General features: G+C 64.8%; 58 protein-coding genes (2 of these 58 only partly in view). 46 read left to right on the forward strand and 12 right to left on the reverse strand.

The genetic code is table 11. The features are described from left to right. The 11 genes from ureC to RB623_RS17360 all read left to right on the forward strand — a co-directional run. Positions 1 to 1,146, forward strand: the 3' portion of a protein-coding gene (gene ureC / locus RB623_RS17310) for an urease subunit alpha (protein ID WP_308058150.1). Its footprint begins 567 nt before the window's first position; 1,146 of the gene's 1,713 nt are visible here — the last part of the coding sequence; its start codon lies beyond the left edge, outside the window; the stop codon is at positions 1,144 to 1,146. 9 nt (positions 1,147 to 1,155) lie between these two features. Next, on the forward strand, positions 1,156 to 1,644 hold the full coding sequence (locus RB623_RS17315; RefSeq protein ID WP_308058151.1) for a DUF29 domain-containing protein: 489 nt from the start codon (positions 1,156 to 1,158) through the stop codon (positions 1,642 to 1,644). A gap of 20 nt (positions 1,645 to 1,664) precedes the next feature. After that, a complete protein-coding gene (locus tag RB623_RS17320) occupies positions 1,665 to 2,135 on the forward strand; it encodes a DUF29 domain-containing protein (RefSeq protein WP_308058152.1) in 471 nt (156 codons plus the stop codon). A 129-nt stretch (positions 2,136 to 2,264) separates the two neighbouring features. Beyond that, positions 2,265 to 2,864, forward strand: coding sequence for a hypothetical protein (locus tag RB623_RS17325; RefSeq protein WP_308058153.1), 600 nt, complete (start codon positions 2,265 to 2,267; stop codon positions 2,862 to 2,864). 42 nt (positions 2,865 to 2,906) lie between these two features. Then, positions 2,907 to 3,203, forward strand: coding sequence for a putative quinol monooxygenase (locus tag RB623_RS17330; RefSeq protein WP_308058154.1), 297 nt, complete (start codon positions 2,907 to 2,909; stop codon positions 3,201 to 3,203). 8 nt (positions 3,204 to 3,211) lie between these two features. Further along, positions 3,212 to 3,895 carry an urease accessory protein UreE gene (gene ureE / locus RB623_RS17335; RefSeq protein WP_308058155.1) on the forward strand — a complete coding sequence of 228 codons (684 nt, stop codon included), beginning with the start codon at positions 3,212 to 3,214 and terminating at the stop codon, positions 3,893 to 3,895. Continuing rightward, a complete protein-coding gene (locus RB623_RS17340; protein WP_374121694.1) occupies positions 3,876 to 4,559 on the forward strand; it encodes an urease accessory protein UreF in 684 nt (227 codons plus the stop codon). The genes ureE and RB623_RS17340 overlap by 20 nt, the downstream gene beginning before the upstream one ends. Further along, positions 4,556 to 4,951, forward strand: a complete 396-nt coding sequence (locus RB623_RS17345; RefSeq protein ID WP_308058156.1) for a hypothetical protein — start codon at positions 4,556 to 4,558, stop codon at positions 4,949 to 4,951. Before RB623_RS17340 ends, RB623_RS17345 begins: the two co-directional genes overlap by 4 nt. Next, positions 4,948 to 5,586 carry an urease accessory protein UreG gene (gene ureG / locus RB623_RS17350; RefSeq protein WP_308058157.1) on the forward strand — a complete coding sequence of 213 codons (639 nt, stop codon included), beginning with the start codon at positions 4,948 to 4,950 and terminating at the stop codon, positions 5,584 to 5,586. Before RB623_RS17345 ends, ureG begins: the two co-directional genes overlap by 4 nt. Further along, complete coding sequence (locus RB623_RS17355) at positions 5,583 to 5,918, forward strand: hypothetical protein (protein WP_308058158.1); 336 nt, start codon at positions 5,583 to 5,585, stop codon at positions 5,916 to 5,918. The genes ureG and RB623_RS17355 overlap by 4 nt, the downstream gene beginning before the upstream one ends. 111 nt (positions 5,919 to 6,029) lie before the next feature. Next, positions 6,030 to 6,797, forward strand: coding sequence for a class II aldolase and adducin N-terminal domain-containing protein (locus RB623_RS17360; RefSeq protein WP_308058159.1), 768 nt, complete (start codon positions 6,030 to 6,032; stop codon positions 6,795 to 6,797). Positions 6,798 to 6,800: 3 nt separating this feature from the next. On the opposite strand, the gene RB623_RS17365 is transcribed toward RB623_RS17360, so the two are convergent. Beyond that, positions 6,801 to 7,436: an HAD family phosphatase gene (locus tag RB623_RS17365; protein ID WP_308058160.1), complete on the reverse strand. Its 636-nt coding sequence runs from the start codon at positions 7,434 to 7,436 to the stop codon at positions 6,801 to 6,803. A 249-nt stretch (positions 7,437 to 7,685) separates the two neighbouring features. Here RB623_RS17365 and RB623_RS17370 point away from each other — a divergent pair, with 249 nt between their 5' ends. After that, entirely contained in the window at positions 7,686 to 8,642 is a 957-nt protein-coding gene (locus RB623_RS17370) for a sugar-binding transcriptional regulator (protein WP_308058161.1), read from the forward strand. Between the two features lie 48 nt (positions 8,643 to 8,690). Here RB623_RS17370 and RB623_RS17375 read toward each other — a convergent pair whose 3' ends face one another. Continuing rightward, positions 8,691 to 8,948 (reverse strand): hypothetical protein, encoded by a 258-nt coding sequence (locus tag RB623_RS17375; protein WP_308058162.1) that lies wholly within the window; start codon positions 8,946 to 8,948, stop codon positions 8,691 to 8,693. Between the two features lie 105 nt (positions 8,949 to 9,053). Between RB623_RS17375 and RB623_RS17380 the strand changes: the two genes are divergently transcribed. Next, positions 9,054 to 9,977 carry a LysR substrate-binding domain-containing protein gene (locus RB623_RS17380; RefSeq protein ID WP_308058163.1) on the forward strand — a complete coding sequence of 308 codons (924 nt, stop codon included), beginning with the start codon at positions 9,054 to 9,056 and terminating at the stop codon, positions 9,975 to 9,977. Between the two features lie 105 nt (positions 9,978 to 10,082). Here RB623_RS17380 and RB623_RS17385 read toward each other — a convergent pair whose 3' ends face one another. Next, on the reverse strand, positions 10,083 to 10,520 hold the full coding sequence (locus RB623_RS17385; RefSeq protein ID WP_308058164.1) for a hypothetical protein: 438 nt from the start codon (positions 10,518 to 10,520) through the stop codon (positions 10,083 to 10,085). 206 nt (positions 10,521 to 10,726) lie between these two features. Here RB623_RS17385 and RB623_RS17390 point away from each other — a divergent pair, with 206 nt between their 5' ends. The 11 genes from RB623_RS17390 (at position 10,727) to RB623_RS17440 (ending at position 22,845) form a co-directional block, all read left to right on the forward strand. Continuing rightward, a complete protein-coding gene (locus RB623_RS17390) occupies positions 10,727 to 12,034 on the forward strand; it encodes a sugar ABC transporter substrate-binding protein (protein ID WP_308058165.1) in 1,308 nt (435 codons plus the stop codon). A 286-nt stretch (positions 12,035 to 12,320) separates the two neighbouring features. After that, positions 12,321 to 13,193 (forward strand): sugar ABC transporter permease, encoded by an 873-nt coding sequence (locus tag RB623_RS17395; RefSeq protein WP_308058166.1) that lies wholly within the window; start codon positions 12,321 to 12,323, stop codon positions 13,191 to 13,193. Between the two features lie 185 nt (positions 13,194 to 13,378). Further along, entirely contained in the window at positions 13,379 to 14,203 is an 825-nt protein-coding gene (locus RB623_RS17400; protein WP_308058167.1) for a carbohydrate ABC transporter permease, read from the forward strand. A 156-nt stretch (positions 14,204 to 14,359) separates the two neighbouring features. Next, positions 14,360 to 15,367: an ABC transporter ATP-binding protein gene (locus RB623_RS17405; protein WP_308058168.1), complete on the forward strand. Its 1,008-nt coding sequence runs from the start codon at positions 14,360 to 14,362 to the stop codon at positions 15,365 to 15,367. Positions 15,368 to 15,507: 140 nt separating this feature from the next. After that, on the forward strand, positions 15,508 to 16,977 hold the full coding sequence (locus tag RB623_RS17410; protein ID WP_308058169.1) for a mannitol dehydrogenase family protein: 1,470 nt from the start codon (positions 15,508 to 15,510) through the stop codon (positions 16,975 to 16,977). A gap of 189 nt (positions 16,978 to 17,166) precedes the next feature. Further along, a complete protein-coding gene (locus tag RB623_RS17415; protein ID WP_308058170.1) occupies positions 17,167 to 17,958 on the forward strand; it encodes an SDR family oxidoreductase in 792 nt (263 codons plus the stop codon). A 241-nt stretch (positions 17,959 to 18,199) separates the two neighbouring features. Next, on the forward strand, positions 18,200 to 18,883 hold the full coding sequence (locus RB623_RS17420) for an HAD-IA family hydrolase (protein ID WP_308058171.1): 684 nt from the start codon (positions 18,200 to 18,202) through the stop codon (positions 18,881 to 18,883). A gap of 178 nt (positions 18,884 to 19,061) precedes the next feature. Continuing rightward, positions 19,062 to 20,636, forward strand: coding sequence for an FGGY-family carbohydrate kinase (locus RB623_RS17425; RefSeq protein ID WP_308058172.1), 1,575 nt, complete (start codon positions 19,062 to 19,064; stop codon positions 20,634 to 20,636). Between the two features lie 62 nt (positions 20,637 to 20,698). Further along, positions 20,699 to 20,980 (forward strand): type II toxin-antitoxin system ParD family antitoxin, encoded by a 282-nt coding sequence (locus tag RB623_RS17430; protein WP_308058173.1) that lies wholly within the window; start codon positions 20,699 to 20,701, stop codon positions 20,978 to 20,980. Then, positions 20,977 to 21,279 carry a type II toxin-antitoxin system RelE/ParE family toxin gene (locus RB623_RS17435; RefSeq protein ID WP_308058174.1) on the forward strand — a complete coding sequence of 101 codons (303 nt, stop codon included), beginning with the start codon at positions 20,977 to 20,979 and terminating at the stop codon, positions 21,277 to 21,279. The genes RB623_RS17430 and RB623_RS17435 overlap by 4 nt, the downstream gene beginning before the upstream one ends. A gap of 156 nt (positions 21,280 to 21,435) precedes the next feature. Next, the gene (locus tag RB623_RS17440; RefSeq protein WP_308058175.1) at positions 21,436 to 22,845 is read left to right on the forward strand and encodes an MATE family efflux transporter; all 1,410 of its coding nucleotides are present in this window, start codon (positions 21,436 to 21,438) and stop codon (positions 22,843 to 22,845) included. Between the two features lie 347 nt (positions 22,846 to 23,192). Here the strand turns inward: RB623_RS17440 and speB are convergent, their stop codons facing one another. After that, complete coding sequence (gene speB / locus RB623_RS17445) at positions 23,193 to 24,242, reverse strand: agmatinase (RefSeq protein ID WP_308058176.1); 1,050 nt, start codon at positions 24,240 to 24,242, stop codon at positions 23,193 to 23,195. A 260-nt stretch (positions 24,243 to 24,502) separates the two neighbouring features. Between speB and RB623_RS17450 the strand changes: the two genes are divergently transcribed. The 11 genes from RB623_RS17450 (at position 24,503) to RB623_RS17500 (ending at position 34,948) form a co-directional block, all read left to right on the forward strand. Continuing rightward, positions 24,503 to 25,450: an SDR family NAD(P)-dependent oxidoreductase gene (locus RB623_RS17450; protein WP_308058177.1), complete on the forward strand. Its 948-nt coding sequence runs from the start codon at positions 24,503 to 24,505 to the stop codon at positions 25,448 to 25,450. A gap of 25 nt (positions 25,451 to 25,475) precedes the next feature. After that, on the forward strand, positions 25,476 to 26,282 hold the full coding sequence (locus RB623_RS17455; RefSeq protein WP_308058178.1) for a class I SAM-dependent methyltransferase: 807 nt from the start codon (positions 25,476 to 25,478) through the stop codon (positions 26,280 to 26,282). 137 nt (positions 26,283 to 26,419) lie between these two features. Next, positions 26,420 to 27,724: a nicotinate phosphoribosyltransferase gene (gene pncB, locus RB623_RS17460; protein WP_308058179.1), complete on the forward strand. Its 1,305-nt coding sequence runs from the start codon at positions 26,420 to 26,422 to the stop codon at positions 27,722 to 27,724. Between the two features lie 281 nt (positions 27,725 to 28,005). Further along, positions 28,006 to 29,403: a hypothetical protein gene (locus RB623_RS17465; RefSeq protein WP_308058180.1), complete on the forward strand. Its 1,398-nt coding sequence runs from the start codon at positions 28,006 to 28,008 to the stop codon at positions 29,401 to 29,403. 290 nt (positions 29,404 to 29,693) lie between these two features. Beyond that, positions 29,694 to 30,995, forward strand: coding sequence for an ABC transporter substrate-binding protein (locus RB623_RS17470; RefSeq protein WP_308058181.1), 1,302 nt, complete (start codon positions 29,694 to 29,696; stop codon positions 30,993 to 30,995). A gap of 84 nt (positions 30,996 to 31,079) precedes the next feature. Further along, positions 31,080 to 31,364: an antitoxin of toxin-antitoxin stability system gene (locus tag RB623_RS17475; RefSeq protein ID WP_308058182.1), complete on the forward strand. Its 285-nt coding sequence runs from the start codon at positions 31,080 to 31,082 to the stop codon at positions 31,362 to 31,364. Next, entirely contained in the window at positions 31,361 to 31,654 is a 294-nt protein-coding gene (locus RB623_RS17480; protein WP_308058183.1) for a type II toxin-antitoxin system RelE/ParE family toxin, read from the forward strand. The genes RB623_RS17475 and RB623_RS17480 overlap by 4 nt, the downstream gene beginning before the upstream one ends. Further along, positions 31,655 to 32,536, forward strand: coding sequence for a branched-chain amino acid ABC transporter permease (locus RB623_RS17485; RefSeq protein ID WP_308058184.1), 882 nt, complete (start codon positions 31,655 to 31,657; stop codon positions 32,534 to 32,536). Further along, positions 32,533 to 33,522: a branched-chain amino acid ABC transporter permease gene (locus tag RB623_RS17490; protein ID WP_308058185.1), complete on the forward strand. Its 990-nt coding sequence runs from the start codon at positions 32,533 to 32,535 to the stop codon at positions 33,520 to 33,522. Before RB623_RS17485 ends, RB623_RS17490 begins: the two co-directional genes overlap by 4 nt. Further along, positions 33,519 to 34,244 (forward strand): ABC transporter ATP-binding protein, encoded by a 726-nt coding sequence (locus RB623_RS17495; protein WP_308058235.1) that lies wholly within the window; start codon positions 33,519 to 33,521, stop codon positions 34,242 to 34,244. Before RB623_RS17490 ends, RB623_RS17495 begins: the two co-directional genes overlap by 4 nt. Beyond that, positions 34,241 to 34,948, forward strand: a complete 708-nt coding sequence (locus RB623_RS17500; protein ID WP_308058186.1) for an ABC transporter ATP-binding protein — start codon at positions 34,241 to 34,243, stop codon at positions 34,946 to 34,948. Before RB623_RS17495 ends, RB623_RS17500 begins: the two co-directional genes overlap by 4 nt. Before the next feature lie 86 nt (positions 34,949 to 35,034). On the opposite strand, the gene RB623_RS17505 is transcribed toward RB623_RS17500, so the two are convergent. The 5 genes from RB623_RS17505 to RB623_RS17525 form a co-directional block, all read right to left on the reverse strand. Continuing rightward, positions 35,035 to 36,450 (reverse strand): sodium:proton antiporter, encoded by a 1,416-nt coding sequence (locus tag RB623_RS17505; RefSeq protein WP_308058187.1) that lies wholly within the window; start codon positions 36,448 to 36,450, stop codon positions 35,035 to 35,037. A gap of 452 nt (positions 36,451 to 36,902) precedes the next feature. Continuing rightward, a complete protein-coding gene (locus tag RB623_RS17510) occupies positions 36,903 to 37,076 on the reverse strand; it encodes a hypothetical protein (RefSeq protein ID WP_308058188.1) in 174 nt (57 codons plus the stop codon). Positions 37,077 to 37,101: 25 nt separating this feature from the next. Further along, positions 37,102 to 38,220, reverse strand: a complete 1,119-nt coding sequence (locus tag RB623_RS17515; protein WP_308058189.1) for a WD40 repeat domain-containing protein — start codon at positions 38,218 to 38,220, stop codon at positions 37,102 to 37,104. Positions 38,221 to 38,232: 12 nt separating this feature from the next. Continuing rightward, the gene (locus RB623_RS17520) at positions 38,233 to 38,547 is read right to left on the reverse strand and encodes a hypothetical protein (protein WP_308058190.1); all 315 of its coding nucleotides are present in this window, start codon (positions 38,545 to 38,547) and stop codon (positions 38,233 to 38,235) included. After that, positions 38,544 to 39,023, reverse strand: a complete 480-nt coding sequence (locus RB623_RS17525) for a hypothetical protein (protein ID WP_308058191.1) — start codon at positions 39,021 to 39,023, stop codon at positions 38,544 to 38,546. Before RB623_RS17525 ends, RB623_RS17520 begins: the two co-directional genes overlap by 4 nt. A 556-nt stretch (positions 39,024 to 39,579) precedes the next feature. On the opposite strand from RB623_RS17525, the gene RB623_RS17530 reads away from it, so the two are divergent. The 9 genes from RB623_RS17530 to RB623_RS17570 all read left to right on the forward strand — a co-directional run bounded on the left by RB623_RS17530 (position 39,580) and on the right by RB623_RS17570 (position 49,315). Next, positions 39,580 to 41,253 (forward strand): aromatic/alkene/methane monooxygenase hydroxylase/oxygenase subunit alpha, encoded by a 1,674-nt coding sequence (locus RB623_RS17530; RefSeq protein ID WP_374121692.1) that lies wholly within the window; start codon positions 39,580 to 39,582, stop codon positions 41,251 to 41,253. A 110-nt stretch (positions 41,254 to 41,363) separates the two neighbouring features. Then, a complete protein-coding gene (locus tag RB623_RS17535; RefSeq protein WP_308058193.1) occupies positions 41,364 to 42,425 on the forward strand; it encodes a 2Fe-2S iron-sulfur cluster binding domain-containing protein in 1,062 nt (353 codons plus the stop codon). A 53-nt stretch (positions 42,426 to 42,478) separates the two neighbouring features. Then, complete coding sequence (locus tag RB623_RS17540; protein WP_308058194.1) at positions 42,479 to 43,537, forward strand: aromatic/alkene monooxygenase hydroxylase subunit beta; 1,059 nt, start codon at positions 42,479 to 42,481, stop codon at positions 43,535 to 43,537. 28 nt (positions 43,538 to 43,565) lie between these two features. Further along, positions 43,566 to 43,934 carry an MmoB/DmpM family protein gene (locus tag RB623_RS17545; protein ID WP_308058195.1) on the forward strand — a complete coding sequence of 123 codons (369 nt, stop codon included), beginning with the start codon at positions 43,566 to 43,568 and terminating at the stop codon, positions 43,932 to 43,934. A gap of 78 nt (positions 43,935 to 44,012) precedes the next feature. Further along, positions 44,013 to 45,035 (forward strand): amidohydrolase family protein, encoded by a 1,023-nt coding sequence (locus RB623_RS17550; RefSeq protein ID WP_308058196.1) that lies wholly within the window; start codon positions 44,013 to 44,015, stop codon positions 45,033 to 45,035. 4 nt (positions 45,036 to 45,039) lie between these two features. Beyond that, complete coding sequence (locus RB623_RS17555) at positions 45,040 to 45,837, forward strand: iron-sulfur cluster assembly protein (RefSeq protein ID WP_308058197.1); 798 nt, start codon at positions 45,040 to 45,042, stop codon at positions 45,835 to 45,837. 77 nt (positions 45,838 to 45,914) lie between these two features. Next, positions 45,915 to 47,549, forward strand: coding sequence for a molecular chaperone GroEL (locus RB623_RS17560; RefSeq protein ID WP_308058198.1), 1,635 nt, complete (start codon positions 45,915 to 45,917; stop codon positions 47,547 to 47,549). Between the two features lie 40 nt (positions 47,550 to 47,589). Next, complete coding sequence (locus tag RB623_RS17565; RefSeq protein ID WP_308058199.1) at positions 47,590 to 48,633, forward strand: NAD(P)-dependent alcohol dehydrogenase; 1,044 nt, start codon at positions 47,590 to 47,592, stop codon at positions 48,631 to 48,633. 241 nt (positions 48,634 to 48,874) lie between these two features. Further along, positions 48,875 to 49,315, forward strand: coding sequence for a hypothetical protein (locus RB623_RS17570; RefSeq protein ID WP_308058200.1), 441 nt, complete (start codon positions 48,875 to 48,877; stop codon positions 49,313 to 49,315). A gap of 121 nt (positions 49,316 to 49,436) precedes the next feature. On the opposite strand, the gene RB623_RS17575 is transcribed toward RB623_RS17570, so the two are convergent. The 3 genes from RB623_RS17575 to pncA form a co-directional block, all read right to left on the reverse strand. Continuing rightward, entirely contained in the window at positions 49,437 to 51,500 is a 2,064-nt protein-coding gene (locus RB623_RS17575) for a sigma-54-dependent Fis family transcriptional regulator (RefSeq protein WP_308058201.1), read from the reverse strand. A gap of 87 nt (positions 51,501 to 51,587) precedes the next feature. Continuing rightward, entirely contained in the window at positions 51,588 to 52,061 is a 474-nt protein-coding gene (locus RB623_RS17580; protein WP_308058202.1) for a hypothetical protein, read from the reverse strand. A gap of 170 nt (positions 52,062 to 52,231) precedes the next feature. Further along, complete coding sequence (gene pncA / locus RB623_RS17585; protein WP_308058203.1) at positions 52,232 to 52,831, reverse strand: bifunctional nicotinamidase/pyrazinamidase; 600 nt, start codon at positions 52,829 to 52,831, stop codon at positions 52,232 to 52,234. A 243-nt stretch (positions 52,832 to 53,074) separates the two neighbouring features. Between pncA and RB623_RS17590 the strand changes: the two genes are divergently transcribed. Both RB623_RS17590 and RB623_RS17595 read left to right on the forward strand, forming a co-directional pair. Then, positions 53,075 to 53,938 carry a xanthine dehydrogenase family protein subunit M gene (locus RB623_RS17590; RefSeq protein ID WP_308058204.1) on the forward strand — a complete coding sequence of 288 codons (864 nt, stop codon included), beginning with the start codon at positions 53,075 to 53,077 and terminating at the stop codon, positions 53,936 to 53,938. Further along, positions 53,935 to 55,969 carry the 5' portion of a molybdopterin cofactor-binding domain-containing protein gene (locus RB623_RS17595; protein WP_308058205.1) on the forward strand. Its footprint extends 776 nt past the window's final position, so the window shows 2,035 of its 2,811 coding nt (coding positions 1–2,035); the start codon lies at positions 53,935 to 53,937; its stop codon lies off the right edge, out of view. The genes RB623_RS17590 and RB623_RS17595 overlap by 4 nt, the downstream gene beginning before the upstream one ends.

Below are 55,969 nucleotides of genomic sequence, written 5' to 3' on the forward strand. Positions count from 1 at the left end.
CCGATGAATATCGGCCTGTCGGCCAAGGGCAACGCCTCGCTGCCGGCGGCGCTGGAGGAGATGGTGCTGGGCGGCGCCTGCGCGCTGAAGCTGCACGAGGACTGGGGCACCACGCCTGCGGCGATCGACTGCTGCCTGTCGGTCGCCGACGACTTTGACGTGCAGGTGATGATCCACACCGACACGCTGAACGAGAGCGGCTTCGTCGAGGATACGGTCAACGCCATCAAGGGTCGCACCATCCATGCCTTCCACACCGAAGGCGCCGGCGGCGGCCACGCGCCGGACATCATAAAAGTCTGCGGCCTGCCGCATGTCATCCCTTCTTCGACCAACCCAACGCGGCCATACACGAAGAACACCATCGCCGAGCATCTCGACATGCTGATGGTGTGCCACCATCTGTCGCCGTCGATCCCGGAAGACATCGCCTTCGCCGAAAGCCGCATCCGCAAGGAGACCATCGCGGCGGAAGACATCCTGCACGACATCGGCGCCTTCTCGATCATCTCCTCCGACAGCCAGGCCATGGGCCGCATCGGCGAGGTGCTGATCCGCACCTGGCAGACGGCCGACAAGATGAAGCGCCAGCGGGGCAGCCTGCCTCAGGAGACCGGCGGCAACGACAATTTTCGCGTCCGCCGCTACATCGCGAAATACACGATCAACCCGGCCATCGCGCACGGCCTGTCGAAGGAGATCGGCTCGGTCGAGGTCGGAAAGCGCGCCGACCTGGTACTGTGGAATCCCGCCTTCTTCGGCGTGAAGCCCGATATGGTGCTGATCGGCGGCATGATCGCCGCCGCGCCCATGGGCGATCCGAACGCCTCGATCCCGACGCCGCAGCCGGTCCATTACCGGGCGATGTTCGGCGCCTATGGCAAGGCGATGACCAATTCGTCCGTCACCTTCGTCTCCAAGGCGGCGCTCGACGCCGGGCTGAAGAAAAAACTCGGCGTCGACAAGGCCATGGTTGCCGTCGAAAACACGCGCGGCGGCATCGGCAAGCACTCGATGAAACTCAATGACGCCACGCCTTTTGTCGAGGTCGATCCGGAGACTTATGAGGTGCGCGCCGACGGTGAACTTTTGACCTGCGAGCCGGCCACCGTGCTGCCGATGGCGCAGCGGTACTTTCTGTTTTAGATTGGAGCGATGGGAAAGGTTCTCGAGAAACCAAGGGACTCGCTCTACGAGCGTGATTTTTATGCCTGGACGCAGGAACAGGCGGCCAAGCTCCGCGCGCGCGCGCAAAACGACATCGACTGGGAGAATCTCGCCGAGGAGATCGAGAGCGTGGGGCGGAGCGAAAGGAAGGAAATCAGAACGCGTTTGGCGCTCCTGATCCATCACTTGCTGAAATGGCAGTTCCAGCCCGGACGGCGGAGCGAAAGCTGGCGCATTACGATCAGCGAGCAGAGGACATGGATTCCGTCTGGCATCGAGGACAGCCCAAGTTTGAAAGACTATCCGGAGGAGATCTTCGAGAAGGCTTATGCCGAGGGTAGGCGCCAGGCGATCAATGAAACGGGCCTTTCCGCGACAAGCTTTCCGGCAGAGCCGCCATTTTCGGTCGCTGATGCTTTGGACGACAGGTTCTGGCCGGGTGAAGCATTCCAGCCTTGGGATGTTTTGCGAGACTGATCAATGTGGACGCATGCTCCATGAATAAACATCTGTGGAAATCGCAATTGACGCCCTACGAGGTAGACTTCGCCCAATGGTGCGTCGAACAAGGCGCGCTATTGCGAGCGGGCCGCCTCGACGCGCTCGACCGCGAGAACCTTGCCGAGGAGATCGAAAGCTTGGGGGGGAGCGAAGAGGACGAGATCGGCAGCCGGCTGAATGTTCTTCTGACCCATTTGCTGAAATGGCGCTACCAACCCGACAAGCGGTCTTCGGGCTGGCGCGGGACGATTGCGGAACAACGATATCGCATAGGAAGGCGGCTCAAGCGGAGCCCGAGTCTTCGAGCTTTCCCTGCTGAGGTGCTGGTCGACGAATACAAAACGGCCCGTTTGCTTGCGGCCGGCAAAACCGGACTACCCGAGCAGATCTTTCCGGAGACCTGCCCATTCGTGGTCGACCAGATTCTCGAAGAGTCCTTTTTCCCGGATGCGGCAGAGGAGAGGTGAAGGATTGTCGGAGGGACAGTTAATGGCCCGGCCGCAGCCGAAATCCGACGACCTCCCCTGCGAGCGCGACTTCTATTTCCGCTTCATGCCGGGCCGATCCCGGTTGCCCGATGAATTGCGCGGCGACTGATGGCCGCCCCCGACCAGGCCGCGGCCGCGGCGCAGGAATTCACCCACATCCGCATTGTCATGGGCATGGTGGTCGGTCTCGGCGTGACGCGCCTGCTTTCGGGCGTCGCGCGCATCGTCCAGCATCCCCAGCAATACAAAATCTATCCCGTTCACCTCGCCTGGGTCGCTTATCTGCTGCTGATGCTGGTGCATTTCTGGTGGTGGGAATTCGGCCTCTACAATCTGCGGATATGGACTTTTGGCGTCTATCTCTTCGTCGTCTGCTACGCCATCATCCTGTTCCTGCTGTGCGCCTTGCTGTTTCCCGACAGCATGCAGGACTACAAGAGTTACGAGGACTATTTTCTGTCGAAGCGCGCCTGGTTCTTCGGCGTTCTGGCCTCGGCCTATCTGCTCGACGTGGTCGACACTCGGCTCAAGGGCGAGGAGCATTTCGCCCAGTTCGGCAACGAATATCTCATCCGCACGCCGCTGTTCGTCATCCTCTGTATGGCCGCCATCGCGACGGACAATCGGACGTTCCACCGCGCCTTCGTGACCTTTGCCCTTCTCTATCAGGCCGCCTGGATATGGCGGCTTTTCGACACCCTCGCCTGACCGCAGGGTCCACAAAACCGACGAAATTGGGAATTTTCTGGAATGATCTATGTCCTCGCCACGCTGACGACAAAACCCGGTTCGATGGAAGCGCTGCGCGCTCCGGCGCTCGCCTGCATCGAGGGCACGCGCAAGGAAAAAGGCTGCCTGTCCTACGAACTCTTCACCAGCGTCACCGAGCCGGAAAAGCTGGTCTTCATCGAGCACTGGGAATCGCCTGAGCACCTTGCCGAACACATGAAGCAGCCGCATCTCATCGCCTGGCGCGAGGCCAGCGTACCGCACCTCGTCTCCCGCAAGGTCGAAGTCATCCATCCCGACAAGGTCGAAACCCGCTGAGAAAGACCATGAAGCTCAACATCACCACCGATTTCACCAAATTCCCGCGCGCCGGTTCGGTCGAGCGCGCCGGCGCGCAGCCTTCGGCCGCGCCTCTCGCCGGCACGATCACCTTGCCGCATGACGAGCGGCACCTGCGTCGAAAGGTGCTGACGCTCACCGGCGGCGAGCGTGTGTTCGTCGACCTCGCCGAACCGGTTCAGCTAGCCGCCGGCGACCGGCTGGTCCTCGACGACGGACGCCATGTCGAGATCGCCGCCGGCGACGAGGAAATCTACGAGATCGTGCCGCGCGATACGGTGCATCTGGCCGAGCTGGCCTGGCACATAGGCAACCGACACTTGGCGGCTGCAATCCGCCCGGACCGCATTTTCATCCTGCGCGATCATGTCATCAAGGCGATGCTGGAAGGGCTCGGCGCGACGGTCAACGAGGTGCTGGCGCCGTTCGACCCGGTTCGTGGCGCCTATTCCGGCGGCCACGATCACGGGCATGGCCACGAGCACCATGATCACGATCACGGCCACGGTCATCACGACCACCATGATCACGACCACGACCACGATCATCATCACGGCGCGCATGACCACCGCCACGGTCATGACCATCATGGCCACGATCATAAGCATGGCGAGCTTGACCGTTTTGGACGCCGCCCCGGCGATCCGCACTATGGCCACAACCATGCCTGAAGCCGCCAGCAGCAAAGCGCTCCTCAAACTATTCGCCTGGCTGTCGCCGGCCTTTCCGGTCGGCTCGTTCAGCTACAGCCACGGGCTGGAGCGCGCCGTCGAGGACGGCCTTGTCGCCGATGCGGACGATCTGCGCGATTGGCTGGAAACCCTGCTGCGGCGCGGCTCGGGCTGGAACGACGCTGTGCTCTTCGCCGAAGCCGGGCGGCGTGCGCGGCACGGCGAAAGCCTTTCTGAATGCGCGGCGCTGGCCGAGGCTTTGGCCGCCTCACGCGAACGGCATATGGAATCGATGCTGCAAGGCGCCGCCTTCCTCAAGGCGGCCGGAGCCTGGCCGGCGGTCGGGCTGGCGAGCCTGCCGGACGATTGCGCCTATTGTGTCGCCGTCGGCGCGGTCGCCGGCGCGCATGGCGTGCCGCTCGGCGACGCGCTCGGCGCCTTTCTGCAAGCCTTCGCCACCAACCTCGTACAGGCCGGCATCAGGCTCGGCGTCACCGGCCAGCAGGGCGCGGTGGCGCTGATCGCCGGGCTGGAGCCGGCGATTTCGGAAGTCGCGGCCTGCGCGGAAAACTCGTCGCTGGACGATCTCGGCGCCTGCGCGGTTCTCTCGGACGTCGCCGCCATGCGGCACGAGACGCAATATTCGAGACTGTTCCGGTCATGAAGTCCCTGCCACGCTTCCATTTCGTTCAGGAACGCGGCCCGTGGATCGCGCGCTGCGAGGACCCGCGTTGCGCCGCCCTGCTTGGAGCGAGCGCCGTGCCGGTGATGCGGGATTTCCGGGATGGGCAGTGGGCGTGGGGCAAGCAGGTGCTGTTCAGCGGCAATCCGGATCAGTTCGGGCGACCGTGGTGGAACGATCCCGGCCAGGCAAGATGGCGCGAGTTGCTGCTTTCCGGCGCGCCGCTTCTCGTCAGGCGGGCGACGCCGCCGACCGCCGAGGCCCCGACCGGCTCGGTCGGTGAGCCGATCGGCGTCTTTCGCACACATGACGTGGCAATCGAAGACAACCATATGACCCTGAAACTGATCGAACGGCTAGCCGAGGCATCATGACCCATTCGAACGGACCCCTTCGCGTCGGCATCGGCGGGCCTGTCGGCTCCGGCAAGACGACGCTTACGGAAAAACTCTGCAAGGCGATGCGCGACGAGTTTTCCATCGCCGTCGTCACCAACGACATCTACACCAAGGAAGACGCCATGATCCTGGCACGGCTCCAGGCCCTGCCGGAAGAGCGCATCATGGGCGTCGAGACCGGCGGTTGTCCGCATACCGCGATCCGCGAGGACGCCTCGATCAATCTCGCGGCAATTGCCGAGATGAACAGAAAATTCCCGGATCTCGACGTGATCTTCATCGAGTCCGGCGGCGACAACCTTGCCGCTACCTTCTCGCCCGACCTTGCCGACCTAACGCTCTACGTCATCTCGGTCTGCCAGGGCGAGGAAATCCCGCGCAAGGGCGGGCCGGGCATCACGCGCTCGGATTTTCTGGTCATCAACAAGAGCGATCTTGCGCCCTACGTGAACGTCAACCTCGACGTGATGGAGCGCGACGCGGCAAAGATGCGCGGCCGGCGGCCGTTCAGCTTCACCGATCTTTCGCGTGGTCGGGGGCTGGCGGAGATCGTCAACTTCATCGTCGAGCAGGGCGGGCTTGCGGCTGTCAGTCGGGAGTCCGCGGCTTGAACAAGTCGAAGGTTCCGGCGTTCGCCATGAGCCATAAGCTGCCCAGAGACGGACAGCGGTATGTGGTCGATCGTGCCTTCGAGGCGATTGTGCACGTGCAATTTGATGCGCCCGTCAGCGTCGCCGAAGTCCGACTTCTCCCGCAGGGACTGCATTTCGAAATTTGGGGCGATGTTCCGAATAGCGCGCATGCGGTTCCGGCGAGGCCGATCGAGGCAGAGCGATGGGAAAGCGTGCTTGTAAGCGAAGAAAGTCGGAGGGATGAACTTTACGGCGAATATGGGCTCTCTATAACGCTCGATAATCTGGCCCGACACTGCAGCCCAATCTGAGTCCGTGCACGTATCCTATGCCGTGTGCTATTGGCTAGCGACGCGACAACGCTGACGCCACTCTCGCGTTTCGCGGCAGCCGATTTCTCGTCAACATAAGGCACTACAGCTATGAGCCTCGCCCGCCTGCGCAACGAAACCCTGACAAACCTGCCCTTCTACGAGGAGCGGGTCGACCTCGCCTGTGCGTTCCGCTGGACGGCGCGGCTGAACATGCACGAGGCGGTGGCCAATCATTTTTCGCTGGCCGTCAACGATGACGGTACGCAGTTCCTGATGAACCCCAACCAGGTGCATTTTTCGCGCGTCAAGGCGAGCGACCTGCTGCTGATCGACGCCAACGACCCGGAGACGATGAACCGGCCGGGCGCGCCGGACCCGACCGCCTGGGGCCTGCACGGCTCCGTGCATCGCAACGTGCCGCATGCGCGTTGTGTCATGCACGTGCATTCGATCCACGCGACCGTACTGGCCTCGCTGGTCGATTCGCTGCTGCCGCCGATCGACCAGAATTCGGCGATGTTCTTCAAGCGGCAGGTGGTGGACGAGAACTATGGCGGGCTGGCCTTCGAGGAGGAGGGCGAACGCTGCTCGAAACTGCTGGCCGACCCGAAGACGCAGATCATGATCATGGGCAACCATGGCATCCTGGTCATCGGCAATACCGTCGCCGAGGCCTTCAACCGCATGTTCTATTTCGAGCGCGCGGCCGAAACCTACATCAAGGCGCTGTGGACCGGACGGCCGCTGCGTACCCTGTCCGACGCGGTGGCCGAAAAGGTCGCCGACGAGATGGACGACTATCCCGGCCAGGCCGACCGGCACTTGTCCGAATTGAAGGCCATCCTCGACGAGGAAGAACCAGCCTACCGGAACTGAGGCCTATTTGAGCCCGAGATAGGCTCGGACGGCCTCGGCGCTCTCGGCGTTGAGCGCGCCGGCGGGGCCGGATTGCGGAGCCTCCGGCCAGAAGATGGTGCGCATGCCTGCGGCCAGGCCCGACGTCGCGCCCGGCCGGCTGTCCTCCATCACCACGCTGTCCGCCGGGTCGATGCCGGTCAGCCACGCTGCCCGGAGGTAAGGTTCCGGGTCGGGTTTGCCGTTGCGTACGTCGTTGCGGGAAACGGTGCGCATGCCGGCCTCATGGATGTCGAGCGCGCGCAAATTGGCGTCGACGATCAGCCGGTCGGAATTGGAGACGACACCCTGCACCACGCCGCGCGCCTTGAGATCGCGAAAAATCTCCAACGCGCCGGGACGCGGCTTCAACCGCGGCGCCTCGCGCAGGTAGTGCGCGTATTTGTGGACGATCCATTCCTCGAAGGGCAGGTCGAGGCCGAAATCATCGCGCAGCATCTCGTAGACCGGGTAGGCGGCGACGCCGAGCACGCGCTCGTGCAGGTCCGGCGGCGGCTTGATGCCGAGCCTTTGCAGCGCCACCACCAGCGCTTCCTCGTGCAACGGCTCGCTGTCAATCAGCGTGCCGTCCATGTCCCAGTAGACTGCCTTCGGTATCATCTTATCCCCGTGCTGGAAAACCGTCTTAAGATGTTTGCGACGGGAGATAAACCGTCCTTTATGGCGCAGGGCCGGTGAAGTGGCTCCGTACCGGGCAGTTGTTCGTCCTGTGAACAATTGCGCTTTACGCAAAAACTTGCAAAAGTCGCGCGCACGGCAAAGCCCGTTGAGTTTCAGGTCGGGACACGATCTACATCCGCACGGCCTCAGTCTCGGCGGGCCTTGGAGAGGGCCGAGGAAGGATAGGACATGGCTTCCCGCCAGGACAGCGGCAGCGGACGGCTCGACGACGCGGCGCGCGCCGGCTGGCTTTATTATGTCGCGGGCAATACCCAGGAGCAGATCGCGGCGAAGCTCGGGGTGTCGCGGCAGTCGGCGCAGCGGCTGGTGTCGCTGGCGATGACCGAGGGGTTGATTCGGGTCAGGGTGGACCATCCGATCGCCGCCTGCCTGGATCTGGCAGCGAAACTGAGGTCGCGATTCGCGCTCGACCTTGTCGAGGTGGTGCCGAGCAGCCCCGACTCGCAGTCGACGACGCTGGGCATAGCGGAGGCAGCCGCGGCGGAGATAGAGCGGCGCCTGCGCTCGGAGGAGCCGATCGTGATGGGCGTCGGCACCGGCCGGACGCTGAAGGCGGCGGCCGAGCAGTTGCCGGCGATGGACTGCCCGCAGCACAAGGTCGTGTCGCTGACCGGCAACATCGCGCCGGACGGCTCGGCCGCCTTCTACAACGTCATCTTCACCATGGCCGACCGCATCAAGGCGCGTTCGTTCCCGATGCCGCTGCCGGTCATCGCCTCCTCGGCGGAGGAGCGCGAGATGCTGCTCGGCCAGCCGATGATCCAGCCGACGCTGGCGCTGGCGGCACGCGCCGACGTCACCTTCGTCGGCATAGGCGACCTCGGGCCGAAGGCGCCGCTCTATGTCGATGGCTTCATCACCGAGGCGGAACTGAAGGCGCTGCAGAAGGCCGGCGCGGTGGGGGAGATCGTCGGCTGGGTGTTCGACCGAGACGGCAAGCTGATCGACGGCATCACCAACGACCGCGTCGCCTCGGCGCCACTGCCCTCGCGCGAGCGCTCGCTGGTGGTGGCGCTGGCGATGGGCGAGTTGAAGCTGCCGGGCATACTGGCCGCCGTCACGCGGCGACTGGTCAACGGGCTGATCACCGACGAGCGCACGGCGGCGGCGCTGCTGGCGGGCTGACCCGGCTCCGGCCTGCCGCGTGGGGCGCCTTTTGTCCGTAAATTGGCCTTATGACGCATGCGGCGTCATGTAGAGCCGCGTCAGCGCGGTGGTTTCCTGCGGATCCGCCGTTCTGGTGGCGCGGCGGGCCTCCAGTTGAGGCTCCTGCCCGTCCATCAGACCAACATCGCGGCGCATGTGCTCGGACAGAAGATTGGTATCGAGATAGCCGCTGCCGGTGGTTTCGGCGCGCGATTGCAGGCGCATCAGTGTCCGGGCGGTGTTGCGGATAGCGCGGGCGGCGGCGGTCACAAAAGAGCGTTGCATCTGAAAGTCTCCCGAAATCCGGTTCGTTTCCGATGCCGAATATGAGGTCTTCCAGACTTGCCGGCCAATCGAACGTGACCTAGCATACATAAGGAGGACTTATGTATGCCGATCGCCTTGTCGCCATTCGGTGCCATGCCGCCGCTTGCAGCGGTGCGCGCCTTCGAGTCGGCCGCCCGGCATCTGAGCTTCACCCGCGCCGCCGAGGAACTGGCGATGACGCAGGCGGCGGTCAGCTACCAGATCAAGGTTCTGGAGGAACGCGTCGGCTCGCCGCTATTCGTGCGCCAGGCGCGGCAGGTCGCCCTCACCGAAACAGGCCAGGTGCTGGCGAGGGCGGCCACGGATGCTTTCCGCATCTTGTCCGAGGGTTACGAGACCGCGCGGGGCGGCGGGCTTGCCACGCTGTCGATCAGCACCATACCGACCTTCGCCGCCAACTGGTTGGCGCTGCATCTCGGCTCCTTCCAGATCGCGCATCCGGGCATCGCGGTGCGGTTGGACACCTCCACGCGCACCGTCGACCTCGTGCAGGAAGGCTTCGATATCGGCATCCGCACCAGCGGAAGCGGCCAATGGCCGGGCTTGCGGTCGCATCATCTCTTGCGCGCCGATTTCACGCCGATGCTGAGCCCGGCACTCGCCGCGAGCATCGGCGGCCTGAAGGAACCGGCAGACATATTGAAGCTGCCGATCATCGGCCCCGGCGACCCGTGGTGGAGGATCTGGTTCGCCGCAGGCGGCGTGGACGCCGCCGCCAACCTGGCAGCGCGGCCCGACAACAAGCTCGGTTCGCAGGCTTTTGAGGGCCGGGCGGCGGTGGGAGGCTCCGGCGTCGCCATCCTGACCAAGGCGCTGTTTGCCGAGGAACTCGCGAATGGCAGCCTGATCCAGCCCTTCGACCTCGTCGGCGACGACGGCCACGCCTACTGGCTGGTCTACCAGGAGCAGCGCCGCAACACGCCGAAAATCCGGGCTTTTCGGGATTGGATATTGAAGGAGATCGGGGTCGCGACGGGTGGGACGTAGCGCCGGTAGAGGTTGCATGGGCTGGGTTTCTACACCGCCGGAGCACTTCGCCGACGGTACGGCATGGATCCTAGGGTCGCGCAGTTCGCTCCGCTCCTGCTTGCCCTAGATGACGAATGCATTGAGTTCCTTGGCTAATCGCCAGCATCTGCGGTTTGCATAATATTGGCCTCGGCGGTAGCGAAATGGCTGCATTCCGCATGCCCGCAAAAGCTGCAACGGAAATGCGTGAAGTCCGTAATTTATTTCAAAGACAATGACATATAGAAATGCCTCACCGAAAATGCGGCGATCGGCTTCACGGAATCGGGTTTTGGGGTGGGCCTGAGGCTCGTTTTGCCCCGTCAAACGACCTGCGCGTCTCGCGAAAAGGCGTCCCAAGCGGTTGATTTTGCACAATAACCGCGCCGGTAGTACATGCCGCCGCCAATCCAGGGTCTGCGTAAAGCCCGGAATATAGAGCGAAATCAATGCCTTGCCCGGACAATGCCGGCAGAAGGCCGCATCCGGCTTCAAATAGCGCCTGAGTTCCTTCGCGCGCACACGCCTCTTTCCCCTGCCGCGCCTGGTTCGTTCGGAGACCGTGCCGCGCTTCAATCAGGGGATCCGCGATCCGAAACACCGCCCCAGAAATCGCCGCCCGCATGTGTGGCGCAGCACCAATTGCCTCTTGACATTCATCACGAAGATTGAATAATTGCCCGTAGACAAGGCAAATGCTCACCTGGTCTGTTTGGGAGGATTGTTAGATGAATTTGAGAACGCTCATCCTGGGCGCGTCGGCGAGCCTGTTCGCCTTTGCCGCGCACGCCGAAGCGATCACCATTGCCACCGTCAACAACGGCGACATGGTGCGCATGCAGAAGCTGACCGACGACTTCACGGCCAAGAATCCGGACATCCAGCTCAACTGGGTGACGCTGGAGGAGAACGTGCTGCGCGAGCGCGTCACCACCGACATCGCCACCAAGGGTGGCCAGTACGACGTGATGACCATCGGCACCTATGAAGTGCCGATCTGGGCCAAGCAGAGCTGGCTGCTGCCGCTCGACAATCTGGGCGCCGACTACGACGCCGACGACATCATCCCGGCGATCCGCAACGGCCTGTCCGCCGACGGAAAGCTTTATGCCGCGCCATTCTACGGCGAGTCGTCCTTCATCATGTACCGCAAGGACCTGTTCGAGAAGTCGGGCCTGACCATGCCCGACGCGCCGACCTGGGAGTTCATCGGCGAGGCGGCCCGCAAGATCAAGGCCGACAATCCGGACGTCAACGGCATCTGCCTGCGCGGCAAGGCCGGGTGGGGCGAGAACATGGCCTTCCTGACCGCCACCGCCAATTCCTTCGGCGCGCGCTGGTTCGACGAGCAATGGAAGCCGCAGTTCGACCAGCCCGAATGGAAGAACACGCTCGACTTCTACGTCAAGCTGATGAACGACGCCGGCCCGCAGGGCGCCTCCTCGAACGGCTTCAACGAGAACCTAGCGCTGTTCCAGCAGGGCAAGTGCGGCATGTGGATCGACGCCACCGTCGCCGCCTCCTTCGTCTCCGATCCGAAGAACTCGACGGTTGCCGACAAGGTCGGCTACGCGCTGGCGCCGGACACCGGGCTGGGCAAGCGCGGCAACTGGCTGTGGGCCTGGTCGCTGGCCATCCCCGCCGGCACGCAGAAGGCGGAAGCCGCCCAGAAATTCGTGTCGTGGGCGACCGGCAAGGGTTATCTCGACCTCGTCGCCTCCAAGGAAGGCTGGGCCAACGTTCCTCCGGGCACCCGCACCTCGCTCTACAACAACCCCGAATACCAGAAGGCCGCGCCCTTCGCGAAGATGACGCTGGACTCCATCAACGCCGCCGACCCGACCAAGCCGACGGTGAAGCCGGTGCCCTACACCGGCGTGCAGTTCGTCGCCATCCCCGAATTCCAGGGTCTCGGCACCACGGTCGGCCAGCTTTTCTCGGCCGCGCTCGCGGGCCAGATGAGCGTCGACGACGCATTGAAGCAAGCCCAGGACGCGGCGAGCGCCGCGATGCAGGAGGGCGGCTACATCCAATAAGGCGCCTCCCAGTGCCTTGGCCGTCCGGGCAACCGGGCGGCCACCTTTCAACAGCCTTACCCTCCCCCTTGAGGGGAGGGTCGCGGAGAAACCGAGCGGCACGCGAGGTTTTGACGCGGGGTGGGGTTGGTGCGGAAGTGCTCGACGCAAAAAATGAGCATGGAGCGCTGCCGCACGTACCCCTCCCCGTCTCCCGAACTCCGCTTCGCTCCATTCGCTCGCCGACCCTCCCCTCAGGGGGGAGGGTGCCCCGTCCGCGAGGCCGCCTCGAATTCAGGGTGAGATCATGGCTACCAAGCAGACCAGTTCCCTCGCGCGCTTCATGCTGGCGCCGGCCGTCGTCCTGCTGTTAGTGTGGATGATCGTGCCGCTGGCCTTCACGCTGTGGTTCTCGTTCCAGCAGTACAACCCGCTGAACCCGATCCGCGACGGCTTCATCGGTTTCTCCAACTACCTGCTGTTCTTCAACAACCCGGCCTTCCTGTGGGCGATCCTCAACACACTGCTGATCGTCGCCAGCGTGCTGGTCATCACCATCATCGGCGGCATCCTGCTGGCGCTGCTGCTCGACCAGCCGATGTGGGGCCAGGGCATCGTACGCATCCTGGTGATCTCGCCCTTCTTCGTCATGCCGCCGGTGGCCGCACTTGTGTGGAAGAACATGATCATGCATCCGGGCTATGGCGTGTTCGCCGACATCGCCCGCTTCTTCGGCGCCCAGCCGATCGACTGGTTCGCCGACTTTCCGCTGTTTTCCATCATCCTGATCGTCGCCTGGCAGTGGCTGCCTTTCGCCACGCTGATCCTGCTCACCTCGCTGCAGTCGCTCGACGGCGAGCAGAAGGAGGCGGCCGAGATGGACGGCGCCGGCTTCCTGAGCCGCTTCATCTATCTGACGCTGCCGCATCTGTCGCGGGCGATCACCGTGGTGGTGCTGATCCAGACCATTTTCCTGCTCTCGGTCTATGCCGAGATCCTGGTGACCACCAATGGCGGCCCCGGCTACGCCTCCACCAACCTGCCCTTCCTCGTCTACCAGAAGGCGCTGCTGGAGTTCAAAATCGGCCAGGCCTCGGCCGGCGGCATCATCGCCGTCATCCTCGCCAACATTGTCGCCTTCTTCGCCATGCGCGCGGTCGGCAAGAACCTGGACAAGTGAGGGGCGGGAGATGATCGCCACCGCCCCCTCACCCGCCCTCCGCTTCGCTCGGGCGACCTCTCCCCGCTGGGGAGAGGAGGCTTGCGAAGTTCGCGCCTCCCTCTTCTCCCCAGCGGGGAGAAGGTGGCCCGAAGGGCCGGATGAGGGGGTGTTCGGCGATATCAATTCCAGCAAGGAGATCTGACATGGCACGCGCGGTGACCACGCAGCACAAGACGATCGTCACGGCGGCGGCCTGGATCGTCGCCCTGCTGATCTTCTTCCCGATCCTCTACACCATCATCACCTCGTTCAAGTCGGAGCAGGAGGCGATCCAGGGTTTTAACCTGATCCCGTCGGGCACCACCGAGAGCTACGCCGAGGTGCAGGCGCAGAGCGGCTATTTCCACTTCTTCCTGAACTCGGTGATCCTGTCGGTCGGCTCGACCATACTGGCGCTGATCATCGCCATACCGGCGGCATGGTCGATGGCGTTCTCGCCGACCAGGCGCACCAAGGACGTGCTGATGTGGATGCTGTCGACAAAAATGATGCCGGCGGTGGCGGTGCTGTTTCCCATCTACCTGATTTTCCGCGACACCGGCCTGCTCGACAGCCGCATCGGCCTGATGATCATGCTGATGCTGATCAACCTGCCGATCGTGGTGTGGATGCTCTACACCTATTTCCGCGAGATCCCGGGCGAGATTCTTGAAGCCGCGCGCATGGACGGCGCCTCGCTGTGGAACGAGATCATCTACGTGCTGACGCCGATGGCGGTGCCGGGCATCGCCTCGACGATGCTGCTGAACATCATCCTTGCCTGGAACGAGGCGTTCTGGACCATCCGGCTGACCACGACCGAGGCGGCGCCGCTGACCGCCTTCATCAGTTCGTTCTCCAGCCCGCAAGGCCTGTTCTGGGCAAAGCTGTCGGCGGCCTCGACGCTGGCGATCGCGCCGATCCTGATCATGGGCTGGTTTTCGCAGAAGCAGCTTGTGCGCGGGCTGACTTTCGGCGCGGTGAAATAGGGGCGCCAGTCCCTCCCCCTTGAGGGGAGGGTGGCGAGCGAAGCGAGCCGGGAGGGGTCCTGGCGGCCGAGCACTGCATCAACGACCCCACCCGGCCAACCGCCTGCGGCGGCTGTCCACCCTCCCCTCAAAGGGGGAGGGACCAAGGAGGAGACCATGGGCCAGATCGCTCTCAGGAACGTCAACAAGTCCTTCGGGGCGACGATCATTATTCCCAACATCAACCTCGACATCGAGGACGGCGAGTTCGTGGTCTTCGTCGGCCCTTCCGGCTGCGGAAAGTCCACGCTGCTGCGGCTGATCGCCGGGCTGGAGGACACGACTTCCGGCACGATCCAGATCGACGGGCGCGACGTGACCAACGAGGCGCCGGCAAAGCGCAAGCTGGCGATGGTGTTCCAGAGCTACGCGCTCTATCCGCACATGACGGTGGCGAAGAACATCGCCTTTCCGCTGAAGATGGCCGGTGAATCGCCCGAGGTGATCGACAGGAAGGTTAAGGACGCGGCGCGCGTCCTTAACCTCACCAACTATCTCGAACGCCGGCCCGGCCAGCTCTCCGGCGGCCAGCGCCAGCGCGTGGCGATCGGGCGCGCCATCGTGCGCCAGCCTTCCGCCTTCCTGTTCGACGAGCCGCTGTCGAATCTCGACGCGGCACTGCGCGGGACGATGCGGCTGGAGATTTCGGAGCTGCACAACCAGCTCAAGACCACCATGATCTACGTGACCCACGACCAGGTCGAGGCCATGACCATGGCCGACAAGATCGTGGTGCTGAACGCCGGCAATGTCGAGCAGGTGGGTTCGCCGCTGGAACTCTACAACCGGCCGAAGAACCTGTTCGTCGCTGGCTTCATCGGCTCGCCGAAGATGAACCTGATCGAAGGTGCGCCGGCCGCCAGGCATGGCGCCAGGACCATCGGCATCCGGCCGGAGCACCTCAACGCGTCGAAGGCGAGCGGCGAATGGAAGGCGAGGGTGGGCGTGGCCGAGCATCTCGGCTCCGACACGTTCCTGCATGTGCATGCCGACGGGGTCGGGCCGCTGACGGTGCGCGCCGGCGGCGAGATCGGGCTGGATCACGGCCAGGACGTTTACCTGACGCCCGACCTGTCGAAGCTGCACAGATTCGGCGACGACGGACAGGCAATGCTGGCGGCCTAGGCTGGAGGTCAACAACCTCTCGCAGGAGACGGGATTGGGTCGGCGCGCTGCCGCGCCGACCCCAGCCCGGCGCTGCGCGCCGACCACTCAAGGGGGGCGGCGCCACGGCGGCCGGCTAACAGAGCAAGGAAACCGTCGCCATGAGCGTCAGACTCTCCCTCGCCACGTTAAAGGACCTGCCGGAGAAGGTGGCGCGGCCGTCTTATGATCGCGCGGCGCTGTCGGCCGGCATCCTGCATTTCGGCGTCGGCAATTTTCATCGTTCGCACCAGGCGGTGTATCTCGACGCGCTGTTCGACCAGGGGCTCGACCACGACTGGGCGATCGTCGGCGCCGGCGTGTTCGACGGCGAGAAACGCGGCCGCGACGTGCTGAAGGCGCAGGACTGGCTGACCACGGTGGTGGAGCAGGACGCCGGCCACCGGCAGGCGCGGGTGACCGGCGCCATGGTGGATTTCCTGGTGCCGGGCGATGTTGGGGCGATCGTCGAAAGCCTGGCCGATCCGAAAATCCGCATCGTCTCGCTGACCATCACCGAGGGCGGCTATTTCATCGACGCGGCGACCGGACATTTCGACGCCGGCCATCCGGAGATCGTCGCCGACGCCCACGCCCCGGCCGCGCCGAAGACGGTGTTCGGCCTGATCCTTGCGGGGCTGAAGCGCCGGCGCGCCGAGGGCACGCCGCCCTTCACGGTGATGTCCTGTGACAACATCCCCCATAACGGCCATGTCACGAAAGACGCGCTTTGCGGGCTGGCGAGACTGTCGGACGCGCCCTTCGCCGGCTGGATCGAGGAAAATGTCGCCTTCCCGAACGGCATGGTCGACCGCATCACGCCGGCCACCACCGACCGCGAGCGCGCCATCCTGCGCGACGAATTCGGCATCGAGGACGGCTGGCCGGTGTTCTGCGAGCCGTTCACGCAATGGGTGCTGGAGGACGATTTTCCGCTCGGCCGGCCGGCGCTGGAGAAGGCCGGCGTGCAGTTCGTCGGCGACGTGTCACCGTTCGAACTGATGAAGATCCGCATACTCAATGGCGGCCACGCGACCATCGCCTATCCGGCCGGGCTGATGGACATCCATTTCGTCCACGAGGCGATGGAGAACGGCCTTGTGCGCGGTTTTCTGGCGAAGCTGGAGCGCGACGAGATCATCCCGACCGTGCCGCCGGTGCCGGGCGTCGTGCTGGAGGACTATTTTGCGCTGATCGACAAAAGGTTCTCCAATCCGAAGATCGGCGACACGGTGCGCCGGCTTTGCCTCGATGGGTCCAACCGCCAGCCGAAATTTATCATCCCGACCATAACCGACCGGCTGAAGGCCGGGCAGGGCGTGGCGGGGCTGGCGCTGGAATCGGCGCTGTGGTGCCGCTACTGCTTCGGCACCACCGAGAGCGGGCAGATCATCGAGCCCAACGATCCGAACTGGGATCGCCTGCAAGCCGCTTCCCGAGCCGCAAGGGACAATCCTGCCGCCTGGCTGGCGATGGAGGACATTTACGGCGCGGTGGGCAAGTCGGAGGTGTTTTCGCGCGAATTTTCAGCGGCGCTGAAGGCCCTGTGGGCGGATGGGACCGAGGCGGTGTTGCAGAGGTATGTGGGGTGACATGGCGCTCCCGGGCGGAGGGCGGAAATAAGGGGACAGTTTACTTAATTCCGGTAATTCCGGTCTTCCTCGCGGCATAGGCAGGAGCAGGCCCGGAATTGAGTAAACTGTCACCGGATTTCCGCTTCACGCTGGCGCTTTCGGCCAGCCTGACATAGCGTCGCCGGCCTGCGCAGCGGGAGGAATTTCATGGATCTCGGACTGAAGGACAAGGTGGCGGCGATCACCGGCGGCTCGATCGGCATCGGGCTCGGCGTGGCGGAGGCTTTTGCGCGCGAGGGCGCGCATCTGCTGCTCGCCGCGCGCCAGGGCGAAAGGCTAGCGGCCGAGGCCGGCCGCATCGCCGAGACCTATGGCGTCACCGCCGTGCCGGTGCCATGCGACGTTGCCACCGTCGAAGGTGCGGAGGAATTCGTCGCCGCGGCGCGCGAAAAGTTCGGTGGCGCCGACATACTCGTCAACAACGCCGGCACCGGCTCCAACGAAACGATCATGGAGGCCGCGGACGAGAAGTGGCAGGCCTATTGGGAACTGCATGTGATGGCAGCCGTACGGCTGGCGCGCGGTTTCGTGCCGATGATGAAGGTGCGCGGCGGCGGTGCGATCCTGCACAACGCCTCGATCTGCGCCGTGCAGCCGCTGTGGTACGAGCCGATCTACAACGTCACCAAGGCTGCGCTGCTGATGTTCTCGAAAAACCTCGCCAACGAGGTGATCAAGGACAATATCCGCGTCAACACCGTCAATCCCGGCCTGATCCTGACGCCCGACTGGGTGAACACGGCGAAAAAGCTGACGGCGGGTTCCGGCGGCGACTGGCAGGGTTATCTGCAGTCGGTGGCCGACGAGTTCGCTTCGATCAAGCGTTTCGGCACGGTGGAGGAACTGGCGAATTTTTTCGTGTTCCTGTGCTCTGAGCGGGCGAGCTATTCGGTCGGCGCGACATATTATGTCGACGGCGGCATGTTGAAGACGGTGTGATGGGAGGGGTTCGTTTGCTGTCTCGCCGCACCCCCCTCTGTCCTGCCGGACATCTCCCCCTCAAGGGGGGAGATTGGCACCTTCGTTCTTCTCGTCTGCTCGTTGAGGTTGGTGATTGGCCAAACCCAAGCGGCCGGCCAATCTCCCCCCTTGAGGGGGAGATGTCCGGTAGGACAGAGGGGGGTGCGGCGAGGTATGGCCCGTTCGGCCACCGATATTGCCTTCAAGGCAAGCACGCGTAATGCAGCCGCGCCTGATCATCTTCGACTGCGACGGGGTGCTGGTCGACAGTGAGCCGATCTCCATGTCGGTGCTGCTCGGCGTGATCGCCGGGGCGGGCGGCGCGGTGAGCGAGGAGGCCGCCTATCTGCGCTTTCTGGGCATGTCGATGGAAAGCGTGCGCGACATCCTCAGTGCCGATTTCGGTTTCGTCGTCACCGAGGAACACATCACGATTGCGCGCAGCGAGATGCGGCGGCGCTACGCCGAGGAACTGAAACCCATGCCCGGCATGAAGCAGGCGATCGGGCGGCTCGGCCTGCCCTGCTGCGTCGCCTCGTCGGGCACGTCGGAGCGCATCCGGCTGTCGCTGGCAACGACCGGGCTGCTGGAATTGCTGGAGCCGAACATATACAGTGCGGCCATGGTGGAGAGAGGCAAGCCGGCCCCCGACCTGTTCCTGCATGCGGCCCGCGAGATGGGCGCGCCGCCCGCCGCCTGCATCGTCGTCGAGGACAGTCCCGCCGGGGTTGCGGCAGCCCAAGCGGCGGGCATGCGCGTGTTCGGCTTCACCGGCGGCTCGCATGCCGGCAAGGCCGGATTGCGCGCGAAGCTGGCGGCGCTCGAGCCGGACCTGATTTTTGATGACATGGCGCTGCTGCCCGATCTCGTCGCGCGGTCCGGATCGCAGGCCAGGGCGGTATGAGTCCGGTGCCGGTGGTTTTGGCGTCCCTGCGGTCGTTGCGAGGGTCTCCGGCCCGGCGAGCGACGGTTGTTAGCCGGGAAACTTTTTGTTCCAGTCGATTCGCCTGCACTGGCGTCGCTAGCCGGACACCGGCATCTGATCAATGCCACTCCGTTCTATCCCATAGGCCCGCCCACTGATGCCGCGAAAACTGGTCTGCGCGGTCGACGTCGGGACGAGGAGCGCGCGGGCCGGCATCTTCGACACCGCTGGCGCGCTGCTGGGGCGCGGCGACCACCCGGTCATGCTGTACGAGCCCGCGCCGGGGCGGGCAGAGCACTCCTCGGAAGACATCTGGCGGGCGGTGTGCGCCGCCGTGCGGCAGGCGAGGCAGGCGGCGGATGTCGCGGCGGACGAGATCGCCGGCATAGCCTTCGACGCCACCTGCTCGCTGGTGGTGCGCGGCCGCGACGGTTCGCCCCTGCCGGTCGGCGAGGATCGCGACACCGTCGCCTGGCTCGATCACCGGGCGCTGGCGGAAGCGGCGGAATGCACGGCCAGCGGCCATCCGCTGCTGAAATTCGTCGGCGGTACGATGTCGCCGGAAATGCAGATCCCGAAGGCGATGTGGCTGAAGCGGCATCTGCCTGAAATCTGGGACCGGACCGGCCTGCTGTTCGACCTTGCGGATTTTCTGGCCTGGCGGGCCTGCGGTTCGGCGGCGCGCTCGCTCTGCACCGCGACCTCCAAGTGGACCTTTCTAGCGCACGAGGAGCCCGGCTGGCGGCGGGATTTTCTTGACGGGATCGGCCTGCCGGACCTTGCAGAAAAAGCCGGCCTGCCGGCGCAGCCGTCGCCTGTCGGCGCCGATCTCGGCGCGCTGGGGCGGGAGGCGGCGCAAGAACTCGGCCTGTCGCAAAACTGCCGCGTGGCGGCCGGCATGGTCGACGCCTTCGCCGGGGCGCTCGGCGTGTTCGGCTGGCGTGCTCTGGACCCGGAGGCGGCGGCCGGCCGCGCCGTGCTGGTGGCCGGCACGTCGAGCTGCGTGATGACCATGACCCGCGAGCCGGTGGCGATCGACGGGTTCTGGGGGCCGTATTTCGGGCCGACGCTGCAGGATATCTGGATGACCGAGGGCGGCCAGTCGGCGACCGGCGCGCTGCTCGACCATATCGTCAGGGTGTATGGCGCAGGCGGCGAGCCGATGGTGGGCCGGCATCGCGCCATTGCCGCGAGGATTGCGGAGTTGCGGGCGGTAGAAGGCGAAAATTTTGCGGCGCGGCTGCACGTCCTGCCGGACTTTCATGGCAACCGCTCGCCGCTGGCCGATCCGGCCGCGCTCGGCGTGATTTCGGGCCTGTCGCTGGACGCATCCTTCGACGGGCTTTGCCGGCTCTATTTTCGCGCCTGCGTCGGCATCGCACTGGGCGTGCGCCAGATCGTCGAGACGATGCGCGCGGCGGGTCACGCGGTCGACACGCTGCACGTCACCGGCGGGCACACCAAGAACCCGCTGCTGATGGAGCTTTACGCCGATGCGACCGGATGCCGGCTGGTCGAGCCGGTGCCCGACGAGGGCGTGCTGCTCGGCACCGCGATGGCGGCGGCGACCGGCGCCGGCCTGTTTGCCGGCTTGGAGAAGGCTGCGATGGCGATGCGGCAGCAGGAGCGAGAGCGGTTGCCCGACCTTTCCACGCGCACGGCATATGATCGGGATTATCGGATTTTCCTGGAGTTGCAGCGGCAGCGCAAGGCGATCGGGGAGATGGAATAGTGCCGCATATTCGGGTATGATGAATTCATACTCCGTAGACGTGATCGATGAGAGTTTCAGCAATGACCAACGTCGAGAAGAAAACCATAAGCTTGCCTCCCGAACATGCCGCTTATGTCGACAGCCTGGTGGAATCTGGCGTCTACGGTTCGGCAAGCGAGGTGGTCCGTGCCGGCCTGCGTGCTCTCCAGGAGCGCGATGCGGCAGTAGAGCGATGGCTGCACGAGGAGGTAGCTCCTGTTTACGATGCGATGACAGCCAACCCCGAGCGCGGCTTGCCTGCACAGGCGGTATTCGATGAAATTCGCCGCTTCCATGCCGCTCGATTGAAGCGGCCGGCATGAAGGCACGAGCCGTCATATTCGCGCCTGAAGCCCGGGACGATCTGATGGCCATCTATAAATGGATCGACGATGTCGGAAGCCCAAAGCTCGCGATCCGTTACGTCGAACGGATCGAAGCCTATTGCCTGGGGATGTCCCATGCATCGGAACGGGGACGCCGTCGTGACGACGTCAGGCCGGGGATGAGAGCGGTGGGTTTCGAACGTAGGGCCACGATCGCTTTCAAGGTTGAGGATGATCGCGTCACAATTCTTCGCATTTTCCATGGCGGCAGGAATTGGGAGGCCGAGTTCGCGTAGCCTGGCTCAATCGAACCGGCAGCCTCCCGTATTGCCATTGCCGGGTTTTTGAGACAAAAGGCGCCGGCAGCGTGGAGTCCGGTGGAGTCCGTGCCTAATCCGCGGCTTCCGGCAGCAAAAAATTGCCGACGCGCCGCGATCCGAAAGTAGACGACAATGACCGCGATCGAGGCCGGCGTGCGAGCGCCGGAAAATCCGTGGCGTGGCGAGATCAAGGCGATGCTGGCGCTCGGCTGGCCGATGATCCTCACCAATCTCGGCCAGACGGCCATGAACGCCACCGACGTGATGCTGATGGGCCGGCTCGGACCGCAGGCGCTGGCCGCCGGCGCGCTCGGCTCGAACCTCTATTTCATGCCGCTGATCTTCGGCCTCGGCCTGATGCTGGCGACCTCGCCAATGATCGCCACCGAACTCGGCCGCAAGAAGCATTCGGTGCGCGACGTGCGCCGTACTGTGCGGCAGGGTCTTTGGCTCGCCGTGCTGATCTGCCTGCCGATCTGGGCCTTTCTCTGGAACGCCGAGACCTTGCTGAACTGGATGGGCCAGGAGCCGGCGCTGGCCGCGCAGGCCGGAACCTACGTGCGCTGGCTGCAATGGGCGGTTCTGCCCTTCTACGGCTACATCGTGCTGCGCTCCTTCATCTCGGCGCTGGAGCGCCCCGGCTGGGCGTTGATCATCGTTTTCCTTGCGGTGGCGCTGAACGCGGCACTCGCTTGGTGCCTGATGTTCGGCCATCTCGGCCTGCCCGAAATGGGCGTCGCCGGCGCCGGGCTGGCGACGACACTGGCGAGTTGCTTCATGTTCGCCGGACTGGCGACGGTGGTTTCGGTGGAACGGAAATTCCGGCGCTACAGTCTGTTCGGCCGTTTCTGGCGCCCCGACTGGCCGCGTTTCCAGGCGCTGCTGAAGCTCGGCATGCCGATCGCCGGCATCCTGGCTTTCGAGGTCACTATCTTCAATGCCGCGGCGCTGCTGATGGGGCTGATCGATTCCGCCTCGCTCGCCGCCCATGCCATCGCCATACAGATCGCCTCGATCTCCTTCATGGTGCCGCTGGGCATGAATCAGGCGGTGACGGTGCGCGTCGGGCTGGCCTTCGGCGCGCGCGATCCAGACGGCATCGCGCGGGCCGGCTGGACGGCCTATGCGATCGGCGTCGGTTTCATGGCGCTGACGGCGCTGGCGATGATCACCATGCCGACCGTGCTGATTGCCGGCTTCATCGACATGGGCGCGCCGGAGAACAAGGATGTGATCGCGCTGGCGGTGACGTTCCTGGCCTTCGCGGGCCTGTTCCAGGTCGCCGACGGCGCGCAGGCGGTGGGCGCCGGCATGCTGCGCGGTCTGCACGACACCAAGGTGCCGATGATCTACGCGGCGATCGGCTATTGGGGCGTGGGCCTGCCGCTCGGCGCGCTGCTCGCGTTCCCGCTGGGGCTGAAGGGCAATGGCATCTGGATCGGCCTGTCGGCCGGGCTGATCGTGGTCGCCGTGCTGCTGCTGGCACGCTGGCTGCGGCGCGAGCGGCTGGGTCTGATGGACGAGAGACGGGCGTTCGGGTGAGGTGACGACATTGCGTCAGCGAGTAGGCTGTTCTCAGTTTCTTTGCCCCTCTCTTGGATTTTCTACGACTTAACCTCGCATTTCGCCTTCGCCCTCCGGGCTTCGGCTGCTCGGCTAAGATCGTGAAAATCCATTCTCCCCCGCAAGGGGGGAGATAGGCGCTGCCGCAAACTTGTCGCCAATCTCCAACGTTGATGCCAGCTCTATCTCTCCCCTTGCGGGAGAGAAAGCGATTTCAACACCTTAGCTGGAGCAGGGCGAAGCCCGTCAGCGACAGCTAAGTGTTAGAAATCGCAAGAGAGGGGCGCTGAAAATGAATGGCGGCGACCGAAAAGACGGCAACCCTCCTACTTCCGCAGCGCCGGGCTGAACACCATCAGCGACAGGATCTCGAACAGCACCTGCGCGCCGGCATGGGCGGTGTTGGCGGTGGCGTCGTATTGCGGCGCCACCTCGACCACGTCGCCGCCGACGATGTTCAGGCCCTTCAGGCCGCGCAGCAATTCGAGCACCTCGCGTGTCGTCAGCCCGCCGACCTCCGGCGTGCCGGTGCCCGGCGCGAAGGCCGGGTCGAGACTGTCGATGTCGAAGGAGAGATAGGTCGGCCCGTCGCCGACGATCTTTCTCGCCCTCTCGATGACGGCGGGTATGCCCACGCCGTCGATTTCTTCCGCATGGACGACGGTCATGCCGGATTCGTAGGTGAACTCCCACAGATACTCCGACGGGCCGCGTATGCCGATCTGGATGGTGCGGGTCGGGTCGAGCACGCCGTCGAGCACGGCGTTGCGGAATGGCCCGCCATGGTGGAATTTCGTCTGGTCGAAGCTGCCGCTGGTGTCGCAATGCGCGTCGATGTGGATCAGGCCGACCGGCTGCTCCTTGCCGACCGCCTTGAGGATCGGGTGGGTGATCGAATGGTCGCCGCCGACCGACAGCGGCAGCACGCCGGCAGCAACGATCTGGCCGACGCGCTTTTCGATGTCGTCATGGCTCATCTCCAGCCGGTAGCGGCTGCGGAACGGCACGTCGCCGATGTCGGCGACTCTAAGCTCGCTGACCGGAGCGCAGTCGAGCACGTGGTGGTAGGGTCCGATGCGGTCGATGGCGCGCAGCGCGCGCGGCCCGAAGCGCGAGCCGGAGCGGTTGGTGACGCCGAGATCCATCGGCATGCCGACGATGGCGACCTGCAAATCGCCGAAATCCGGATCGTTGGCGTCGACCGGCAGGTAGGGCGCCGACAGGAACGTCGGTACGCCGGCATAGGGCGCGACCCGGGTGCCGCCTTTGAAGATCTTTTCCGCCACCCGCCGGAATTTCGGGTCGTACATGTCGCCGCCGGGCAGGTCCGCGTATCGGCGGCGCAGCGCTTCCAGTTTCTCGGCGTCGAAACCCATGGACGATCTCCCCTAGTCGATGGCGGCAGGTTCGCCTTGGGCTTGCAAAAGATCAACCGGTTTCGTCGCTTCTGGCGGGCGAGGTCTTGGGCCAGGTGGAGATTCGGTGGTCGGCGGGCTGTAGCCGTGTCGCGAGCGAGCTGCGGCCCCTGGCTCGGCCGAAAGGGGCCTCACGGGGCGGTGGCGCATCCGATAGTTGTGCTATCTGACGCTTGGCCAGCCGTGAGCCGAGTCGGCGGTGGAAAAATGGGAGGACAGTCATGAATGATGCAAAGCCGCTCGACGGCAAGGTTGCAATTGTCACCGGGGCCGCGGGTGGCGTGGGGCGGGCGACCGTCGAGCTTCTGACGCGGCGCGGGGCCTCGGTGGTGGCGGAAGACGTGGACGCCAATGTCGCGCAGCTCGAGGCGCCGAACGTGGCGGCCGTCAGCGGCGACGTGCGCAAGGCCGAGACGGCGCGCAAGGCGGTCGAGACCGCGCTGTCGCGTTTCGGGCGGCTCGATATCCTGGTGAACAACGCCGCCGTCATCATCACCAAGGACATACTGTCGACCGGTGAAGACGAGTGGAACGACCTGATGGCGGTCAACGTCACCGGCGTGTTCCACCACTGCCGTGCGGTGCTGCCGGAAATGATCAGGCAAAAGAGCGGCTCGATCGTCAGCGTCAGCTCGATCTCCGGCCTGGTCGGCCTGCCCTTGCAGGCTGCCTACTGCGCCAGCAAGGGCGCGATCGTGCAACTGACGCGGCAGCTTGCGGTGGACTATGCGGAACATGGCGTGCGGGTGAATTCCGTGGCGCCGGGTTCCATCGACACGCCGTTCCTGACCCGCTACCTGGACAGCCAGCCCGACCCGGTCGCGGCAGAGCGCGCCATCAAGGCCGCGCATCCGATTGGCCGCATCGGCTCGCCGCAGGAGATCGCCGAGGCGATCGCCTCCTCGCCTCCGACGCCTCGTCCTTCGTCACCGGCGCGATCCTGTCGGCAGACGGCGGCTACGTGGCGCGATGATTGCGGGCAGCCGGTCCGGCTGGTCCTGAGGTCACGCAGGCATGGTCTTGACCGTCGAAAGGGCCGGCTGGATGCGGATCAGCCACGGCGCTCCCGGCTCAGGACCATTCTTCGTCAACGCCTCACGCAAACGTCTGCATTCCGTTGCCGTGCCGGCTGCCCGCCCGCGCTTGGCAACGGTGCTGACGGGGCATAAAATATGCCCAGCCCGGGAGACTCCGATGACGTCCAGCTTCAACGTTCGCCAAGCCAGCGGCTACGAGCAGTTGATGGGCCGCTGGAGCAAGAAACTGGCGCCGCAGTTTATCGCCTTCGCAGGTCTCGCCGACGGCGAGCGGGTCATCGATGTCGGATGCGGCACCGGCAGCCTGACATTCGCGCTGCCTCAAGCCGCAAACGTCGCCGAGATCGCTGCGATCGACTTTTCGCCCGTCTTCGTCGAGGAGGCGCAGCGACGCAACCACGACCCACGCATTGGCATCCAGCAGGGGGATGCTTGCGCACTTCCATTCGACGACGACTACTTCGACCGCGCGCTGGCGCTGCTGGTTCTGCATTTCGTGCCGGACACGGCCAAGGCCGTTTCCGAAATGCGCAGGGTGGCGCGGCCGGGCGGCGTGGTCGCAGCGGCAGTTTGGGACCATTTCGGCGGCATGCCGGCCATGCGCATGATGTGGGACACAGTCGCGACGCTGAGCGAAGCGGCGCGCGAACAGCGCAGCCGGTACTTCTTTCAACCCATGATGCGGCCTGGCGAGATGAAGGATTGCTTCATCGGACAGGGGCTGCTCGACGTCGAGGAGACGTCGCTCGCCATCCGCATGGATTTTCAGTCCTTCGAGGATTACTGGGAGCCTATCGCCGCGGGCGAGGGGCCGCTCGGCAAATATGTCACGTCGCTGGGGCCGGCGGAGCGGGCGGAAACGGACGCCGCCGTGCGCGCAGCCTACGAAGGCGGCAAGCCCGACGGCCCGAGGTCGTTCGTGTCCGTAGCCTGGGCGTGCAGGGGCGTCGTCCCGACGGTCTGACCTTCCCCCGAGAGCGGGCGCTGCACGGCAAGTCGCCTGCAGCGCCAAATGAAAGCTGGCGCGTGCCAAGCATTTCAATGCTATAGGCGCTTTCGGGTCTGACCGGCCCGGGAGGTAACAGCGGGGTTTTTGGGCCGATGGCCAGGACCGACATCGCCAGACGCGTCTATAACCATGCCTGGAAGCTGGACCCCATCGTCCGCAGCCTGCTGGATACGGATTTCTACAAACTGCTCATGCTGCAGATGATCTGGGGCATGTATCCGAAGGTGGACGCCACCTTCTCGCTGATCAACCGCACCACCAGCGCCCGGCTGGCGGAGGAGATCGACGAGGGCGCGTTGCGCGAGCAACTCGACCACGCCCGCACGCTTCGCTTCTCCAAGAAGGAGATGATCTGGCTGGCTGGTAACAGCTTTTACGGCCGCAAGCAGATTTTCGAGCCGGAGTTTTTGGCCTGGCTAGAAAATTTCCAGTTGCCCGAATACGAGCTGGAGAAGAAGGACGGCCAGTACGAGCTGCATTTCCACGGGCCGTGGATGTATACGTCCATGTGGGAGATCCCGGCGCTGGCGATCATCAACGAGCTCCGCTCGCGCGCCGCGATGAGCGGTTTCGGGCCGTTCTCGCTCGACGTGCTTTACGCCCGCGCCAAGGCGAAGCTGTGGGACAAGACCGAGCGGCTGCGAAAACTGCCGAACCTGAAGGTCTCCGACTTCGGTACCCGCCGCCGCCACTCCTTCCTGTGGCAGCGCTGGTGTGTCGAGGCGTTGAAGGAAGGCATCGGCGACGCCTTTACCGGCACCAGCAACGTCAAGCTCGCTATGGACACCGATCTGGAGGCGCTGGGCACCAACGCGCACGAACTGCCGATGGTGTTCGCGGCGCTGACCAACAGCGACGAGGAATTGCGGCGGTCGCCTTACCACGTGCTGCGGGACTGGCAGCGCTATTACGGCGGCAATCTGCTGATCGTGCTGCCCGACGCCTTCGGCACGGCCTCCTTCCTGCGCGACGCGCCCGACTGGGTGGCCGACTGGACGGGTTTTCGCCCCGACAGCGCCCCGCCGATCGAGGGCGGCGAAAAGATCCTGGCGTGGTGGCGCTCGAAGGGCGTCGACCCGCGCAACCGGCTGCTGATCTTTTCCGACGGGCTCGACGTGGACGCGATCGAGGAGACCTACAAGCATTTCGACGGCAAGGTGCGCATGGCCTTCGGCTGGGGCACCAACCTGACCAACGATTTCGAGGATTGCGCGCCGGTGGAGACCGACCGGCTGAACGCCATCTCGCTGGTCTGCAAGGTAACGGCGGCCAATGGCCGGCCGGCGGTGAAACTGTCGGACAATCCCGCCAAGGCCACCGGCGACTTGGCCGAGATCGCGCGCTACCTGCGTGTCTTCGGCGACGAGGAGCGGGTGGAGCACGAGGTGAAGGTGTAGGGAGCTTGACGTAGTCCTCGACGCCTGAATTGGAGGCAAGGCAGAAGTCCATAACAACGAGCATGCAGGCTTTTCGTTCTACGTTGCCCCCCTCTGTCCTGCCGGACATCTCCCCCACGAGGGGGGAGATTGGCCCGCCCGCTTTGTCTTCGCCAATCGCAGATGTCTCAAGAGAACCGCCGAGGTCGCAACTGCCAATCTCCCCCCTCGTGGGGGAGATGTCCGGCAGGACAGAGGGGGGCAACGTAGAGCGCGGACGGAGACTTTCCCCGACACACTGGATGGAATTGACCTTCATTTCGTGGCTGGTCTTTCTTTTCACCCCATCGCACGCCCTCGCCCACGCCTCCGACCGCGGCTACGTGCTGCTGCTGCCGACCGGCTACTACCTGTTCGGCGGCGCGGTCGCGGTGGCCGCAAGTTTCTTGGCGCTGTTTTTCGTGCCGCAAAACGCGTCGGAAAGACTAGCGGCATGGCGGTTGCCGCTGTTTTCCGTGCCGGAAGCTCTGCGGTTCTGGACAAGCCTGGCCTCGTTCCTGCTTTTGGGTGCCCTCGTCGCCGCCGGCATTTTCGGCAGCCGCGATCCTCTCTCCAATCCGCTGCCGTTGACGGTGTGGACGCTTCTGTGGATCGGACTGACGATCGTGCAGGGTCTTCTCGGCAATCTCTGGCGCTGGCTGGACCCCTGGTATGCGCCGGTAGAACTAGCCCGCGCAATCATGCCCAACTATCGGCGGCGCGCTCTGCCGCAATGGTTCGGTTACTGGCCGGCGGTGCTGCTGTTCGCCGCCTTCGCCTGGTTCGAACTGATCGACGCCGCGCCGGACGATCCGTACCGGCTGGCATTCGCGGTTGGCGGCTACTGGCTGCTGACATTCGCGGTCATGCTGACGGTCGGCCACGAGCAATGGGCCGCGCGCGGTGAATTTTTGTCAGTGTTCTTTCGCATGATCTCGCGTTTCGGCGTGCTCGACGCCGCATCTGACGACGACCGCTGGCGTATCTCACTCTGCCTGCCCGGCGCGAAACTTTGGCGGGAGCAGCCGCTGCCGCTGTCCGGCACGCTGTTCCTGCTGCTGGCGCTGGCCTCGGTCTCCTTCGACGGGTTTTCCAAGACCTTCATGTGGCTGGGAGCGAACGGCATCAACCCGCTGGAATTTCCCGGTCGCTCCGCCATGCAAGGTATCAACGCCACCGGCCTGGCGCTGATGTTTTTGGCGCTTGCGGCGGTGTTCCTCATTTGCGTCTTTATCGGAGAACGTCTTGCCGGCGAAGGATCGGCGCGGCGGGCGGCGGGACTGCTGGTGTGGTCGATCGTGCCGATCGCGCTGGCGTATCATTTTTCGCATTACCTGACGGCGTTCCTGGTCAACGCGCAATATGCGGCTGTCTCCCTGTCGGACCCGTTCGGGCTGGGATGGAATCTGTTCGGCACCGCCTATATGCCGGTGTCGGCCGGCATCGTCATGGGCTCCGAACAGGCCTTCCTCATCTGGAACGCCCAGGCATTCGCCATCATCGGTGGGCATGTGCTGGCGGTCCTGGTCGCGCATGGGCTGGCCGGGCGGCTGCACGCCGGTTCCAGTCGGGCATCGCTGTCGCAACTGCCGCTGACGCTGCTGATGATCGGCTACACGGTGTTCGGCCTTTGGCTGCTGTCGACGCCGACGGCGGGGTGAGGAGTGGTCCGCGAAGCGGACGAAAAGCCAACGGTGAGCTTGCGAACGCTTTTCGAACGACGAACGGAGAAATGCCGGTTCGCCCATCGGGCGAATTGAAAGGTCCAGTGGACCTTTCGAAGGCATTGAACGCCCGCAGGGCAGGGAGCGATGGCGAAGGGCCGGCGCCGGCAAATGCCTGCCCTTGCGGCACCCCGGGATTGATGATTTAGTTTCCGCATCAACGGGTTTCGGGTGCCGGAAACCACGCTTCGCGCGGGTTCCGGACTGATCGTCAGAGGGGAATCGGCATGACCACAAGCAAGGCTTCCAGCCTCATCGGCACGCGCCTCAACCGCCGCACCGCTCTCAAGGGGCTGGCGGCCTCCGCCGGTCTCGTGGCGGCTCCGGGCTTCGTGCGATATTCGCAGGCGCAGAGCTCGGCGCCCATAAAGATCGGCTTCCAGTCGCATCGCACCGGTATCGGCGCCGCCTACGGCCGCTGGTACGAGAAGACCACCGCCGCGGCGGTCAAGCTGATCAACGATGCCGGCGGCATCAACGGACGGCCGGTCGAGGTGATCATCGAGGACGACGGCACCGATCCCGGCCGTGGCGCCGAGGTCATCGGCAAGTTCGCCACCCAGCACAAGGTCGATGTCGCCTATGGCACGCTGTTTTCGCATGTCGTCATCGGCTCGGCGCCGGCTGCGGGCGAGGCAAAACTGCCCTATTTCGTGGTGAGCGAGGGACACCACGTCGCCTCGACAAAACTTAACCGCTACGTCTTCCAGCCCGGCATCACCGACGTGAAGAGCCAGATCCAGGCGATGGCGCCGTGGATCGCCGGCAATGTCGGCAAGAAGGTCACGCAGATTTTCCCGGACTTCGCCTTCGGCTACGATCACCGCGATTATCTGCCGCCGGCGCTTAAGGCGCAGGGCGCCGACGTGATCGCGCAGATCGCCATTCCGCCGACGGAAAGCTCGTTCACCAAATATTTTCCGCAGATCCCGGCCGACACCGAGGTGCTCTACCATGTCATGGTCGGGCCGGCGGTGCTGACCTTCGTCAAGGAACTCGGCGAGTTCTATGGCTCCAACCGGCCGCAACTGTTCGGCTTCATCGATTCGCTGGAAGCTGTCGACATCAACAGCCCCGGCCTGGAATTCCTGGACGGCAGCCATTTCTGGGAAGGCTCGCCGCGCTATGCGCAGGAAAACGACTCCGAGGCGCAGAAAGCCTATCGCGCCGCCGTCGGCATCGACGAGAACGGCGCGGCGGTAGGCGACCCCAAGGACGTGTCGACGGCCGCCCACATGTTCGGCTGCTGGGAGACGCTCTACGTTATCAAGAAGGCGATGGAGGATTCCGGCTACAAGGGTCCCGAGGACCGCGCCAAGCTGGTCGAGGCGACCGAGGCGCTGACTGCCTTCGCCGAGGGGCCGGAGCACCCGCAGGGCGACAAGGTCTTCAACGGCAAGATCCACCAGGTCTTCGGCCACCAGAACATCTCGAAGGTGGAGGGCGGAAAACTCAAGGTTGTGCACCGCACGACGATCGAGGACGGGCTCTACGAGCCGGAGGGGGATTATACGACGCAGCCGCTGTGACGATGGCCTCTGCGATGTGACCGGTCTGGCTATGGAAGTGCTGACGTGGTATATACGTGGTCAGTACCTTGATTGGAGATAGCCATGGCCAAGGAAGCTGTTTTCACCATGAAGCTGGAGCCCGAACTGCGCGATGCCTTTATGGCGGCGGCAGAAGCTGCCGACCGGCCGGCGTCTCAGATCGTCCGCGAATTCATGCGTGATTTTGTGGAACAGGATCGTGAGTATGTTGAATTCTTGCGCCGTAAGGTCGAGAAGGCGCGTAAGTCCATCGAAGCCGGAAGGGGCCGCCCCGACGAGGAGGTTAGGGCCGATTTCGCGAGACGCCGTGCGGAATGGGAGCGTAGAGCCCGCGAGCGCGATGCGTGAAAGTTACCTGGACCCCTGAAGCGGAGGCGGACCGCCTCGAACTCACCGAGTACATCGCGGTTGACAACCCTAGGGCGGCATCCAGAGTTGATGAGCTTTTCGAAGCTGCCGCAAAACGACTTGCGGAATTTCCCCTATTGGGCCGTGTCGGCATAATTCCCGGCACAAGGGAACTCATCCCTCATAGTAGCTATAGGATGGTCTACGAGGTTCGTGACGATGGAGTCTGGATTACTTCTGTAGCCCACACCGCCCGGCAATGGCCTCCAATCTCCGACGAGTCTGACTGAATGGCCTTCGGTCCCCACCTTCTGCTGGCCACGCTTGAAGGCCTCGTCAATTCGGCGGTGCTGGCGCTGACGGCGCTGGGGCTGTCGCTGGTGTTCGGCGTCATGCGCGTCGTCAATGTCGCGCATGGCGAGTTTTATATGCTGGGCGCGGTGCTGGCCTGGTGGGTAGCCTCGCTGGTGAGCGGCCATCCGGCGCTGGGGTTTCTGGTGGCGCTGGTCGTCAGCCCGCTGATCGTCGGGGCGATCGCGCTCGCCTCCGAACGGCTGGTGTTGCGGCGGCTGGAATACAACCCGGAATCGACCATCGTCGCCACCATCGGCCTGCTCTACATTTTCCAGCAGGCGGCGCTGACCTTTTACGGCCCCGAGGCGCGGCCGGTCGAGGCGCCGTTCAGCTACCGCGTGCTGCTGCCCTGGTTCGGCTATTCCGGCTACAAGCTTGCCGTCATCGCCGCCTCGGCCCTGCTGCTGGCCGGCACATGGTACATGCTGACGCGCACGAAGATCGGGTTGGTGATGCGTGCCACGCAATATGACCGCGAGACCGCCCAGGCCTTCGGCATTCCCGTCACAAAAGTCTATGCTGGCGTGTTCGCACTGGGGGCGATGCTGGCGGCGGTGGCAGCCGTGCTCACGGTGCCGATCAGCCAGGCGCACTATCTGATGGGCCGCGACCCGCTGCTGTTGTCCTTCATCGTCGTCATCATCGGCGGGCTGGGCTCGCTGCGCGGCACGGTGATCGCGGCGCTGCTGGTCGGCTTGTCGGACGGTATCATCTCCGTCTTCTACACGCCGACGCTGGCAAAAATCATCGCGACGCTGCTGGTCGCCATGGTGCTGGTGTTCCGGCCGCAGGGCCTGTTCGGCACGGCGGCCAGATGAGCGGAGAAAGTTCGCCGGCAAAACACTATGGCCTGCACGCTGCGCTGATCGCGCTGCTGGCGGTGCTGGCGTTCCTCCTGCCGGAGTATCATCACGGCGTGTTCGCGCGCGTCATGGTGCTGGCGGTCTTCGCCATGGGCTACAATCTTCTGTTCGGCTATGCCGGCCTGCTCAGCCTCGGCCACGCCATGTTCTTCAGCGCCGGGCTTTATGGCGCGGGGCTCACAATGGTGCATCTCGGCTGGGGTGTTTTGCCGGCCTTCGCCGCAGGGCTCGTTGCCGGCGCGTTGCTGTCGCTGGCCATCGGCTTCCTGGCGCTGAGGACCACCGGTGTCGCCTTCATGATCGTCACCATGATGTTCGCCCAGGTCTTCTATCTGGCGCTATTCTATTTCGGCTCATGGACGCGCGGCGACGAGGGGTTGGTGATTGCGCAAGGCCAGCGGCGGCTGTCCTTTGCCGGCGTCGATCTCGACCTCACCAGCCCGGTCACGCGCTATTTCGCGGCGCTGGCGCTGTTCTCGCTGGTGCTGGTGGTCACGCTGGCGGTTGTGCGCTCTCGTTTCGGCCGCGTGCTGGTGGCAATCCGCGAGAACGAGGAGCGCACGCGAATGCTGGGTTTCGACGCTTTTGCCAACAAGCTGGCGGCGACGGTGCTGTCCGGCGTGATCTGCGCGGCGGCGGGCGCGGCCTACGCCATCCTGTTCGGCTATGTCGGCGCCACCTTCGCGTCGATCCAGTATTCGATCCTGCCGCTGCTCTGGGTGCTGCTCGGCGGTGCAGCGACGACCCTCGGCCCCCTCGTCGGCACGCTGCTGATGTTTTATCTCATCGACAGTTCCGGCGATCTGCTGAAGGCCTGGCTGCCGGGCTGGAACCTGAGTTCGCTCGGCATCGTCGGCGTGGCACTGGTGCTGCTCATCCTGTTCTTCCCGAAAGGCATTCTGGGCACGGTGCGCGAGCGGTGGGTGCGATGGCTGCCGTGACGCCGCTGATCGCCACATCCGGCCTGAAGAAGCACTTCGGCGGGCTGCGTGCCGTCGACGGGGTCGACTTTTCCGTCATGCCGGGTGAGGTGCGCGCCGTCATCGGCCCGAACGGCGCCGGAAAAACCACCTTCGTCAGTCTGATCTGCGGCCGCATCGAGCCTACCGCCGGCACGATTTCTTTCGATGGAAGCGATATCACAAAACTGCCGGCGCACCGGCGCGTGCGCGCCGGCATCGCCTACACCTTCCAGATCACCAGCGTTTTTTCCAACCTGTCTGCCTACGATAACGTCGCGCTGGCGGTGCAGCGCACGCTGACCGACGGGCGGGCGGTCGGCCATCTGCGGGAAGGCGTCATGGCGGCGCTGTCGGCAACCGGCCTCGCAGACCGCTTGCACGAGATCGCCGGGTCGCTGTCATACGGCCACCAGCGGCTGCTCGAAGTGGCGATGGGGCTGGCGCTGAAGCCGCGCCTGCTCATCCTCGACGAGCCGACGCAGGGGCTGTCCGACGGCGAGATCGAGAATTTTGTCGCGCTGGTGAGGGAGGTGGCGCGCGAGGCGACGGTGCTGATCATCGAGCACAACATGCCGGTGGTGATGGCTCTGGCCGACCGCATCACCGTGCTCGATGCCGGAAAAGTGCTGGCCGAGGGCGCGCCCGACGAAATCCGCGCCGATGCGGCCGTGCAGGCCGCCTATCTTGGGGCGGGCGCATGACGACCGCGCTGGAGATTGCCGATCTCGATTGCTTTTACGGCGAGGTGCAGGTGCTGCACGGCCTGTCGTTCGAGCTGCGGCGCGGCGAGGTGCATTGCCTGCTCGGGCGCAACGGCGCCGGCAAGACGACGCTGCTGAAGGCGATCATGGGGCTGGTGCCGGCGCGCTCCGGCAGGATCATGCTCGGCGCGAGGGACCTGACCCGCCTGCCGGCGCATGAAGTGCCGAAGGCCGGCGTCGCCTATGTGCCGCAGGGACGCCGGCTGTTCGCCGAGATGAGCGTCGCCGAAAACATCGAGATCGGGTTGATGGCGCGCGGCAAGGGCGCGGCGACCCGGGAAAACGTGCTCGCGCTTTTCCCGATCTTGCGCGAGCGGCTGAAGCAGCGCTCCGGCACGCTGTCCGGCGGTGAACAGCAGATGCTCGCCATGGCGCGCGCGCTCTGCCTCGGGCCCGACGTGCTGCTCCTCGACGAGCCGACCGAGGGGCTGATGCCGTCGATGATCGCCAAGATCCGCGAGACGGTGGAGCAATTGGGCGAGCGCGGCGTCTCGACGCTGCTGGTCGAGCAGCGGGTCGACGCCGTGCTGCCGGTGGCCGACCGGGTGACCTTCGTGGAAAACGGGCGCGTCCGCGCCACGGTCGGCGTCGACGAAGTGCGCGCCGATCCGGATGTGGTGAAGCGGTATGTGGGGGTGGGGTGAACTACCGGGGACAGTTTACTTTTCCGCGGAAAAGCGGAGCCGTTTCGAGGCTGGCACGGGCGGAAAAGTAAACTGTCCCCTGGCGCTTACCCTCCGAAAAACACCCAACCCGCCAGCAAGAAAGTCGGGATCAGCACCGCGCCGGACCACAGCATGTAGCCGAAGAAGCTCGGCATGTTGACGCCGCGGTGTTTGGCGATGGCGTAGACCATGAAGTTGGGGGCGTTGCCGATATAGGTGTTGGCGCCCATGAACACCGCGCCGGCCGAGATGGCGGCGAGCGTCGTGGCGAGTTCGGTCATCAGGTGCTGCGGATCGCCTCCGGCGAGTTCGAAGAAGACAAGATAGGTGGGCGCATTGTCTAGGAAGGAGGACAGCGCGCCGGTCAGCCAGAAATAGGCGAGCTCGTTCGGTGCGCCGGCCTCGTCGGTGACCAGCGCGACCAGCGGTGCCAGCGCGCCTTCGGACCCGGCGCGCAGGATGGCGATGACCGGCACGATGCAGACAAAAATGCCGGCGAAGAGTTTCGCCACCTCGACGATCGGCCCCCAGGTGAAACCGTTCGCCTCGCGCAATTGCCGGCGGGTGATCTTCAGCGAGAGCAGCGCAAGCACCAGGATAATGCCATCGCGGGCAAGATTCTGCCATTCGAGCGGCACGCCGGCGACGGTGAAGGCGACACCCGGTTTCCATGCCGCCGAAAGCAGGATTGCGCCGATGACGCCGGCCAGCAGCGGCAGGTTGACGAGGCCGCGCACCCTCACCGCGCTATCCGGCGTCGGATCCTTGATCTTCGGCATGCCGGCTTCCCGGACGTGGAGCCAGGAATCGAGCACCAGGAAGACCGCCAGCACGACGCCGCCGACGAACAGCGTCTCCATCCAGAGATTCGCGGTCGTCCAGAAAAAATCGACGCCGCGCAAAAAACCGACGAACAGCGGCGGGTCGCCGAGCGGCGTCAGCGCGCCGCCGATGTTGGACACCAGGAAGATGAAGAACACGATGACATGCGCATTGAACGGGCGGTTGTCGTTGGCGCGGATGATCGGCCGGATCATGATCATCGAGGCGCCGGTCGTGCCGACGACCGACGCCAGCAGCGCGCCGATGACCAGCAGGCCGGCATTGGTGAGCGGCGTGCCATGGATGTTGCCGGCGACCAGTATGCCGCCGGCGATGGTGAACAGCGCGAACAGGAGGATGATGAAGGAGAGGTATTCGAGCAGCAGCGTATGCAGCAGCGCTTCGGCCGAAACATGCCAGCCTTGCGTGGCGATCATCGGCAGCACCACCAGCGCCGCCCAACCGGCGGTGATCTTGCCGTAATGGTGCTCCCACAGATGCGGGTAGAGCAGCGGGCCGGTGGCGATGGACAGAAGAAGGCCGACGAAGGGCAGTGCCCATAGCAGGGACATCGACACGCCCGGCAGGCCTTCCGCGGCCAAGGCAGCGGTGGGGGTGAGGAGGGCGACGGTCAGTCCGGCGCGCAGCAAGGATCGCATGAGGTTCCCATCGTCTTTTGGCCGGCGGCCGGCCGGCGATTTGCGTGCCACGGGTTTTGCCGGGCAACGCCGATCAGCCGATAGCTTTATGGAGGCGAGGGGGCAACCGATTGGGGAGGCGGGAAGCGAATTATACTGCGGACAGGTGATTTTCACCGTTGGCGCCGCTCCTCACTGTCCTGCCGGACATCTCCCCGCAAACGGGGAGCGAGACGCCTGCCGCAGCCTCGCCGCCCGTCCTGCAACGTTCGCGATGGGCGAAACCGGCGATGACAGCGTCCTTCTCCCCGTTCACGGGGAGAAGATGCCGGCAGGCAGATGAGGGGCGGCGCCAACGCTCAAGGGAGTGGTCATATCCACGATCCGACAATCGTCCCTATGGATTGCAGGTCCGGTTCTTGGCATCCAACAGGTCGGCCACGAGGCCGACCTCAAGACGCTCGCGCTGCCCCTTAATTCGTCTTCAGCCGTCCGGTCTTGTTCTCGGCGATCCAGCGGGCGGCGAGCACCAGCGCGCCCATGCTGAATTCCTTGCCGTGCCTGGCCACCATCTCCTCCGAGATTTTGGCGAGCTGTTCGAAGAAGGCGTCCTTGCTCTGTTCCTCGGGGCTGAGATCGGTCTGCATGACATTCTCCTGTTTCATGGGCCATCTATTTGAACATCTGGTCGGGAAAGGTGACGATCGCCGCCATCCCGTCGGCGCAGCCGATCGCCAGATGCCGTCCGTCCGCCGACCAGCCGAGCCCGGTCACCGCTCCGCCCAGCGGCCGCACGACAAGCTCGTCGCGTGACCCGGTCCTGGCGACGACGATCCGCCCGTTGGCGGAACCGGCGGCGACCAGCGGTTTTGCCGGATGCGCGGCCACGACCTCGATGGCAACGAGTCCGGCATGTCCTGTCTCCAGTGCGCCGCCGGCTTTTCTGTCGAGCGGCAGCGCGGCGGTCGACCAGCCGGCGATGCGGAATGCGCCGGACGCGAACAGGGCGCCGGCCGGCTCGCTCCAGCACAGTGTGCGCACCGGGGCCGGAAATCCCGGAACGATGTCGATCCGGCCATCGGCCATACCGACGAGCGCCAGACCGCCCGTTTCCAGCCCGCAGGCCAGCCATGCGCCGTCGCCGCTCCAGCCGATCGTAATCGGGCGCGCCGGGAGGGGGATCTCGCGGGACGTGCCGCTGCCCTGGGTAGGGCGAAGAGACAGGCTGTCGCCGAACCCCAGCGCCAGCCGCCGTCCGTCCGGCGAAAGCGCCAGCCCCGACAGCGGTTTTTCGAGGTCCAGGCTGCGTGTGTCGGACGCCCCGCGCCACAGGACAACGCACTGATCGCCGCCGGCGGCGATGACACCGGCATGCGCCGCGCGGTCGAGCGCGACGACCGGGTTGCCGGTCTTGATCAGCGGTTCGCCGACGTCGCCGGCGGTGCTGACCGGCAGAACGTCGCCGCCGGTCGTCCCGGCCAGAAAACCGGCGCGCGGCTGGATGGCGAGCGGCACAGTGTTGTCGCCGAACGCAGCGGTGACGATCAGCGGCACCGGCGGTTTTTCGCGCGGGCGAATTGTCGTCTGGCCGAGGTCGCCGCTCACGCGGATGCGCGATTCCGGCGGCTCGCGATCCTCGGCGGCGGCGATCGCCACCGTGCCGTCGGCCCAGGCGAAGGCGACCGCAAGACCATCACCGCTGAAGCGGAGGCCGGCCACCGGCGCCTGGCATTGCCAGTTGCGGGCCAGCAGATCGAATAGGGTCAGGTTGCGCATCGACTGCTGGTTCATGGGTGTTCCTCCTCAGGCGCCGCCGGCAGCGGCAAGGTCTCGGTCGACCGCCTCGACCTCTCTCTCGGCGGCTTCGATGCGTTGTTCGCACTCGGCGCGCAGCGCCATCGCCGGCTCGGCCGCCTGTTCCGCCTCATGCAAGTCCCGCACCAGTTGCTCGCTGGCGCCCGTCCTGCCGATTTCGAGTTCGATGCGCAGCACACCCATCTCGATGCCGGCGAGAACCTGGTTGTGCTTTTGCATTTCGGCCGTCAGGCCGGAGAGGGTGGCGACGAGGGCCAGCCGCCGGGCTAGGAGCGTGTCGCGGGCGACGGTTTGATCTGTCATCGCACTCTCCCTCGCTTGCCGGCTGGCGGTCCGACGGGACCTTCGAAAGCTGTCAGCAGCGGCGGCAGCCCGCCGGCCTGTAACCGGAACTGCTTTTCGGCGGTGTCGATGTGGCTCTTCAACTGATCCCAGATATCGACTCGGATCATCGGGTCGCCGGTGAGGCGCTCGATCTCCTCGATGCGGAACTGGTGCGACAGAGAAACGCCGGAAAACACGAAGTCGCGCAGCAGGATCGCGTGGCTCTCGATGAACAGGTGGATCATCGGATGCGTCTCGCTGGTGACGCCGGCCGCCTCCAGTTCGGCCTGGATGAAGGTTTGGAAATGGCTTTGCAGCCGTTGCTGGCTCTCGCCCATGAAGCGCATGACGAAGACCAGGTCGCGCGGCATCAGCCGCACGAGATCCTCGCCGACGTCGTCGGCCTGGATGGACAAAGGCCTGGGCGGTTCGTCGCTCTTTCGCTTGTTCGGCATGGTCGCTTTCCGTATCCCGCCCGCATGAGGCTCCGCCTTAAATAGTCCGAAAGAGCGGCAATTGAATAGAGAGTATCGATCTATCTATATTGCGTTTGCGAAGTAATATGTTCGCATGTGCGAGAAAGCTATAAATATTACAGACGTAAGTTACACCTGTAAAAGAACGTTACACCCGACTGTACGCTAGCGTCCGCTAGGCCGGTCTTGCGGGCCGCCTTTACCGGATGGCGGCGTATTTATCGGACTGGCACGGCCCTTGCATCGTTTGTCGGCACAAGAAGCCCATCGCGCCAGGCGCGGTGCCAGAAGAACGAAGGAACGGAGGAAGCAGGGAGCGCCCGCTTCGGTACGCCCGACGCATATGCGGACGGCGTGCCGCGGACATCTGCGAACAATCTCCAGAACCTTTGCCGTGATCCACTTGAATGGCCGGACGACGGGTCGCGCCTGGAAGCGCGCGCCTTTTGCCGTGCCGCTCGCTTTTTCACTGGCGGCGCCGGGCGCCGCCTCATGCCGGGACCGATGGGTCCCCGGTCAAACCTGGTGGAGGCTTATGACGATGACGTCTTTGACGCTCAACAAGATCACCTCGCAGCGCGGCATCTCCGTGGGCGAGGCGACCAAGAAGATTTCCGACCTCGGTTGGAACCCGACCTATGTCCAGGAAGCGATGACGTTTCCGACGGACTACAAGATCAACAAGGCGCCGCGCGACCCGATGAAGCAGGTGCTGCGGTCCTACTTCCCCATGCAGGAGGAGAAGGATAACCGCGTCTACGGCGCGCTCGACGCCGCGCTACGCGGCGACATGTTCCGCAATGTCGAGCCGCGCTGGGTGGAATGGATGAAGCTGTTCCTGGCGATCATACCCTTCCCGGAAATCTCCGCCGCCCGCTCGATGGCGATGGTCGCTCGGCTTGCCCCCGGCGAGGACCTGCGCACCGGCTTCACCATGCAGATGGTCGACGAGTTCCGCCATTCCACGATCCAGATGAATCTGAAGAAGTGGTACATGGAGAACTACATCGATCCGGCCGGCTTCGACATCACCGAGGAAGCCTTCGGCAAATGCTACGCCACCACCATCGGCCGCCAGTTCGGCGAAGGTTTTATTACCGGCGACACGATGACCGCCGCTTGCATGTACCTGACGGTCGTGGCCGAGACCGCCTTCACCAACACGCTGTTCGTCGCCATGCCGTCGGAAGCCGCCCGCAACGGCGACTACGCGCTGCCGACCGTGTTCCTGTCGGTGCAGTCGGATGAGAGCCGCCACATCGGCAACGGTCACTCGCTGCTGATGGCGGCGCTGAAGGAGCCGGAAAACCACCTGCTGCTGGAGCGCGACCTGCGCTACGCCTTCTGGCAGAACCACGCCATCGTCGACGCGGCGATCGGCACCTTCATCGAATACGGCACCACCAACCGCGACAAGAACAAGGAATCCTACGCGGAAATGTGGCACCGCTGGATCTACGAGGACTACTATCGCACCTACATGCTGCCGCTGGAGAAATACGGCATCAAGGTCCATCACGACGACGTTCAGGCGGCGTGGGAACGCATCACCAAGAAGAACTACGTCCACAAGGTCGGCCAGTTCTTCGCGGTCGGCTGGCCGGTCAACTTCTGGCGCATCGAGGCGCAGACCGACAAGGACTTCGAGTGGTTCGAGCACAAGTATCCGGGTTGGTACGCCGAGTTCGGCGAATTCTGGAAATGGTACGCAAAGCTTAGCCACAAGGGCGAGAAGGTGCTGCTGTTCAACAGCGACGTCGGCTACGTCTACCCGCACCGCTGCTGGTCGTGCCTGGTGCCTTGCCTGATCCGCGAGGACATGGTGGTCGGCGAGATCGACGGGCAGCTCTACACCTTCGCCCACGAACTCGACCGCTGGACCGTGATGGAAGCCTTCGCCGACGAGTACCAGGGCCGTCCGACGCCCGCCATGGGCCGCTTCAGCGGCAAGCGCGAGTGGGAGACGCTCTATGACGGCTGGGATCTGGCCGACGCCATCGTCGACCTGAATTTCGTGCGCAACGACGGCAAGACGCTGGTGCCGCAGCCGCACCTGCGCTTCGACGACAAGGAGATGTGGACGCTGGACGACGTGCGCGGCAACACGCTAGGCTCGCCGCTCAACGCGCTGCGCGCCATGACGCCGGCCGATCGCGAGAAGCACCTGGCGGAGTACCGCGCCGGCTTCACGATCAACCCCTGCAACTAGACCCCTCGCCGGGCGCGGAGGCTTCAAAAGCCCCCGCGCCCATGATCCGGGCCGAGCCCTTGCTTCCCGCGTGGAAGCAAGCCGGCGAAGCATTGGGAGGTTTCTGCAAGATGAGCGACGCTCACAAAGTTCGCCTGGAGCCGGTCGGCGTGGAGTTCGAGGTGGCGCATGGCGAGACCGTGCTGAACGCCGCGTTCCGGCAGGGGATCGCGCTGCCGCATGGCTGCAAGGAAGGGCAATGCTCGGCCTGCAAATGCGTGCTGCTCGACGGCGAGGTCGACATGCTCAAATACTCGACCTTCGCCCTCAACGACATGGAGAAGGACAGCGGCCACATCCTTCTGTGCCGCTCGATCGCCTATTCCGACATGGAGGTCGAGCTCCTCAACTACGACGAGGAGGTTTTGGCGAAATCGATCGCGGTGAAGACTTTTTCGGGCCGCATCGCAGCGATTGACAGGCTGACGCACGACATTCGCGGCATCCAAATCGACCTAAACTCCCCGATCAAATTCTGGGCCGGCCAATATGTCGACATCACGGTCACCACGGAAAAAGGGGAGACGATTACGCGCTCGTTCTCCATGGCAAATACGCCGGACCAAACCCAAAGCCTTTCCTTCATCATCAAGAAGTACCCCGAAGGAAAGTTCTCCGGCGAGCTCGACTCCGGAGGCATCCGGGTCGGAGCCGAGGTCACCGTCGTCGGACCCTATGGAACCTGTTTCCGTCGTGAGGACCGGCAGGGACCCCTCGTCCTCGTAGGGGCGGGGTCGGGCATGTCGCCGATCTGGTCGATCCTCAACGACCACCTGAAAAGCGGCGAGCAGCGGCCGGTGTATTTCTTCTACGGCGCCCGCACGCCGACCGACCTCTTCTACCTCGACCGCATCGCCGAGCTTACCGGCCGGTACGAGGACGTGACGTTCATCCCGGTGCTCTCGCACGTCAATGGCGAGGCCTGGGACGGCGAGCGCGGCTTCGTGCACGAGCGCGTCGACGCAAAACTCAAGCAGCTCGCCATCGACGGGGAAGGCGACGTCTACGCCTGCGGTCCGCCGCCGATGATCGACGCGCTGCAGCCGGTTCTGTTCATGAACGGCTTCGAGACCGAACGCATCTTCTTCGACAAGTTCACGACATCGTCCGGCGGCGGGACGCCGGGCCATTGACGCCCGCGCCGCGGGAAATTTTCGCCAGCAACTGCAACAAGGGAGTGAAGACCATGCCAGCAACGTCGAGTTCAGTGGGATCGGGAGCCGCGGGTGCGGCGATCTTCGCCGATTCGGACAGCCGCAAGTACCGCTACTTCAGCCCGCGCGGCCAGCGCGCCACCCACTACGAGGACGTCACGGTCGACGTGCAGCCCGATCCGGAGCGCTACCTGATCCAGAACTGGATCATCTCCTTCGCCAACGGCAAGGGCGCCTATGTCAAGGACAACACGGCGGCGCTGAGCTCCAACTGGCACGCCTTCCGCGCTCCCGACCAGGAGTGGGAGCGCACCCACTACCAGCGCCAGTCGAAGATCGAGACGATGGTGCAGAGCGTGATCGCCAACGGCCGCAAGTCCGGCGCGCCGAAAAGCTTCGACAAGGTCTGGGCAAAGATCCTGCAGACGCATCTCGGCGCCTGGAAACACGCCGAGTTCGGCCTGGGCACCTCGCTGATGCAGGCGCAGCGCTACGGCTACACCCAGATGATCAACAACGCCACGCTGACCAACAGTTCCTACAAGCTCAGGCTGGCGCAGGACATCACCCTCTACCTCGCCGAGATCGGCATGGACATTCCGGGCTGGAACGACGAGCTCGGCAAGAAGGCCTGGCTGGAGGACGGCGCCTGGCAAGGCACGCGCGAGGCGGTCGAGACCATCATGGGCACGGCCGACTATCTCGAGCAGTATTTCGCCATCAACATCGTGTTCGAGCCGCTGGTCGGCGAGCTGTTCCGCTCCGGCTTCCTGATGCAGGTCGCCGCCGCCAACCACGACTTCATCACGCCGCCGGTGATCTCCGCCGCCGAGGCCGACTACGAGCGCAACCTCGCCAATACGATCGACCTGATCTACCTGCTGGCGCATGACGAGAAGCATGCCTCGCACAACCAGAAGCTGTTCAAGGCCTGGCTGAAGAAGCATCGCGCGCTTGCCGATAAGGCGGCCCAGGGCCTGCAGCCGATCTGGTCGATGCCGCACTCCAAGCCGGTCTCGTTCAGTGACGTCCATGCGCAGTCGCAGGAGCGCATCGGCCAGATCATCGGCGAACTCGGCCTCGACGGCTGACCCTCAAACGAAATCGGGAGATACGCAAATGTCACTGACAGCACGCGACGCCTCGCACGACAACATCTTCAAGTCGATGAAGGACATCACCTTCGAGCAGACGATCTCGCACCAGTGCGGCGTCACCATGAACGACTCGGTCGAGGCCCGCGCCATCGCCGAGTTCATGGGCAAGAAGCCCAACGTCACCGTCACCTACCAGCCGGCGCTGATCCGCATCGACGGCCACGGCAAGCTGATCTTCAAGATGGACGAGATCAGCGAATATCTCGGCCGCGAGATGACCGCCGAGATCTTCGAGGTAAACACCTCCACCCACTACGGCCGCATGGTGAGGGTCGACGACAACACCGTCATCCTGTTCGGCAACATGGACGACGTCTTCGAATACATCTGAGGATTCTCCCCCAGGACCTCCGGCGCGCCCATGACCCGGCGCGCCGGTCCGATCAACGCAAGCAATGCCGAGGGAACCATGTTCATCACACCGGAAGGCAAGGAAATCTTCGTCGTCGACGGCCACACCCATTTCTGGGACGGCAGTCCGGAGAACCAGCGCAACATTCACGGCAAGCAGTTCATCGAGTGTTTCTACGCCTATCACTCGGCGCTGAGCCCAAAGGAGCAGCTATGGGCCAAGGACAAGTTCGAGAAATACAGCGCCGACGACCTCTATCGCGACCTCTTCATTGAAGGGCCGGACGACGTCGCCATCATCCAGACCACTGTGCTGAAGGACTTCTACAAGAACGGATTCGGCTGCATCAAACGCTCGACCGAGATGGCGCAGCGCTCCAGGGAACGCTTCATCGTCAACGGCTCGTTCGATCCGCGCGATGGCGAGAAGGCGCTGGAATACATCCACTTCATGAAGGAGACCTACGACATCAAGGGCGTGAAGATGTACACGGCCGAGTGGAACGGCGCCTCCAAGGGCTGGAGGCTCAACGATCCCGAGGCCTACAAATGCTTCGAACTGTGCGAGAAGCTCGGCATCAAGAACATCCACGTCCACAAGGGCCCGACCATCATCCCGCTCAGCAAGGATGCCTTCGACGTCCATGACGTGGACTATGCGGCCACCGACTTTCAGGGGCTGAACTGGATCATCGAGCATTGCGGCCTGCCGCGCCTCGACGACTTCTGCTGGATCGCCGTGCAGGAAACGAACGTCTATGCCGGCCTGGCGGTGGCGCTGCCGTTCATCCACTCGCGCCCGCGCTATTTCGCCGAGGTCATTTCCGAACTCCTGTTCTGGGTCGGTCCCGACAAGATCCTGTTCGGGTCGGACTATGGCATCTGGACGCCGCGCTGGCTGGTCGAGAAGTTGTGGAATTTCCAGATCCCGGCAGACATCGCCGCCGAGCGCGGCGTGCAACTGACCGACGAGATCAAGGAAAAAATCCTCGGCCTCAATGCGGCGCGCCTCTACGACATCGACGTCACGGCAAAGAAGAAGGCGCTGGCCGCCTCGCCTTTCAGCATCGCCGCGGAGTAGGGCGATGGGCGCCGCCGGACTACCCAGCAGCCGCCAGGCAGAAGTCTGGCGGCGCCTTGCGGAGGTCAACGACCCGGAACTCGACGAACCTGTCACCGAGATGGGTTTCGTCGAAAGGGCCGAGGTGACGGGCGACGGCAGCGTGGAGGTCGATTTCCGCCTGCCGACCTACTGGTGCTCGCCCAACTTTGCCTTCCTGATGCTGGATGGGGTGCGCAAGGCGCTCGACGCGCTGTCCTGGCAGCCGGCCTATCGGGTCAAGCTGCACGACCACATGTTCGCCGACGAGGTCAATCGCGGCGTCGAGCAGGGCAAGGCGTTCGGCGACATCTTCGCCGGGCTTACCGCCGACCAGGACATCGGCGCGCTGCGCGAGACTTTTCGCATGAAGGCCTTCAAGCGGCGGCAGGAGGCCGTGCTGGTGGGCTTGCGCAAGCACGGGCTTACCGATCGCGAGATCGTCGGCATGGATCTGATCGCGCTGGATGTGGTGCGGTTCGAAGCGGGCGAGGCGGACAGGCAGAAGCCGAGATACCGGGCGGCGCTGCTTGAGCGCTTTCCGGCGCGCCGCGCCGACGGTCCCGCCTTCGTCACCTGGGACGGTGCGGACATACCGGCCGGCGCGCTCGGCGCCTATCTCGCCGAATTGCGTGGCGTGCGCATCAACATGGAGTTCAACGGCGCGCTGTGCCGTGGCCTGAAGCAAACCCGGTACAAGGAAGTCGAGGTGATCGACGGCGAACCGACGCTCGTCGATTTCATCCTGGACCGTGTGCCGGAGCGGGCCGCGCCGGGCGCCTGACGCAGATTTTTCGCAACGGCCTCCCTTTGCATGAGGCCCCTAACCAACAAGCCGCCCGTAAGGCGGAAGGAGGACATATGCCCAAGATAATGCTCCACAATTCGCAGGCCCGCCGGGCGCTCGCCCGCGGCGTTGGCCGGCTTGCCGCCGCCGTCGAGCCGACGCTCGGTCCCAAGGGCATGAACGCCATGATCGACCGGCCGATCGGCACGCCGATGGTCACCCGCGATGGCGTCAGCATCGCCTCGGAAATAGAGTTGCATGACCGGTTCGAGAACATGGGCGCGCAGGTGGTGCGCGAAGTGTCGATGCAGACCAACGAGGTCGCCGGCGACGGCACGACCACGGCGATCGTGCTGGCCAACGCGCTGATCCAGGCCGGCATCGAGGCGAACGAACGCGGCGCCAAATCCGTCGATCTGTGCAACGGCATCGACCTTGCGGTGGCGACGGTGGTCGCCGCGCTCAAGGCCTCTGCCAGGCCGGCCAAGGGCAACGGCATCCTCGCCTCGGTAGCCAACATCGCCGCAACCGACGCGAAACTCGGTGCGCTGGTCGCGGAAGCCCATGAACGAGTGGGCGCCGAGGGCGTGATCACCACCGACTTCAGCGTGACCACCGAGACCACGCTGGACGTGGTCGAGGGCATGTCGTTCGAGCGCGGCTATCTTTCCCACCACATGGTGACCGATCAGGAGAAGATGGAGGCCGTTCTCGAGCGGCCTTTGATCCTGATGACGGACCTGAAGATCAAGGAGCCCGAGGCGCTCGACACGGCCCGGCGCATCGCCGACCAGGCCGGGCGGCCGCTGCTGATCGTCTCGGAGGAGATGTCGCCGGAAGTCGTGGTGACGCTGCTCGGCAAGCAGGGGCCGGGAAAATACCTCGTCGTCCACCCGCCGGAATACGGCCACTGGCGCAAGGCGATGATGGAGGATCTGGCCATCATCACTGGCGGCCGGGTCATCGCCCGCGATCTCGGCGGCCGGCTGGAGGAGATTTCCGCAGACGATCTCGGCTCGGCCGAACGGGTGCGCACCAGCGCGTCCCACACCTCGGTGATCCGGGGCGGCGGCGACCCGGCGGCGATCGCGGCGCGCCGCGCCCAGGTGCAGCGCCAGTACGAAAACGCCCCGCCCAACATCGAGCAGGACAAGCTGCGCGAACGGCTGGCGAAACTCTCCGGCGGCACCGCGATCCTCTACGCCGGCGGCGTCACGCCGGTCGAGCAGAAGCGCACCATCCAGCTCATCGAGGATTCGCTGAATGCCGTGCGCGCGGCTTGCGAGGAAGGCGTGGTCGCCGGCGGCGGCTCGGCGCTCGCCCAGATCGCGCCGAAGCTGGACAAGGTCGCGGCGGACGTCGACGGCGACGTGGCGGAAGGCGTGCGGCTGGTCCGGTCGATCCTGTCGCAGCCGCTGCGGCGGATCGCCGCCAATGCCGGCGCGGATCCGGAAGCCGTCGTGGCCGAGGTCACCCGCATCAATGGCGGCCACGGCTACAACGCCTCGGCCGGCACTTACCAGAATATGTTCGAGGCCGGCATCGTCGATCCGGTGCGCGTCACCTGTAGTGCGCTCGCCAACGCGGCCTCGGTGGCGACGCTGATCCTCACCACCGAGACGCTGATCGGCGACCTTGCCGAGGACGAGGACGACCCGACCGCCGGCCCGGCGCTCGGCGGCGGCGCCGAAAAGCTCGGCCGCGCCTGAACCTGCCCGGAATGATTTCGACGTCGAAAGGATTGGGACGATGAAAGCTGCAAGACTGTACGAATACGATCCGAAGATGAACGTCCAGCTCAGGATCGAGGAGGTTCCGGCGCCGACGATAACCGCTCCGGACGAAGTGATCGTCCGGGTCGGGGCCGCCGGCCTCTGCCGCACCGATCTCCACATCATCGAAGGCGTGTGGAAGCCGACCATGGACCCGGGTGGCACGCTTCTGCCCTACATCATGGGCCACGAGAACGCCGGCTGGGTTGAGGAGGTCGGCAGCGGCGTGAAATCAGTGAAACGCGGCGACGCGGTGATCTGCCACCCGTTCCGCTCCTGCGGTATCTGCCTCAACTGCCGCCACGGCGAAGACATGTATTGCGACAATGGCCAGTTCCCCGGCCTCGGCATGAATGGCGGCTTCGCCGAATACTTCATCACCAGCGAGCGTTCGCTGATAAAGCTCAACGCCAACATCACGCCGATCGAGGTGGCGCCGCTGGCTGATGCCGGCATCACCGCCTACCGCGCCGCCAAGCGCGCCGCGAAAATGCTTCGGCCAGGCAGCTATTGCGTCCTGCTCGGCATAGGCGGCCTCGGCCACATCGCGCTGCAATCGCTACATGCGATCTCCGGCTGCCGCATCATTGCCGTCGACCGCGAGCCGGCGGCGCAATTGCTGGCCAAGGACCTCGGCGCCGACTTCGTGCTCGACGGCGGCCCGAACGTGGTCGAGGAGGTGAAGCAGATCACCGGCGGCGGCGCGCATGTCGTCATCGACTTCGTCGGCGAACTCGGTGTCGAGAACATCTGCTGGAAGATGGTGCGCAAGGGCGGCCAGCTTTTCGTCGTCGGCTACGGCGGCCAGGTCAACGTGCCGACCGCGCATCTCGTCATCGAGGAGATCAACATCGGCGGCAGCCTGGTCGGCAATTTCACCGAGCTGGTCGAGCTGATGGAGCTGAACGCCGACGGCAAGGTGAAGATGCATTACACCGAATACAACCTCGCCAGCATCAACACCGCGCTGGACGATTTCAAGAACCGGCGGTTCACCGGGCGCGGGGTCATTGTCCCTTGAAGCGTCTGGCTCATGCGCGGCGCGGCCCAGGGGGTGCCGCGTTGGCGTCGCCAGCACCATGCTTTAGGTGTCGGAACGTTAGACGAAGCGCGTTCCTGAACCGTTATACCAACGGTTGCAATCTCTGGCCGTTGTGCTTCTTCGGTCAAAGCTTATGCCCATTGGCGTCGACGTGGCATAGGAAAATAATCCTTGCCCTTTTCCACCTCTCTGCTATTGTGCGCCTCGAACGGAGGCTGGAATGGACCGCGCGGAACGCGAAAATGAGCAGGAGACGCTGAAGGGCATGGCAGCGGTGCTGCTCAAGCTGGCCGTTCTGGCCGAGTTCCTTTGCGTCCTGCCGCTCTGGATTCGCGTTCCGGTGCTGACGCTCTTGCGGCCGGCCGAGGCCGTTGCGCGGGCCTTTGCCGCCGAGCGAGCCGGCGGCGCGCTTGCCTTGCCCCCGGCTGCGGTCGGCGATGCCGATGGCTGCGCCGAGGCTTTGCATCTTGCCCGCTGCTTCCGCGCGCTGGCCTTCGTCTTCGGCGGCTTGCAGGATCTTTTCGCCGGGCGGCGGCTGTTTCGCAACTGGTTGAACGGGCGTCTTGCGCACCGCACGCCGGCGATGGCATGGCGGGATCACGCAAAGAGGGCGCGGCGCGCAATGGTTTGCGGCGTGGCGGGGCGTATCGATACGTCGTGACGGCCGGACGGCATGCCAGGTTGACTTGTTGAGGATTCGAACGCCATCCGCCTGGTGCGCTTGGCGATGGGGGCGTTGGTATTCCGATACAAATGGCGGTCAAGGTTAAACGCCGCTGGTATCAGACAAAACCGCGCCGGATGCCGTAGCGGTCGAGCTTGCGATAGAGCGTAGGCCTTGAAATTCCCAGCCTTTGCGCGACGCGGCTGAGGTTTCCGCCCTCAGCGGCCAGCGCGTTTTTCATCATCTGCCGCTCGGCGTCGACCAGCGTGCCGTCGAGCTTATCGGCCGTGACGTCGCCCACGTAATTCGGCGGGAGTTCCGGCCTGGAGCCGGTCGAGACAATTTCGGCGGGTAGGTCGCGCAGCCCAACGTCGCGGCCATGCGCCAGCACATGCAGTCGCTCGACCAGGTTCTTCAATTCGCGCACATTTCCCGGCCAGCGCCAGGCCAGCAGTGCGTCCAGCGCCTCGTTGGAGAAGCTCAAAAGGTCGCCGCCATTGAGCGCCGCTATTTTGCGGTTGAAGTGCTCGACGAGCAGCAGCACGTCGTCGCCGCGCTCCCGCAAGGGCGGCACTTTGATCGAAACCGCGCCGATCCGGTAATAGAGATCGCTGCGGAAACGGCCCGTCGCGATCTCCTGCTTCAGGTCACGATTGGTCGACGCGACCAGCCGCACGTCGACCGGCCGGCCACGGCTGTCGCCGATGCGGTGGACGACCCGCTCTTCCAGCACGCGCAGCAAAAAGGGCTGTATTTCCAAGGGCATTTCGCCAATCTCGTCGAGGCTGAGCACGCCGCCATTGGCCTGCTCGAACACGCCCGGCTTGCCATCGCGCGACGCGCCGGTGAAGGCGCCGGCGACATGGCCGAAGAGTTCGCTACCGAAAAGTTCCCGGGTGATCGCCCCACAATTCATGGCGACGAAGGGATCGTTGGCGGAGCGCCGGCTGCCGGCATGAACGAGCCGCGCGAAAAGCTCCTTGCCGACGCCCGTCTCGCCCTCGATCAGCAGCGAGGTGACGCTGTTGGAGCGGGCGACGCGGCTGGCGACGTCGACGGCGGCGAGCAGCGCCTCGCTTTCGCCGACGATCATGGCGGCGGCCTCGCGCAGCGGCTTGTCCTCGGCGCGTCCGGCGAACGTCGTGGGAGCGGCCGGCGCCGAGGGGAACACCAAGGCCGCGCCGCCGAGGCTGCCGTCGAGTTTCAGCGGGGTGACGTGGCATGAGCGCAGATGCGGCGGCAGCGCCCTGGCGATGTCGGCCTCGGAGCCGGGCGCGGGAAGATTGAGCAGCCAGCGGCCAGGCTCGACCGGGGTTTCGGCCCTGTCGGGATCGCCTTCCGGCAGGTTGTTGGAGAAGATCGCCCGGCCGCGATGGTCGACGATCACCAGCCCGTCCTTGCGCCGGTAGTTCGGCGCGGACGAGATGAAGGCCTCGAGCAGGCGGGTGCGCCGCTCCTGCTGCTGTTCGGCCAGCGCCTTCTCGATATGGCGGGCGGTGGCGGCGACCAGCGCGGTGTTGTGCGGGCGGAAGATCGGCGAATAGCCGGACAGGTCGACGACGCCGATGATCCGGCCGTCGAGCGGATCGCGGATCGGCGCGCCGGCGCAGGTCCAGGATTTGATGCCGGCGCAGAAATGCTCGGCAGCATGCACGAAGATCGGCTCGCCGGTCCACAGCGCCGTGCCGATGCCGTTGGTGCCGACCGCCTCCTCGTTCCACTTGCCGCCGATGGCGAGATGGATGTCCATGCCGTCGTGCAGGGTTCTCTTGTCGCCGATGGCGTCGATCAGCACGCCGTCGGCATCGGCCAGCACCAGCATGGCGCCGGTGCCGTCGAGCAGCCGGCCGAGCGATTCGAACGAGCGCCTCGCCGCCGCCAGCAGTTCCGCATTGGCGCGTGTTAGAAACTCGATCTCGTCGCGGTCGCTGTTGAGAGGCGCTTCCACCCCCTGCGCGTCGATGCCGCCGGAGACGCTGCGATACCAGGACTCGTGGATGAGCGAACGCACATGGTGAGCGGGGTCGCGGGAACAGGGCTTGTCGGCGAGAACGTCCTCCCAGGCGCGCATGGTAGCGCGCTCGTCATAGTCGATGAGATTCAGGACGGAGGCCACGGCCAACGGAGCAGGCGCGGAGTGACCGTCGATCTTCATGGGACGTGTGCCGAGCTCGCGTTTCATTCAGTCATTCTGCAACCTTCGAGGCATGTCAGTGCTGTATGCTGTCGCGGGTCGAACCTCTTGAACGGTCCCGCCACGCGAATTCGGTCAGGCGATACCCAGTCTTCGACCAATCTCGGCGGCGAGCCGCTCCTCGGTCAACGCAGTGTCGAGACGTGCGCCGTCCAAGTCAAGCAGAGCTTGGGCGACAGCGTCCACCACCGGCGCGAAAAAGCCGTTCTCTCTTGTGGCGAGAACGAACACCTGCCCGCCGTCCCGGTAGCGGACGTCGCCGATGTGATGCAACTGGCGGCCGCTGTTCTGGTCGACGGAGATGACCCGGCCGTTCAGGGTGATGCGGATTGACGGATCGGGTTCGGCGGCGATTGGCGAACCACCGCCGACATGGATGATCAATCCCTCTGCCTTCGGTTGCTGGCGCGGCTTACGCGAGGCGGAATAGCCGCCGCCGCTGATCTGGTCGGCGATGCGCTCGATGGTGGCGCGGTTCTGTTCGATCAGCCGCTTGGCCTGCACGTCCTCGCGACGCGGACCATCCCGCCTGGAAATGATCTCGACCATGAATCCTCCCAGATTCGCCCGGTCTTCCCGCCCGTTGAGCCGCGCCGGCTGCCGGGCGGTGGGCGGCGCGGGCTGTCGGTCCCCACAGTACCTTCCAATAACGCGAACACCCTGCCGTGGGGTGGTAGGTGGTTACTACAGGAAGTGCCTCAGCCCGGCGACCGAGGCGATCAGGCCAGCATCACGCCGGCCTCGCGCATGCGCTCGGTCATTGCCTGGAGCGAGCCGCCGAGATCGATGGCGCGGCAGGCGTCGAGCCTGACCGTGGCGTCGAAGCCGAGCCGCACCGCGTCCAGCGCCGAATAGGCGACACAAAAGTCCGTCGCCAGGCCGACCAGCGTCAGCGTGGCGATGCCGCGCTCGCGCAGATAGCCGGCAAGGCCGGTCGGCGTCGCGCGGTCGTTCTCGAAAAAGGCCGAATAGCTGTCGATGTCGCGCCGAAACCCTTTTCGCACGACAAGTTCGGCCTTGGTCCTGTTCAGCGACGCATGGAAGGCCGCGCCTTCGGTGCCTTGAACGCAATGATCCGGCCACAACGTCTGTTCGCCGTAGGACATCTGGACTGTCTGAAACGGCTCGCGCCCCTTGTGGACCGACGCGAAGCTGGAATGCCGTTCGGGATGCCAGTCCTGCGTCAGGATGACGTGCTCGAAGCCGGCGATCAGATCGTTGACCGTCGGCAAGATCAGATGACCATCCGTCACGGCCAGCGAGCCGTCCGGACAGAAATCGTTCTGGACGTCGATGACGACGAGCGCTTCCTGGCCCATTACCCCTCCGATGCGCCGCGCACCCGGCGCGCGCGCCGCATGCACTTCAATCGCCGCCGAAAGTCGGCGCAAACCGGTAGCCGCGTCAACCCTGCCCGCGCGCTTTCGCCCTGGTGACCGCGACGTTGATGTGAATTGCCACGGAGCGACGCGGCGGCGCCATCGCCTTTGACAATCTCCATAGTGCTGATATCGTTTGCATGCGAATGAATTTCGCCGGTCCTTCCGCCGGAAAGGCATTGCGTGATCCGCTACGCGAAACCCAAGACGGTCGAGGAAGCCTTGCGCCTCCTGAAGGAGGATCGCTGGCGCATTCTGGCGGGCGGCACTGACTTTTATCCGGCGCAAGGCGTGCGGCCCATCCGCGAAGATGTGCTCGACATCAACGGACTGGCGGACCTGCGTGGCATCGCCGAGACCGACCATTTTTGGATCTTTGGCGCGCGCACCAGTTGGACCGACGTTGTTCGTGCAACCCTGCCGCCGGCTTTCGACGCATTGCGGCAGGCGGCGCGCGAAGTCGGATCGGTGCAGATCCAGAATGCCGGCACGATCGCCGGCAACCTCTGCAATGCCTCGCCGGCGGCCGACGGCGTGCCGCCGCTGCTGGCGCTCGACGCCGAGGTGGAACTGCGGTCAGCGGGCGGCGTCCGCATCGTTCCGCTGTTCGGTTTCATCCTCGGCAACCGGAAAACGGCGCTTCGCGACGACGAATTGCTGGCCGCGATCCGCGTGCCGAAATCGTCGGCCGCCGGGCGTTCCGCTTTCGTGAAGCTCGGCGCGCGGCGCTACCTGGTGATCTCGATTGCCATGGCGGCCGCGCGTATCCGACTGGACGATGACGGCAGGATCGCCTATGCCGCGGTCGCGGTCGGCTCCTGTTCGGCGGTGGCGCGGCGGCTGCGCGGCGTCGAGGCGGCGGTGGTTGGAGCGGCGTCCGGCGACGAGCTTGCCGATGCGGTGCGGACCGCGCCTCTGCCGGAGATTGCACCGATCGACGACGTGCGCGGTTCGGCCGACTATCGGCGCGAGGCGGCGCGCGAGATCGTGCTGCGCGCTGTCGCCGCCGCGGCGGAGCCGGAGCGAACCAAAGCGAGGGCTGCATGAGCGCCCCTCGGATACCCATCGCCTTCGAGGTCAATGGCCGGCCGGTCGCGGTATCGGCGCCGCCGCTGCGGCGGCTGTCTTCGGTGCTGCGCGACGATCTGCTGCTGACCGGCACGAAAGTCGGCTGCGACGCCGGCGACTGCGGCGCCTGCACGGTGCTGCTCGACGGCGAGCCGGTCTGCGCTTGCCTGGTGCCGGTAGCCGGAGCGGAGGGAACTGCCGTCCGCACTGTCGAAGGGCTCGCCAACGGAAAACTGTCGGCGTTGCAGGCGGCTTTTCTCGAGCATGGCGCGGCGCAATGCGGCATCTGCACGCCGGCACTGCTGGTCGCGGCCACCGCACTGCTGGAGCGAAATCCGTCCCCCAGCGAGACGGAGGTCAAGGATGCGCTCGGCGGCATCCTTTGCCGGTGCACGGGTTATCGAAAGATCGTCGCGGCGGTGATGGCGGCTGGACGGGCCGAGGACTGGCACGCTTCTTCATATCCGGCGCCCGGCTTCCATCGCGTGAACGGTGCGGGTGGTATTTCCGCGAAAACCATCCCGGCCGGCCACGCCGTCGGCGCCTCGCCGATCCGCCTCGACGGCGTGCCGAAAGTATCGGGCACGGAAGCCTACGGCGCCGACGGCTTTCCCGCCGACGCGCTGCTGGTATCGGTAGTGCGTTCGCCGCACCATCACGCGCGATTTTCCTTTGGCGACCTCGATGCCTTCGTGAAAAGCCATCCGGGCATCGTCGCGGTGTTCACCGCGGACGACGTTCCGGGACACAATGCCTTTGGCGTCATCCCGCCCTTCGCCGACCAGCCGATCCTCGCCGAAGGCATGGCGCGATTCCGCGGCGAGGCGGTGGCGCTGGTCGCCGGCGAGCGCGAGGCGATCGTCGATCTCAACCTCGGCGCGTTTCCGATTTCCTGGACCGAACTCGGCCATGTCCTGGAGCCTTGCGACGCGGTGGCCGAGGGGGCGCACCGTCTCCATGAGACGCGTGCGGAAAACCTGCTGACCATGGGGTTCGTCGAGCGCGGCGATCCGGAAGCAGCCCTTGCCGGGGCGGCGTTCAAGGTTTCGGCAAGCATCGAGACCTCCTACGTCGAGCATGCCTATATCGAGCCGGAGGCTGGCCACGCTTTTCTCGACGGCGACACGCTTGTCGTGGCCGCCTGCACGCAGGCCCCGCACATGGATCGCGAAGACACGGCAAAGGTGCTTGGCCTGCCGCTGGAGAAGGTGCGGATCGTGCCGACGGCGACAGGCGGCGGTTTCGGCTCGAAGATCGACGTATCGGTGCAGCCTTTGGTCGGGCTGGTGGCTCTGAAGACCGGCCGGCCGGCCGCGATCGCCTACACACGCACCGAATCGATGGTGTCGACGACCAAGCGCCATCCGGCGGCGATGACCGCGACCATCGCCGCGGACAAGGATGGTTTCGTTGCCGGAATGATTTTCGAGGGTGTTTTCAACACCGGCGCCTATGCCAGTTTCGGACCGACGGTGGCGAACCGGGTGCCGGTGCATGCCTCGGGACCGTATTTCACGCCGAACTACCGGGCGACCGGGCGCGCGATCCACACCAACGGGCCTGTTTCCGGAGCGTTTCGCGGTTTCGGCGTGCCGCAGGCGGCAATCATGCAGGAGACACTCTATGACGCGCTGGCCGAAAAGCTCGGCCGCGACCGGCTGGAGTTCCGCTTGGCCAACGCGCTTCGTAACGGAGCCGAAACGGTCACAGGCCAGCGGCTTGAGGCCGGCGTCGGCATAGTGGACTGCCTGGAGGCGCTGAAGCCGCATTGGCGTCGCGCGCTGACCGAAGCCGACGCGTTCAATGCCGGGAGCACTGCCGTGAAGCGCGGCGTCGGCGTGGCGTCGTGCTGGTATGGCTGCGGCAACACGTCCTTGGCCAATCCGTCCACCATCAAGGCCGGTATTTCGCGTGAGGGCCGGGCGGTGCTGCATCAGGGCGCGGTCGATATCGGCCAGGGCTCCAACACGGTGGTCGCGCAGATTTTCGCCGACGCGCTCGGTATCGCGC

Source organism: Mesorhizobium sp. LHD-90 (genome assembly GCF_030929505.1).
In the GTDB taxonomy this organism is placed as follows: Bacteria; Pseudomonadota; Alphaproteobacteria; order Rhizobiales; family Rhizobiaceae; genus Kumtagia.

Coding starts and splice junctions, on each gene's coding strand:
- RB623_RS17315 (WP_308058151.1), top strand. CDS start 1,156: ATGGGAAAGGTTCTCGAGAAACCAAGGGACTCGCTCTACGAGCGTGAT.
- RB623_RS17320 (WP_308058152.1), top strand. CDS start 1,665: ATGAATAAACATCTGTGGAAATCGCAATTGACGCCCTACGAGGTAGAC.
- RB623_RS17325 (WP_308058153.1), top strand. CDS start 2,265: ATGGCCGCCCCCGACCAGGCCGCGGCCGCGGCGCAGGAATTCACCCAC.
- RB623_RS17330 (WP_308058154.1), top strand. CDS start 2,907: ATGATCTATGTCCTCGCCACGCTGACGACAAAACCCGGTTCGATGGAA.
- ureE (WP_308058155.1), top strand. CDS start 3,212: ATGAAGCTCAACATCACCACCGATTTCACCAAATTCCCGCGCGCCGGT.
- RB623_RS17340 (WP_374121694.1), top strand. CDS start 3,876: ATGGCCACAACCATGCCTGAAGCCGCCAGCAGCAAAGCGCTCCTCAAA.
- RB623_RS17345 (WP_308058156.1), top strand. CDS start 4,556: ATGAAGTCCCTGCCACGCTTCCATTTCGTTCAGGAACGCGGCCCGTGG.
- ureG (WP_308058157.1), top strand. CDS start 4,948: ATGACCCATTCGAACGGACCCCTTCGCGTCGGCATCGGCGGGCCTGTC.
- RB623_RS17360 (WP_308058159.1), top strand. CDS start 6,030: ATGAGCCTCGCCCGCCTGCGCAACGAAACCCTGACAAACCTGCCCTTC.
- RB623_RS17365 (WP_308058160.1), bottom strand. CDS start 7,436: ATGATACCGAAGGCAGTCTACTGGGACATGGACGGCACGCTGATTGAC.
- RB623_RS17370 (WP_308058161.1), top strand. CDS start 7,686: ATGGCTTCCCGCCAGGACAGCGGCAGCGGACGGCTCGACGACGCGGCG.
- RB623_RS17375 (WP_308058162.1), bottom strand. CDS start 8,948: ATGCAACGCTCTTTTGTGACCGCCGCCGCCCGCGCTATCCGCAACACC.
- RB623_RS17380 (WP_308058163.1), top strand. CDS start 9,054: ATGCCGATCGCCTTGTCGCCATTCGGTGCCATGCCGCCGCTTGCAGCG.
- RB623_RS17390 (WP_308058165.1), top strand. CDS start 10,727: ATGAATTTGAGAACGCTCATCCTGGGCGCGTCGGCGAGCCTGTTCGCC.
- RB623_RS17395 (WP_308058166.1), top strand. CDS start 12,321: ATGGCTACCAAGCAGACCAGTTCCCTCGCGCGCTTCATGCTGGCGCCG.
- RB623_RS17400 (WP_308058167.1), top strand. CDS start 13,379: ATGGCACGCGCGGTGACCACGCAGCACAAGACGATCGTCACGGCGGCG.
- RB623_RS17405 (WP_308058168.1), top strand. CDS start 14,360: ATGGGCCAGATCGCTCTCAGGAACGTCAACAAGTCCTTCGGGGCGACG.
- RB623_RS17410 (WP_308058169.1), top strand. CDS start 15,508: ATGAGCGTCAGACTCTCCCTCGCCACGTTAAAGGACCTGCCGGAGAAG.
- RB623_RS17415 (WP_308058170.1), top strand. CDS start 17,167: ATGGATCTCGGACTGAAGGACAAGGTGGCGGCGATCACCGGCGGCTCG.
- RB623_RS17420 (WP_308058171.1), top strand. CDS start 18,200: ATGCAGCCGCGCCTGATCATCTTCGACTGCGACGGGGTGCTGGTCGAC.
- RB623_RS17425 (WP_308058172.1), top strand. CDS start 19,062: ATGCCGCGAAAACTGGTCTGCGCGGTCGACGTCGGGACGAGGAGCGCG.
- RB623_RS17430 (WP_308058173.1), top strand. CDS start 20,699: ATGACCAACGTCGAGAAGAAAACCATAAGCTTGCCTCCCGAACATGCC.
- RB623_RS17435 (WP_308058174.1), top strand. CDS start 20,977: ATGAAGGCACGAGCCGTCATATTCGCGCCTGAAGCCCGGGACGATCTG.
- RB623_RS17440 (WP_308058175.1), top strand. CDS start 21,436: ATGACCGCGATCGAGGCCGGCGTGCGAGCGCCGGAAAATCCGTGGCGT.
- speB (WP_308058176.1), bottom strand. CDS start 24,242: ATGGGTTTCGACGCCGAGAAACTGGAAGCGCTGCGCCGCCGATACGCG.
- RB623_RS17450 (WP_308058177.1), top strand. CDS start 24,503: ATGAATGATGCAAAGCCGCTCGACGGCAAGGTTGCAATTGTCACCGGG.
- RB623_RS17455 (WP_308058178.1), top strand. CDS start 25,476: ATGACGTCCAGCTTCAACGTTCGCCAAGCCAGCGGCTACGAGCAGTTG.
- pncB (WP_308058179.1), top strand. CDS start 26,420: ATGGCCAGGACCGACATCGCCAGACGCGTCTATAACCATGCCTGGAAG.
- RB623_RS17465 (WP_308058180.1), top strand. CDS start 28,006: ATGGAATTGACCTTCATTTCGTGGCTGGTCTTTCTTTTCACCCCATCG.
- RB623_RS17470 (WP_308058181.1), top strand. CDS start 29,694: ATGACCACAAGCAAGGCTTCCAGCCTCATCGGCACGCGCCTCAACCGC.
- RB623_RS17475 (WP_308058182.1), top strand. CDS start 31,080: ATGGCCAAGGAAGCTGTTTTCACCATGAAGCTGGAGCCCGAACTGCGC.
- RB623_RS17485 (WP_308058184.1), top strand. CDS start 31,655: ATGGCCTTCGGTCCCCACCTTCTGCTGGCCACGCTTGAAGGCCTCGTC.
- RB623_RS17490 (WP_308058185.1), top strand. CDS start 32,533: ATGAGCGGAGAAAGTTCGCCGGCAAAACACTATGGCCTGCACGCTGCG.
- RB623_RS17500 (WP_308058186.1), top strand. CDS start 34,241: ATGACGACCGCGCTGGAGATTGCCGATCTCGATTGCTTTTACGGCGAG.
- RB623_RS17505 (WP_308058187.1), bottom strand. CDS start 36,450: ATGCGATCCTTGCTGCGCGCCGGACTGACCGTCGCCCTCCTCACCCCC.
- RB623_RS17510 (WP_308058188.1), bottom strand. CDS start 37,076: ATGCAGACCGATCTCAGCCCCGAGGAACAGAGCAAGGACGCCTTCTTC.
- RB623_RS17515 (WP_308058189.1), bottom strand. CDS start 38,220: ATGAACCAGCAGTCGATGCGCAACCTGACCCTATTCGATCTGCTGGCC.
- RB623_RS17520 (WP_308058190.1), bottom strand. CDS start 38,547: ATGACAGATCAAACCGTCGCCCGCGACACGCTCCTAGCCCGGCGGCTG.
- RB623_RS17525 (WP_308058191.1), bottom strand. CDS start 39,023: ATGCCGAACAAGCGAAAGAGCGACGAACCGCCCAGGCCTTTGTCCATC.
- RB623_RS17530 (WP_374121692.1), top strand. CDS start 39,580: ATGACGATGACGTCTTTGACGCTCAACAAGATCACCTCGCAGCGCGGC.
- RB623_RS17535 (WP_308058193.1), top strand. CDS start 41,364: ATGAGCGACGCTCACAAAGTTCGCCTGGAGCCGGTCGGCGTGGAGTTC.
- RB623_RS17540 (WP_308058194.1), top strand. CDS start 42,479: ATGCCAGCAACGTCGAGTTCAGTGGGATCGGGAGCCGCGGGTGCGGCG.
- RB623_RS17545 (WP_308058195.1), top strand. CDS start 43,566: ATGTCACTGACAGCACGCGACGCCTCGCACGACAACATCTTCAAGTCG.
- RB623_RS17550 (WP_308058196.1), top strand. CDS start 44,013: ATGTTCATCACACCGGAAGGCAAGGAAATCTTCGTCGTCGACGGCCAC.
- RB623_RS17555 (WP_308058197.1), top strand. CDS start 45,040: ATGGGCGCCGCCGGACTACCCAGCAGCCGCCAGGCAGAAGTCTGGCGG.
- RB623_RS17560 (WP_308058198.1), top strand. CDS start 45,915: ATGCCCAAGATAATGCTCCACAATTCGCAGGCCCGCCGGGCGCTCGCC.
- RB623_RS17565 (WP_308058199.1), top strand. CDS start 47,590: ATGAAAGCTGCAAGACTGTACGAATACGATCCGAAGATGAACGTCCAG.
- RB623_RS17570 (WP_308058200.1), top strand. CDS start 48,875: ATGGACCGCGCGGAACGCGAAAATGAGCAGGAGACGCTGAAGGGCATG.
- RB623_RS17575 (WP_308058201.1), bottom strand. CDS start 51,500: ATGAAACGCGAGCTCGGCACACGTCCCATGAAGATCGACGGTCACTCC.
- RB623_RS17580 (WP_308058202.1), bottom strand. CDS start 52,061: ATGGTCGAGATCATTTCCAGGCGGGATGGTCCGCGTCGCGAGGACGTG.
- pncA (WP_308058203.1), bottom strand. CDS start 52,831: ATGGGCCAGGAAGCGCTCGTCGTCATCGACGTCCAGAACGATTTCTGT.